A 57,671-nucleotide genomic window follows, 5' to 3' on the forward strand; every position below is an offset into this window, starting at 1 on the left:
GGCGACATTCGCGGATTGGCCGAAGTCCGTTCGAAGACCGCTGTACCGATCATGGCAGACGAAAGCCTTCAGTCAATGGAAGACCTCTTGGAAATCATCCGCTTGCAGGCGGCAGACGTCGTCAATATCAAGCTGATGAAATGTGCGGGCATTTTCCATGCGGCCCAAATGGCGAAAACCGCTGAAGCAGCGGGCATGAAGTGCCAAATCGGCTCCATGGTGGAATCATCTATTGGATCGGCTGCAGGCTATCATGTAGCCATGGCACGCATCAATATTGAAAGCACAGAACTGACGGGACCGCTGCTGTTCAGCGAGGAAATCGGTGATTTGACTTATAAGCATCCGTACGTTTTATTGTCCGGCAAGCCGGGATTGGGTGTAGAAGTGGATCCGGCACAATTGGAAAAACTGACGGTCAAGAAATGGACTGTAGAAAAATAAACATAAAAAACTCGCGGGCCCATTGGGTCCGCGAGTTTTTAGATGACATCCGTTTTCTGGATCAAACTTAAGAAACGTTTTGTCCGTTCTTCTGTCGGATGATTGAAAATGTCTTCGGGTTTGCCGCGTTCGATGATGCGGCCTTCGTCCATGAACAGCACTTCGTCCGCGACGCCCTTGGCAAAGCGCATTTCATGTGTCACTACAACCATCGTCATGCCTTCAGCGGCCAAGTCTTTCATGACCTGCAGTACTTCGCCGACCAGTTCGGGGTCGAGCGCGGAAGTCGGTTCATCAAAGAGCATCACTTTGGGTTCAAGTGCCAACGCACGGGCGATGCCGACACGTTGTTGTTGCCCCCCGCTTAGCTGGAATGGGTAGTCGTTGATCTTTTCGCCGAGGCCGACTTTCGTCAGCAGCTGCTCGGCTTTTTTTCGGGCCAGCTTTTTATCCTGCTTCTGGACAGTAATGGGTCCTTCCATGACATTTTCAAGAGCGGTCATGTGAGGGAATAGGTTGTAGTGCTGGAAGACCATGGCCGACTGCTTGCGAAAAGCCATAATCTGCTTTTTCGACAAAGGTTTGGAGAAGTCGGCGGTCTGTTCGTCGATCGTTACAGAACCGGAAGTGGGTGTTTCTAATGTATTGAGGCAACGGAGAAATGTCGTTTTACCTGAACCGGATGGGCCGATAACTACAATTGCCTGGCCTTTTTGGACATCTGCATCAATGCCTTTCAATACTTCGAGGTCACCGAACTTTTTATGCAAATTTTTGATTGAAATCATATCGGACTCCTTACTGCAATCAGTGAACTGCTTGTATTATCGGGAAACGTAGCGGTCAAAGCGATGTTCAAGCCGTCCTTGGACCAGCGACAAGGCAAAGCAGATGACCCAGTAAAGCAATGCCGCCTGCCCGTACAGCAGCAGGAACTCGTAGTTGGTTGCGGCGATTTGCTGGGCGACCCTGAACATCTCGGTAACCAAAATCAGCGATGCCAGTGACGTATCTTTGATCAAGCTGATAAACGTATTGGACAAGGGCGGCAATGAAACACGTGACGCCTGAGGCAAAATAACGCGGCGCAATGATTGTGTATAGGACATGCCGATCGTGTCGGCTGCCTCCCATTGGCCTTTTGGAATCGACAGGATCGCTGCCCGGATCACTTCGGAAGCATAAGCTCCGACGTTCAGGGAGAAGCCGATCACTGCCGCAGGAAACGGATCGATGGTGATGCCGAGTGTGGGCAATCCGTAAAACAGGATGAATAATTGAACCAATAAAGGCGTACCGCGTATGATCGATACGTAAACACGGGCAATGATCTGGAAAATTTTAACCGTCGAAATCCGCGCCAAAGCAGTCAAGATCGCCAAAATCAATCCAAAAATGAAGGAGATGATCGACAAAGGCAACGTGAATTGCAGCGTGGCTTCGATTAATGGAAGAAATGAGGATTGCGCAATATCCACAAGCCGTTCCATTCTGACCGGATCTGAGAAAATACTATTCAAGTACATTTTCACCAAACCATTTTTCGGAAATTTCATCGTACGTGCCGTCTTCGATCATATCAGCCAACGCTTTATTCGCTTCATCCACAATTGCGCCACTGTCTTTTCTGAACAATAATGCACTTTGTGCAGCATCTCCGGATTCATCGACAACTTTCACTTTTGCATCCGGGCGCTGTTTCAGGAAATCCAAAACGGTCAAGTTATCATTGACGGTCGCATCAACGCGGCCGGAATTCAGTAATTCAATCGCTTGGTTAAACCCTTCGACGCCTTCAAGTTCCGCGCCGTAAGAAGTGGCTGTTTCAGCATAGTTGCTTGTCAATGACTGTGCAGACAGTTTGCCTTCCAAGTCTTCAAAACTTTGAATCTCTGTGTTGTCTTCAGCAACTACCAAAACTGCAGTAGAAGTGATGTACGGATCTGAAAACTCATAGCTTTCCTGGCGTTCGGGATTGATCCCGACCTGGTTGGCGACCATATCAAAACGGCCCGCATCCAATCCTGCAAACATGGCATCCCATTGGGTTTCAAGGAATTCAGCTTCCACACCCAGGCGCTCAGCGATTTCGCGTGCAATCTCAACATCAAAACCAGTCAATTCTCCGGAAGCGTCATGGAAAGTGAACGGAGGGTAAGTTCCTTCCGTACCAATGACCAATGTTCCTTCTTCCTTGACCTTAGCCAGGACATCTTCTCCGGATCCGCCGTTGTCCGCCGCATCATCCGTCGTCGGGTCTTCTTCAGGGGATCCACCGCCACAGGCAGCTAAAACCAACATTGCTAGAACTAATAAAAACGCCAAACTGAATTTCTTCATGTAAATCTCCTCGTTTCGTTTGTATTTTTTTCCGAAATTCCTTGTTGGCTTTCATTCCCTTTGATTTTAATCCAAATAAATAAAAGTTCAATAAAGCCATTATAACCAACTGGATTAGTTGGTTTAAGGATTAAAAAAAGGAAAATCCGTTATGAAATCCAACAGAAATCCTAGAGCTGATTTATTATAGCATGCCTTCGCAACAGTCTCAAATGAAGTGAACAGCAGAAGATAGCAGTTTTTCAGCTTTTCTTTTAAATAAAGAAAAGACATTTTCACCAAAGCTTTCCGATAAAGTATTTGTGTTTTTAAAGAGAACAACTTATAATAGCTAGATAATAAAGGTTTAATTAGCAAGGTTTATAAGATAATTTTTGTTTTTTTACACAGGACAAATGTTTTTCGGAAAAGGAGTGTTGAAAATGGAACGAATTATGATTACAGGTGCTTTAGGACAGATAGGGTCGGAGCTTGTCGGGAAAATGCGCAGCATCTACGGCAATGACAATGTACTGGCGACGGATATCCGACAATCATCCGACCAGTCAGGACCTTTTGAAATCTTGGATGTAACCGATGCACAGAGAATGCACGATTTGGCAAAAGACTTTGGAGCGGATACAATGGTCCACATGGCGGCTTTGCTGTCAGCGACTGCTGAGGAAAAACCTCTTCTTGCCTGGAACTTGAATATGGGCGGACTTGTCAATGCGCTTGAAGCTTCTCGTGAACTCGGCATGCAATTTTTCACACCCAGTTCCATTGGCGCTTTCGGTCCGTCAACGCCTAAGAAAAACACACCGCAAGACACGTTGCAGCGTCCGACAACTATGTACGGCGTTAACAAGGTGGCTGGTGAATTGCTTTGTGACTATTACTATACAAAATTCGGAGTGGACACGCGCGGCGTCCGTTTCCCAGGGCTGATTTCCAACGTAGCTCAGCCGGGCGGCGGAACGACCGATTACGCAGTCGATATCTATTACAAAGCGATCGAACAAGGCAGCTATACGTCTTACATTGCAGAAGGCACCTACATGGATATGATGTATATGCCGGATGCGCTGCAGGCCATTGTTGATTTGATGGAAGCAGACCCAGCCAAATTAATCCACCGAAATGCATTCAATGTAACAGCGATGAGTTTTGAGCCGGAACAAATTGCCGCTTCCATCCGCAAGCACATTCCTGATTTCAAGATGTCTTATGCGGTCGATCCGATCAGACAGGAAATTGCAGACAGCTGGCCGGATAACATCGATGCTTCTGCTGCCCAGACCGAATGGGGCTTTAAAGCTTCCTACGATTTGGATGCTATGACATATGATATGCTGGAAAAATTAAAAAAAAAGCTCCAGCCCGCTTGAGTGAATTTCATTAAATGAACAATAAGAAACGCCATCCGCAGTCTAATCTGCGGATGGCGTTTCTTTTCGTTTTTTTATTTGATTAGAATAGCAGATGTGCGACGCCCACAACGATCGGCAATGCGATGATTGTGCGAAGCAGGAAGATGATGATCAGGTCCAGGATATTTACAGGAATCTTGGAGCCTAACAGCAAGCCGCCGACTTCAGACATGTAGATCAATTGTGTAACGGACATGGTGGCGACAACAAAGCGCGTCATTTCAGATTCGATGCCTGCACCTAAAATAGCCGGCAGGAACATATCAGCAAAACCGACAACCATCAATTGCGCAGCTTCAGCCGCTTCTGGTACGCCCAGCAAACGCAAATACGGTTCGAACGGTGTACCCAGAATCGTGAACACCGAAGTGTATTCAGCCAGGATCAATGCGACAGTACCGAATGCCATAACAACCGGTGCAACACCAATCCACATATCCAATACGTTTTTAAAGCCATCTTTGAAGAATTTGCTGACTGAGCGGTTATCTTCCGCCTTCGTCAAAGCACTTTCGATGCCGTGCGAAGTGACACTATAACCAGCCGGCACGTCTTCTGACTGAGATTCCTGTGGTGAACCGTCCATGAAAGTGGTCGGCTTGTTCGTTAATGGGTAAATCCGCGGCATAATAAGTGCAAGAATGACGCCTGCTAAAATGACCGTTGCGTAATAAGGGAGGAAGTAGGTACCAAGACCAATTTCCTGAATGACGACAATCGCAAACGTGATGGAAACGACGGAGAATGTTGTTCCGATAATCGCGGCTTCACGCTGCGTGTATTTATTCGCTTCGTATTGCTTGCTTGTCAGTAGGACCCCAATGGTGCCATCTCCAACCCACGATGCCAAAGCATCAATGGATGAACGGCCAGGCAGGCGGAACAGCGGGCGCATGATTTTCACCATCATCGTGCCGAAAAATTCCAATAAGCCAAAGTTCATCAATAGAGGGAGAAGCAGGCCAGCAAAAAGGAAAATGGTGAAAAGGAAAGACAGTAAACCGTCGCCGGCAAGAAGGAGCCCTCCTGTATTTTCATTCCAAATAGGTTCTGGCCCAACTTGGAACAACACCATGACTGCAAATACTGCTCCAAGAATCCGGACAATGGTCCAAAAAAGATTGACGTTAAAAAGCTTGTCCATAAACGGAACATAATCTGTTTCGTTGACTTTTTTGGTGATGAAAACCAATGAACCTAAGGCCGCTACAATTAAAATGCCCATCATGATCCACGGTACGATGGATTCGATGGATCCCGCCATAAGGTTGGCGAGGACTGCTATGGTGACCATCCAGCCTTCGTCTGTTGGAATTGGTACCAAAAACAGTATGATTCCGAGTAGAGAAGGAATCAAAAACAGCAGCCAGGTTGAGATAGAAAACTTTTTCACAAATAAATCCCCTTTTCTGAGTGTATGAATACACATAATTATAACTGATTATACAACGTTTTTCCCCTATGAAAGCGCTCCACAACCAATGTTTATATTATCTGAAAACATCCATAAAAAATACCCCCTCAATAAAGAAAATATTGAGGGGGTAATATTTAGAAGGATTCTTCAAAATCCTCATGCCAGCGATAATTATAAAAGCGTTCTTTCGTCAACCAGTTTTCGGTCTCTGTATCGCCTTGCTGCAGCTTGTGCTCCATCTCGGCAAGCATCCAAGCAGTTTGCGAGATGTGCGCTTTCATGGAATTCATTTTCTGCTCACGAACATCCTGAATATCGTAAACGACATCCGGTTGGCCAAGCATCTCCAGTGTATTGTTCGCAAAAGCGACACAATGCAAGGTCGGGCGGTCCTTCATTCGGCGGACTGCACGGACAACCGCGCGGGCAGTTGCTTCATGATCTGGGTGGACAGCATAGTCCGGATAGAAGGTGATGATCTTCGACGGGTTCAATTCTTCGATCAGCTCTGCCATTAGGCCAACCATCTTCTCGTCGTCTTCAAATTCGATGGTTTTGTCGCGCAATCCCATCATCCGAAGGTCAGTCAATCCCATCGCCTCTGCAGAAGCTAGAAGTTCCTGCTTGCGGATGACCGGCAATGATTCTCTTGTAGCAAATGGCGGGTTGCCGAGGTTGCGGCCCATTTCGCCGAGTGTCAGACACGCATATGTAACGGGTGTGCCTTGGTTGATATGTGTGGTGATCGTTCCGGAAACACCGAACGCTTCATCGTCCGGGTGAGGGAAGACGACCAGCACATGGCGTTCTTGTGGAATTGTCATGGTAAGTTCCTCCCTTAATAACTGAACGGTGTTTCGCTGATCTCCAGCGCCACCGCCAATTTCCCAGTGCCGTCATGCCCTGCAAGCAAAAGGCGGCCCTGTTCATCCAATTCGTAATGTGTTATGCCTTGTGCATAGACCCAGCCATGCGGCAGCTTCAGTCCCACGCGGTGCGGGCTGTCGCCGACCACTTTTCCAAGCTCGTAATTGATGACCACGTTGCGGATGAACGCGCCGGCATTGAAAAAGCCTTCGTTGAAATGCGTCGCATAAGAGCCGTTTGTCGTTTCCAAATGAAGGTAGACATCTTTGCCTGCAAATGCGTCCAGCTGTACTTGCAATTTTTTTACTTCGACTAGTTCCATGATGTTCCTCCTAAAGAATCGGTATTCTTTCAGTATAGGGAAATATGCGGGATATTGCGATTAGGATGCTTTGGCAGATGAAACTCTATTGCCCCGTTTGCTTTCTGTTTTTGAGAAAGATGAACAACATGACAAGAGCCAAACCGATATAGAGAGTGGAAGAACTGATGATCAGTTGCTGTGTAACGGTTACATCAACAAAATGCATGGCGAAATCGGGACCAACTAAAAGAATGGGGATGATGATAGTGAACCAGGATTTACTCCATAAAGCGCCTGCAATAAAAGTAGCGATTCCTGCAGCTGCGATGACCCACATGATTTCGCGCGAAGGAATATAAATATACAGCGGATCTAAAATGAAAGTATCTAAAAACAACACGGCTAAAAAAGAAATGCTTATGACAAATTGAACCGTCATAAGAATCACCATTGTTTTTTTAGTAGACCATGTGCTGATGCTCATTTTTCGCATGAAGTTAATATAAGAAACGACGCCGAACAGAGTGATTACTGGATAAGCGATGATCGACAATAAAGAAAAACTCAAATCTCCGCGTATAGCTGAACCGGTGATGAAATAAGCTGCCAGTAAGAGAATCAGCATCGGCAATACTTTTAAGATGCCAAAAACATCAAACTTCATTTCGCTGCTGAGGTTTTTCAAATATGTTTCAGGAGAACCGCCGGTGACACTATCCACCGTTTTCCCGCGGCTTTCTGCATCTTCCAGGTGATCTCTTAATTCTTGCGAGATTTCATGGATCTCTTTTTCATTTTTCCCGGATGTCATCAAGTACATTTTTAAGTTTGCGATGAACTCTTCGCTTTCTTTTGACAGCATCATTCTATTTCCTCCTCTACGAGTCGATTGACTGAATGGGACAGTTCATTCCAGCGCAGCTTAAACTCTTCGTATTCTTTTTGTCCTAAAGCGGTGAGTGTATAATATTTTCGTTTTGGCCCACTCGGAGATGCTTTCAGGACGGATTGGACAAACCCTTCTTTTTGCATGCGCATCAGTACAGGGTAGATACTGCCTTCGCTGATCATCTGAAATCCATACGACTCCAGCTTCTCAATCATTTCATAACCATACGTTTCGCCTTTTTCAATGATGCCGAGAAGGCAACCTTCGAGTATACCTTTAAGCATCTGGCTTGAAGACATTGCGTCATCTCCTTTGATCAATAGCTTGCTGGGTAAGATACATCAGCTATGTTGCAATACAATATAGCATTCAGTTAGGTGGTGTGTCAACTAGGTTGTTTAACAAGTTAGCTGGAATGAAAAATGTACGGTATGAATGCCGAACGGGAAGAAGAGAGGAGGCCAGTGGCAAAATCAATAAAAAAAGGCTGTCCACAGAAAGTCATTTTCATGACTTTTCGGGACAGCTAAATGGGGTGTATTCTACAATTCAGTTACTTCAACTTTAGGCTTTGTAAACTTCGAGGCGGCGCCGTGCATAACCGGTCCGACGTATTCGTTCAGCTTCCAGCCGTGTTGGATGGCTGTAGCAACAAAGATTTTACCATTCAAGACCGCATCTTTAACCGATTGGCCGTTAGCTAAGTTAGCTGTGATTGCTGCTGCGAATGTGCAGCCGGCGCCGTGGTTATAAGATGTATCCGTTTTTTCAGAAGTCAGCAAATAATGTTTTTGGCCATCGAACAGCAAATCCGCTGCTTTGTCATGCTTGAGTTGTTTGCCGCCTTTGATGACAACAAATTCAGCGCCGTGGGCATGGATTTTTTCAGCTGCCGCTTGCATGTCTTCTACTGTCTGCAACGTGCCTTTGCCTGATAATTGCCCCGCTTCCACCAAGTTTGGTGTAACGACTTTCGCGTTTGGCAATAAATACTTGATCATGGCGTCTACATTTTCAGGGAACAAAACTTCGTCTTCCCCTTTGCAGGCCATAACTGGATCAATGACGACATCTTTGATGCCGGAATCAGCAATTGCCTTGCCCGCCATTTCGATAATATCAACAGTCGGCAACATGCCGGTTTTTAATGCATCAACGCCGGTAGAAAAGGCGGTTTTCAACTGGGCGTCCACAGTATCCAATGCAATAGGGTGAATGCCGTGGCTCCAGCCATTTTCAGGATCCATGGTTACGATGACAGTCAATGCATTCATGCCGTACGTTCCATGTTCCTGGAAAGTCTTAAGGTCTGCTTGTATGCCTGCTCCGCCGGAAGTATCTGATCCGGCGATAGTTAGTGTTTTTTTGAGTGTCATGCGTAAATCTCCTTTAAGTGGATTATGTCTTTGCTCTCATTTTAACAAAAATTCATACATTTACAACGGATTGCGCTTATTCGGCACGAGCAGGAGAATTGCCGTAGCGACACAGATAAGCAGGAATACAGTGGTGAAAATTCCCATTAAGACAAAGCCGCTTTTGAAAAGACCAATGGTAATGAGTAATGTTAGAATGGAAACAGCTACGATAATAAGTCCAAGGCAGCCTAATCCGGCGCGTTTCGCGCCTTCTGGAGCAGTTGTTCCCTTGGTTTTTGAAACACTGGTGATTTTTTCGCGCCAATCGGCCATGCTGATCGCTCCTTTAGATAATCGTAACATGAAGATAGAGTGAATAGAATACAAGAAAGTAGGGGTTATGTTGGCGAAAGATCCAAAATTGACGGAAATCGAACGTTTATTGGAAGAAGTGAAAGGGCAAGGAGAAACAAAAGAGTCCGGCTTCTGGAAAACAACCAAATTGATGATGAGTGTCTGGCGGAACTCTTTTCTTGTATTGATTGCCATTTTATTGCTGTTGTTGGTGGCTTTGCCGCTGGGTACGTTTTGGATGATCAAAGGCAGTACTGCAACTGAGAGCAAAGGTGCGTTTTTGGAACAGATCCAGGAATTGAATGAACTCTCGACTGCCGAAGCTTTTTCGAAAGTCATTATTGAGCGCCAGGACAATGCGGTATTCGGCCAGGAAATCGGTCTGGACCTGCCCGGTACGAAACGCCAATTGCTGGTGGTCATTCCGGGATCGGTTCGTGCCGGCATTGATTTTTCAAAAGTATCAGAGGGCGATATTGTACTTGACGAAGAAGCGAAAACAGCGACATTGACGTTGCCGCCGGCCGAATTTTTAGGAGGACCGGAATTGTTCATGGATCAGGTGGAGGTTTATTCATATGAAGGGCTATTCCGCAGCGGTGCTGATATTTCCGAGGCCTATGAGCTGGCCGAAGAAGCTAAAAAGCTGATGTTGGCAGAAACGGAAGGACAGGGCGTGCTGCAGACGGCAGAAGACAATGCAGCGCGTTCGGTCCAGGAAATGTTCGGCCTGGTGGACTATGACGTTACAGTAGAATTCGAGGAGTGATGGATATGGGCAAACAAATTTTTCAAAACGACTGGCAAGAGGTCGTGGGTCAGGAATTCGACAAACCGTATTATTTGGAGCTGCGCGAGTTTTTAAAAGAAGAATACGCCAATCAAACCGTCTACCCGGCCAAGGAAAACATTTGGTCGGCTTTTAAACATACAGCTTATGGAGATGTCAAAGTCGTCATCTTGGGACAGGATCCCTATCATGGACCCAACCAGGCGCATGGGTTGAGTTTCTCGGTCCAGCCGGGAGTGCCTCATCCGCCAAGTCTGCGCAATATGCTGAAAGAGCTGAAGGAAGACATCGGCTGCGACAAACCGAAAGACGGCACTTTGACGAAATGGGCCGACCAAGGCGTGCTGATGATGAACACGGTGTTGACAGTGAGGGGCGGAGAAGCGAATTCCCATCGCAATAAAGGATGGGAAACATTTACGGACGAAGTAATCCGCAAATTATCTGAACGTGAAGAACCGGTCATTTTCGTCTTATGGGGCAAGCCTGCCCAAACGAAGAAACGGCTCATCGACCTGGACAAGCATGATGTACTCGAAGCGCCGCACCCGAGTCCGCTCAGTGCCAGCCGCGGATTTTTCGGCAGCCGTCCTTATTCAAAAGTGAACAGTCTGTTACAAAGCCGCGGGCAGGCGCCCATCGATTTCTGTTTGGACTGACCTGCGGCAGAATTGCATGGTAAACTGGAATTAATCTAAATCGGAGAGGGGGCTGGAACATGGCCATCGACAACATGCGTATTTTAAATGAAATCGACAGGCACACGACGCGAGCGCGAAACGGCGATCCGGCGAAGGTGCGTGACTCAGTTGCAGCAATCCGGGCTTTATGCGATTTGCTGCTGGAGGACGATCAACCGATGATCAATCATCAAACACCGCGTGCCGTGCCGCTCGATTCCCCTCAGCCGCAGACGGTATCTGCCGTCAACAAGCTGAAAGAAGAAGACGCGAACGGCGATTCGCTGTTTGAATTTTAAATGGAAAGAGGAAGTTACTTATGAAGTTTTTCTTGATTGCCGGAGCGGTTAACGCTCTTCTGTCTGTAGCATTTGGTGCGTTCGGTGCACATTTGCTGGAAGGGCGCGTTGCGGACAAGTATTTGGATACATGGCAAACGGCCGTGCAGTATCAGATGTTCCATGCAGTCGGGTTGATGGTCATCGCCATCTTGATGAGCTCATCTCTGCTTGGGCCGCTTAGTTCATTGAACTGGGCAGGTTATTTGATGCTTGCTGGAATCGTCATTTTTTCAGGGAGCTTATATGTCCTGAGTTTAACAGGCATCAGCATTCTCGGTGCCATCACGCCAATCGGCGGCGTTGCATTTATCGCCGCTTGGGTGATGATCATCGTTGCCGCAGTGAAAGCATTGTAATGATAGAAGGAGGGCCATCCGTTTTACGCGGATGGCCCTCTTTTATGGATGCGGAAAGTAAATAGGACGATATGGAAAGTAATTCCTCTGATTTGGAAAGTATTCATGCCGAAATAGAAAGTATTTTACTTGAAACGGAAAGTATATCCATTTAACTGGGAAAACGGCGTGTGAAACCGTTGCTTATTCCATGGCGTGGTGCGGTCGCAGCCGTTTGAGGTGCGGAAATGGGTCGGCGAGGTGCGGTTACACCCGTTTGAGGTGCGGAAATCACTCCTCGAGGTGCGGTCCCATACAAATCAAACAAAAAAAGCCGCCCAAAGAGGCGGCTTTCAGTATATATTGATTAAACTTCCAGAAACTTAACGGTTCTTTCGGCATCTAGTCTTGTACCGACATAGAATGAACCGAATTCTGCGTAACGCGCGCTGACTTCGTCAAAACGCATTTCGTAGATCAATTTCTTGAATTGAAGAACGTCGTCTGCGAACAAAGTAACGCCCCATTCGTAGTCGTCAAAACCGACAGATCCAGAAATGATCTGTTTTACTTTGCCGGCATAGCTGCGGCCGATTTTGCCGTGTGACAGCATCAATTCTTTGCGGGTATCCATCGGAAGCATGTACCAGTTATCGTCGCCGTCGCGGCGTTTGTCCATCGGGTAAAAGCAGATGTACTGTGAACGCTGAAGTTCAGGGTACAAACGCGCGCGGACATGCGGGTTCTGGTATGGATCTTCGTCTGATTTGCCAGCCAGATAGTTGGAAAGCTCAACGACAGAAACGTAAGAGTACGTAGGAACCGTGTAGGCAATCAACGTCAGCTTGTTGTATTCTGTTTCAAGTTCATTCAATTCGTCCATTGTTTCACGCAGCATCATCAGCATCAAGTCAGCTTTTTGGCCAACAATTGAATACAACGCATGTGCGCCGGTTTTATTTTCATCGGCTTGGTTGATTTTGTCCATAAATGCCTGGAATTCATCGATCGCGAATTGGCGTTCTTCTTCCGTCAGCATTTTCCACGTTACCCAGTCCATCGAACGGAAATCGTGCAGGACGTACCAGCCGTCTAATGTAATCGCTGCTTCATTCATTAATCAAACACTCCTTTAATGTAAATCTCTCACCATTCAGTCTATCACAACACCTCATCAACTTCCTGCAAAACTACCGGCTGTCACCAATTTGACATGACGCGCACGGGTTTTCAGCGAGTCTGTAAAAGGGTAAACTGAAGTCAAGGAATTGCAGAAAGAGGAGAAGCAGCATGCCGTTATTTTTTGAAGAAACATCCTGGCGTTTTTGGGACCAGTCCTTGAGCGCCAAAAACCGCTCAGCGCTGGAATCATTTGCAGCAGACGACACACTTTGTGAATTGGTGGGGAGCGGAAAAAGTGAACAGGCCGTCCGCACATGGGTGCATGATGACACAGTGGTGTTGGGCATCCAGGACCACCGCCTGCCCCATATCGAGGAAGGCATGGAGGTCTTGAAAGCGCACGGTTTTACGCCGATTGTACGCAACTCGGGTGGACTGGCGGTGGTATTGGACGCCGGTGTCCTGAATATTTCGCTGGTGCTGTCGGAAAAGGACAACGCGATCGACATTCCGGCAGGGTATGAACTGATGCTTGAGCTGGTGAAGGAATTATTTCCGGAAGCTGACATCGAAGCCTATGAAATTGTCGGCTCGTATTGCCCGGGCTCTTATGACCTCAGCATTGGCGGCCGGAAATTCGCCGGCATCTCGCAGCGCCGGATCCGCCGCGGTATCGCAGTGCAGGTTTATCTATGCATTGAAGGGAGCGGTTCGGAACGTGCAGAAGTTATCCGCGAATTTTACGAAGCGGGACTTCAAGGCGAAGAGACAAAATTCACCTACCCGGAAATAAAACCTGAAACGATGGCGTCGCTCAGCGAGCTGCTTGGCAGACCCATCACCGTCCAGGAAGTGGTGCTCGACCTTCACGCTTTGATGGGCGCACCGGCACCTATGCCGCTGCAGCCGGATGAGACGGAAGTGTACGGATTTTATTTGGAACGGGTGGTTGAACGCAACCGCAAAATGCTGGAACGTCCTCTTGAATAGAGAAGAGGCGCTGGTGTAGAATAGCTGTTACATGAAAAAAACGGAGGTGCGCAAGTGAGCTACGCAACGCAAAAATTAGCTGAGGAAAAAGTCTTTAAAGATCCGGTCCACCGATATGTCCACGTGCGCGACCAAGTGATTTGGGATCTGATCAATTCGCGTGAAGTTCAGCGTTTGCGCAGAATCAAGCAATTGGGCACCTCGTACTTAGTATTCCACGGCGCAGAACACAGCCGTTTCAACCACTCACTGGGCGTATACGAAATCGTCCGGCGGATTTCGGATGATATTTTTCATGGACGCCCGGAATGGGACGAAAGCGAACGCCTGGTGGTTTTGTGCGCAGCACTTCTTCATGATCTGGGCCACGGGCCGTTCTCTCACTCATTCGAAAAGGTTTTTGCGCTTGACCATGAAGCCTTTACACGAAAAATTCTGCTTGGAGACACGGAAGTCAATGAAATCCTGTCCAAGGTATCCACCGGTTTTCCGGAAAAAGTGGCTGAAGTGATTGCCAAAACCTATTCGAATAAACAAGTGGTGTCGTTGATTTCCAGCCAAATTGACGCGGACCGCATGGATTACCTTCAGCGCGATGCGTATTATACAGGGGTTTCCTATGGCCATTTCGATATGGAGCGGATTCTTCGTGTCATGCGCCCGCTCGATGACCAGGTTGTCATCAAGTCGAGCGGCATGCATGCGGTTGAGGATTACATCATGAGCCGCTACCAGATGTATTGGCAAGTGTATTTCCATCCAGTTGCCCGCAGTGCAGAAGTGATTTTGCGGAAGATACTTCAGCGGGCCAAGGAATTGCATGGTCTCGGCTATAAATTCGCACAGCCGCCGACCCATTTCCTGTCGTTTTTCGACCGCAGCTTTACGCTGAAAGAGTATTTGGCTTTGGACGAAGGCGTCTTGATGACTTATTTCCAATTGTGGATGACGGAGCGCGACCCGATCTTAGCGGATCTGTGCGACCGTTTCGTCAACCGCCGCCTGTTCCAGTACGTGGATTTTGATCCGGGCAAAGATTACAAAAAGCTTGGCGAACTTGCTCAGCTGTTTCATTCTGCAGGCATCGACCCGGAATATTATTTGATCGACGATTCGACATCCGATTTGCCTTACGATTTTTATCGTCCGGGAGAGGAAGAAGAGCGCCTGCCGATCCATTTGCTAATGCCGAACGGCGACATCAAGGAATTATCGCGTTTGTCCCAAATTGTAGACGCCATTTCCGGCAAACGCAGAACCGATTATAAATTGTATTTTCCAGCTGAGCTATTGATCGATGGCAAGAAAAAAGCCATCAAGCAGCAGATTTTGGAGATGCTTCGAGAAGGAGGGGTATAGTTGCTCCAGGAACACGCAAAAATCGTGGACTTTATTGCCACCGCGGAAGGTGTAACCGGCCGCAAGAAATTGCAGAAAATGATTTACATAATGAAAAAGATGGACATTCCGTTCCAGGAAAAATACGAGTTCCATATTTATGGGCCGTATTCTGAAGAATTGACTGCCCGTGTACATGAATTATGCGACATGGGTTTCTTGTCCGAGGCCTTGGAGGACAAAGGCTCTTACGTTCAATATAAATATAGCGTCACAGAAGAAGGCCAGGAGTTCCGCAAAGTATTGGGGAAATCCGTTTTGGATAACCCGTTGACGGCAGAGAAGCTGAATGCCAAAAGCGGTCGCTTCCTGGAATTGACCGCGACGCTCCTGTATTTTGATAATTTAAACCGCGGGGAACAAATCGATAAATTGCATGTCGTCAAAGGAAAGCTGAACTTTACGGCTGAGGAGATCGATGAGGCATTTGCATTTATAGAGGAACTGCGTTCGTAAGCGGTGGGAATGAAAAAAACTCCCATTACGGGAGTTTTGAACGGCCATTTTCACTTTTCATGGGATCCAGTTGCAGTGCCTAGCTCTTCAGGTCATAAGTCAACCCGGTGTCCAGTTACAGTGCCTAGCTCTTCGGGTCATAAGTCAACCTGGCTGTGTGGCAAAAAGCGCCACTTCGCCGGTCTGCCTTATGCCTGTCAGAGCTGAACAGGCACTTCCACTTTTTTCATTGATCTGAAAAAAGTTTGCCTTTTGTGCCGTAATCGGTTTTTTTCATGTCTTCGATAAAAACGGTGACGTTTTCAATCGGTGCCCCTGTTGTTTCAGAAACGGCTTCAGATACCTTTTCGACAAGTGCGCGTTTTTGATCTTCTGTGCGCCCTTCGAGCATTTTGACAGTTACGTATGGCATAATGGATACAGCTCCTTTTCTTGAGAATACTATCATCATAGCAGAACGGAGGATTCAGACAATGGCGAACGAAGAAAAACCAAAACAAAAAGTAGGCTTTACCATCATAAAAAACGATCCGACAGACGGCCATAAAGGCTACGGCATCGGTTCCTTGTCTCTGGAGAACGTTTCTCCGCTGTTCATCGACGTGGAAGAGCAGGAAGCTTTCATCGATATCGGCGCCATGCATGCCCGCAGTGAAGTGGAGCGCGGCATCAAATTCACCACTAACCCGGAAGACTCTGCCGGAGGCAAAGATTATTGGCTGGTATGGATCACCATCGACTTCAATCCGGAAGGTCCCTATTACGCAGGAGTCGCAGCATGTGAAATGGTGGTTAACCGTGAGAAACGCAGAGGCTATAAAATTTTGGCCGACCACGTCAACCGGATGGATAAATCGATGAAACGCAAAATTCTCGTCGATCAAATGGATGAACCATCGAAAAAAGTGCTGGCCAACTACCTGGAAACCCATAACCCGGAAATGTGGCAGCGCAGCTCGGAACAGCTTCATCATGATCTTGGCCGGAAGTAAGGAAATCCGCTTGGCCAATAAATAAAGGTTTTGTCAAAGTGAGATTTACAGAGAACAACCAGCTTTTTGAACAGAATGTGACATTTCAATTTGCTTCCAACGGATGGTTGAAGTTGTCTATAAAAGGCAGTACACTAGAACTACAGCTTTTCAATAGAAAGCTAGGACACCTGATAGCGAGCAAGTGCCGTGAGCCATTGCGAACAAACCCAAGCCAATGCCTCATGTCTCTTTCTTCGCACCATCAGGCTTTTAAAAAGGTTTTCTGTGAAGGGAAAAATTCCCTGTGCAGAAAACCTTTTTATTTTATGTGTAACGAAGTTTAGCCCGGGTAAAGAGGAATAGGAAAAAAATATTGCACTTTTACCGAAAACACTTATACTTTTTTAGGTGGATTTTATTTAGATTGAAAAGGAGTTTGATTATAGATGGCAGGATTTTGGTATACAGAAAAACAGACAGAGAATTTCGGGATCACAATGAAAATCAACAAGACGCTTCATACGGAGCAAACGGAATTCCAATACCTTGAAATGGCGGAAACCGCGGAATGGGGCAATATGCTGTTTTTGGACGGCATGGTCATGACTTCTGAAAAAGACGAATTCGTCTATCACGAAATGGTTGCACATGTTCCATTGTTCACGCATCCGAATCCGGAAAACGTGCTGGTTGTCGGTGGCGGCGATGGCGGCGTCATCCGTGAAATCCTGAAACACCCGTCTGTCAAAAAAGCGACGCTTGTCGACATTGACGGCAAAGTGATCGAGTACTCGAAAAAATTCCTGCCAAGCATTGCTTCTGGCCTGGAAGATTCACGCGTGGAAGTGATCGTCGGCGACGGCTTCATGCACATCGCAGAATCGGAAAACGAATTTGATGTCATCATGGTGGATTCAACTGAACCGGTCGGACCGGCAGTCAACTTGTTCTCAAAAGGCTTCTACGCAGGTATTTCAAAAGCGTTGAAAGAAGACGGTATTTTTGTGGCTCAATCTGATAACCCATGGTTCAAAGCAGATTTGATCAAGCAGGTACAGAGCGATGTTAAAGAAATCTTCCCAATCACCAACTTGTACTTGGCGAATATCCCGACTTACCCAAGCGGTCTGTGGGCATTCACCATCGGTTCGAAGAAATACAACCCATTGGAAGTTCCGGCTGAACGTTTCCATGAAATCGACACGAAATACTATACGCCTGAGCTGCACAACGCCGCTTTCGTGTTGCCGAAATTCGTGAAAGATTTGACAGGAGAGTAAATGATGAGATTTGACGAGACTTATTCAGGAAAAGTATTCATCAAAAGCCATCCGAATTACGAAGAATCAAAAGCCGTACTCTACGGCATGCCGATGGACTGGACAGTCAGCTACCGTCCGGGATCCCGTTTTGGCCCGAATAAAATCCGTGAAGTGTCCATTGGTTTGGAAGAATACAGCCCATACCTTGACCGCGAGCTCGGGGACGTGAAATTTTTTGATGCAGGTGACATTCCTTTGCCGTTCGGCAATCCGGAAAAAAGCTTGATCGAAATCGAGACTTACGTCCACACCCTGTTGGCTGATCATAAAATCCCAATGGGCATGGGTGGCGAGCATTTGGTGTCATTGCCGGTTATGAAAGCAGTCGCTAGTAAATATGACGACTTGGCGATCATCCATTTTGATGCGCACACCGATCTTCGAGAAAACTACGAAGGCGAAGAATATTCCCATTCAACGCCGATCCGTAAAATTGCGGACCATATCGGACCGAAGAATGTCTATTCATTCGGCATCCGTTCCGGCATGAAAGAAGAATTCGAGTGGGCCAAAGAACAAGGCATGCACATCTCGAAATTTGAAGTGCTTGAGCCGTTGAAAGAAGTATTGCCGACTCTTGAAGGACGCAATGTCTACGTGACGATCGATATGGACGTCTTGGATCCTGCACATGCACCGGGTACCGGTACAGTTGACGCAGGCGGGATCACATCACGTGAACTGCTGGCTTCAATCCATGCAATCGCAGCATCAGGCGTCAACGTCGTTGGTTTTGATCTTGTGGAGCTTGCTCCTGTCTACGACCATTCCGACCAAACCGCAAACACAGCCAGCAAGCTGATGCGTGAAATGATTTTGGGTTGGGTTAAGTAGAGAAAAGCGGAGGCAGCCGTCTAGCCGCGACAAGCGCTGGAAGCCTTACCGGTAATGGCGTTCTGTGCCGTTACTGGAAAGGCCGAAGCGACTCGAGGGGCTGGCTGTTGGAGCTAAACAATAAGAAAAGCAAAGGCACAAATTTATATCAATCAATATAATTGCAGCAAGAGCCAGCTTGGAATTTTCCAAGTCGGCTTTTTCTATTGTATTTTACGTATCGATTCACAAACCATTTGGGATCTTCAAAGCAACATAAGCTCTCCAAAATAGAATCTTTAATTTAAAACCGGTAAGATAGATGGAGACTACTTATCTGGAAGAGGTGCTGACAATGGAATTGTATAAATGGACAGGCCATCGCGATCAGGCGGTGATGCTGATGGCAAATTTGGCAAATGCGCGGCTGATTTATCTGGTCAATGACGACGAAGCGGTATTGCTCTATGAAGCAGAAGGCGGTCCTGGTTTGCAGGGCGCGGAAGCTTACCAGGTACTGAATGCTGTGGGAGACATCAATGATGGCTATTACGCCGTATTCAATAACGTTCCGGTGTCGGAGGAAGGCCGTGAGCTGTTCGAGTCGCGCTTCCAGAACCGGGCAGGGATGGTAGAGAAAGAACCAGGATTCGCGGCAATTCGCGTACTGCGGCCGGTGAATTCCGATACGTACGCCATTCTGACCTTGTGGAAAGACGAACAATCGTTTAAAAACTGGCAGGAATCGCAGGCATATGGCCATGCCCATGCCAAGCGCGGCACAGCGGAAGGCATCGACAAACGCCCGAATATTTTCCCGCGCCCTTCTTTTGTCACAACCTATACAAGATGAGCAACGACACATTAAAATGAACAATTGATGAAAGACCACGTGCATTCAGCTGAGGCTGAAACATGTGGTCTTTTGCTTAATCTGCAGTTACCGCCAATCCTTCATTGAAAAAGACAGTCGAGTCAAGCTATAATATAAAGGTTATCAAAGGACGGGGAGGCGGAGAGCCATGCAAAAGACAGTGACGATCAAACTGACGACGACGATCCGTCAGCCGGATATGGAAGAGCAAGTGATGGTATTGGAATCTCATGGAACCTTGACGGAGAAAAACGAGCTGCGTTACCTGCAATATGCCGAACAGCAGGACGAACTCGAAATCCGGACAACGGTCAAACTTCAAAAAGACGAAGCGGTGATTATGAGAAGCGGCGGCCTGCAGATGCGGCTCCCGTTTTTATTACATAAAGAACAGACGGGAAATCTGACGAATGAACAGGGGTCATTTATGCTGACGACAAAGGCGCATGAATTGTCGGTCAGCGATACGCGGTTTAAAGTCCGATACGACCTTGCACTGGGCTCGGATCCTGTCGGTGAATACGAAATGGAAATACAGTTTATGGAGGCTAAATGATGAACGCAGTAGAAAAAGTCCAACAGGCAATTAAAACGGCATTTACGGAAGCAATTGAAAAAGCGGAATTGACAGCCGAACCGGTTGAAGTTCGTTTAGAATCACCAAAAGACAAAGCGAACGGCGATTACGCCACAAATATTGCGATGCAATTGACGCGTTTGGCGAAAAAGCCGCCCCGCGCGATTGCAGAAGCGATTGTAGCAAACCTCGATAAAGACACAGCGAACATCCAGACAGTGGAAATCGCCGGTCCCGGATTTATCAACATCACCATCAAAAAGGATTACTTACAGGACGTCGTCAAAACCGTGCTCGACCAGAAAGCGGATTACGGCCGTTCAACTGCAGGTGCAGGCGAACGCATCCAAGTGGAATTTGTATCAGCCAACCCGACAGGCGACCTGCATTTGGGCCATGCCCGCGGATCTTCAGTCGGCGACTCGCTGTGCAATGTATTGGACCTTGCAGGATATGACGTATCACGCGAATACTACATCAACGATGCCGGCAATCAAATCAATAATTTGGCATTGTCGATAGAAGCCCGTTATTTTGAAGCACTTGGCCAAGGCGACAGCATGCCGGAAGATGGCTACCGCGGACAGGATATTAAAGATATTGCGGACGCGTTGGTACAGGAACATGGCGACAAATTTGTCAGCATGACTCATGAAGAGCGTTTTGAAGAATTCCGCCAGCACGGATTGAAAGTGGAATTGGCGAAATTGCAGCAGGATCTGGCGGATTTCCGTGTGAAATTCGATGTATGGTATTCTGAATCGTCTCTTTACAAAAACGGCAAGATTGATGAAGCTTTAGCTAAATTGCGTGCCAATGGCCATGTTTTTGAAGAAGACGGAGCAACGTGGTTCCGTTCGACAACGTTCGGTGACGACAAGGACCGTGTTTTGATTAAAAATGACGGTACATATACGTATTTGATGCCCGATATCGCTTACCATGAAGATAAATTGCAGCGTGGCTTCGAAAAGCTCATCAATGTTTGGGGAGCTGATCACCACGGCTATATCCCGCGCATGAAAGCGGCGATTGAAGCACTTGGCTATGACCGCGACACGCTTGAAGTCAGCATCATCCAAATGGTGCAATTGTACAAAGACGGCGAAAAAATGAAGATGAGCAAACGTACGGGTAAAGCAGTAACAATGCGCGAGCTTGTCGAATTGGTCGGCTTGGATGCTGTGCGTTATTTCTTCGCCATGCGTTCCGGCGATACGCATATGGATTTCGATCTGGATTTGGCTGTGTCACAATCCAATGAAAACCCGGTCTTTTATTCGCAATATGCGCATGCCCGCATCTCTTCGATTTTGCGTCAGGCAGAAGAACAGGGATTGACGGTTTCAGAAGACCAGTTGAACTTATTGACTTCTGAAAAAGAAATCGATGTTCTGAAGAAAATCGGTGATTTCCCGCAAGTCATTGCGGATGCAGCCAAGCAGCGTGCACCTCACCGAATCACGACATACATTCATGAATTGGCATCTAATTTCCACAGTTTCTACAATGCCAACAAAGTCTTGGATGCCTCTAACCCGGAATTGACCGGTGCCCGTCTGGCATTGATCATGGCTGTGAAAACAACCTTGGCCAACGCGTTGAAGACAGTCGGCGTCGCAGCTCCGGAAAAAATGTAAGAGACAGACAAACGTTTACGTGTATAATAAAGAGAAACTTCAATCAATGAATCTATCGCTTTTAGAAGCGGGATGAAATGAAGAAACAGAATATGAGAACCATTCATAAAGGTGCTTATGTCTAAGAACATGAGTTAAAAGGGAAGCCGGTTTAATTCCGGCGCGGTCCCGCCACTGTATGTGAGAGGAATCTGCAAAATGCCACTGAAGCAATGCTTTGGGAAGGTGCAGAAACCGAAGACCACAAGCCAGGAGACCTGCCTTTATGACGACACACCCAAACGCCTGCGAGGAAAGGCTGGATGCGCATGCTTTTTTATGGCGTCCTTTCCATCCCCCGCAGTTTGCTGCGGGGGATTTTGTGTTCTCTGGGAAATTTTCTCCAGACAACTTTAAATTATTCTAGAAGTTAATTCTTTCATTAATGAAAATGCCATTCCAACCAAATAGCATATCTGATTGCCGCATAAACAGTGAAAACAACAAGGGGGATTTATTCATGAAGAAGATTTGGAAGTTTGGTGCAACCGCAGGATTGGCCGCGGTATTGATGGCGGGTTGCGGAGATACGGCGACGCCCGTAGAAGAACAGGATACTGAAACACCGGCGGAACCGCCGACGGAAGTTGCGGATGTAGAATTTCCAGTGACGTTGACGGATGCAGTAGGCGAAGAAGTGGTGATCGAGGAAGAACCGGGAGCCATTGTTTCGATGGTGCCATCAAATACAGAAATCGCTTATGAACTTGGCGTTGGTGACAAATTAGTCGGCGTTTCGGATTTTGATAATTATCCGGAAGAAGCGATGCAAGTCGAAAAGATCGGCGGCCAGGAATTCAATGTGGAAAAAATCATTGGCCTGCAACCGGATTTGGTGCTTGCGCATGAATCGGGATTGGGTGTTGGCGACGCTGGGCTTCAGCAGTTGCGTGACGCTGGACTCGAGGTCTTTGTAGTCAACAATGCCGTCAGCTTTGATGAAGTCTACGATTCCATTACAGTGATCGCACAAGCGACAGGCACCATGGAAGAGGCGGAAAGCATCGTTTCTGAAATGGAAGTCCAAGTGGCGGAAATCGAAGAATTGGCAAGCACAATCGAAGAGCCGAAGACTGTCTTTCTGGAAGTCGGAAGTGAACCCGACATCTACACGACCGGAAAAGGCACGTTCATGGATGAAATGTTGACGCTCATCAACGCTGAAAATATAGCGGGCGATTTGGTAGGCTGGGCAAAAATGGACGCAGAAGCAGTCGTTGCAGCTGATCCAGACGTCATCATCACAACAGAAGGCGGCTATATCGAAGATGCAGTCGACCAAATCAAATCGCGCAATGGATTTGCGGAAGTGACAGCTGTCAAAGAAGATGCTGTCTATAACCTGGATTCGGACATGCTCACCCGTTCAGGCCCACGTTTATCAGAAGGGCTGATGGAAATGGCGAAAGCTGTTTATCCTGAAGTGTTCAATGAGTAAGAATGTACTGGCATACAGCGTCTCGCTGCTGATTTTAGCAGGCGCCATTTTGCTGGGGGTGACGGTCGGAACGGTTTCCATTTCGCCCGTCGTGTTATGGAATCCGTCTTCGGATGAGGCAGCAGCCAATATTTTATGGAATATCCGCATGCCCCGTGTTATTTTAGCCGGGCTTGTCGGAGCGGCACTGGCGATTGCCGGGGCTGCGTTCCAAGGGCTTCTGAAGAACCCATTGGCCGATCCTTACACCCTGGGAGTGTCTTCCGGTGCCTCAGTCGGCGCTGTGATGACGCTCTTTTTTGGCATATCCATCCCATTTTTAGGACCATTCACTTTGCCGGTCATGAGCATGATCGGGGCGTTGCTCACAATGCTCGCCGTGATGAGTTTCGCAAAATTGGTGGATCGCTCCATGAAAATGGAAACCGTCATTTTAACAGGCATCATCTTCAGTTCTTTTCTGGGCTCAATCATCTCCCTGATGATTGCATTGACCGGAGAAGAGCTGCGCCAAATCATCGGCTGGCTGCTGGGCAGTGTGTCGATGCGCGGATGGCCATATGTACGGATGGCGCTGCCGTTTGTTTTGATCGGTTCATTCGTCTTGTGGCTGAAACGCAGAGAATTGAACGCCATGCTGTTTGGTGAAGAACGCGCACAACATTTGGGCGTCGATGTCAGAAAGAGCAAAATGATCATCTTAATCGGCGGTTCGGTACTGACAGGAGCAGCCGTTTCAGTTTCCGGAACCATCGGATTTGTCGGTCTGGTGGTGCCGCATATGACCCGCTTATTATGGGGATCGGATCATCGCCACGTCCTGCCATTATCGTTCATCAATGGAGCCGCGTTATTGATCATTTGTGACTTGGTGTCGAGAACAATCATCTCACCGACGGAATTGCCGATCGGTGTCATTACCGCATTTATCGGAGCACCGGTATTTGCATTCATCTTTTTCCGGCAACGCAAAGGAGGGGTATGACCATGCTTGAAATAAAAGGAATAACAGGCGGCTATGGCGAGAAGAATATCGTCAACGACGTATCTTTTACTGTCAATAAAGGCTCGATCCTCGGGATTTTGGGACCCAATGGAAGCGGCAAATCTACCTTGATGAAATTGATCAGTGGAGTGCTTCCCGCTGCAGGTGGAGAAGTCCGGATTGACGGCAAACCCATGGCTGATTTTACGGCGAAAGAACTGGCCAGGAAAATGGCGGTCTTGCCTCAATTGCATGCACACGCTTTTGCCCATACGGTTCGTGAAACGGTTTCACTTGGCAGGTATCCGCATCAAAGCGGCTGGTTTTCTTCCTGGTCGGATGAAGACGAAGAAGCTGTTGTGGAAGCGATGGGGTTGATGGACATCAGCCAATATGAACAGACACAAATCGATCGGATGTCGGGCGGCGAACAACAGCGCGTCTTCGTGGCACAGGCTCTGGCACAAGATGCAGGGATCCTGCTTTTGGATGAGCCGACCAACCATCTGGATATCAATCACCAGAAGGAATTGCTCGATACCATCAAAAAGCAGGCCATTGAAAAAGACTTGACGATTGTCTCTATTTTTCATGATATCAACCTGGCTTCCATGTATTGCGATCAATTGCTGCTGATGGATGGAGGAGGGGTCGTCCGGATCGGCGAACCGCATGAAGTGGTTCGGGAACAAGATATTGAAACCGTCTATCATACACGCGTCAGCAACCACCCGCATCCGGAACTGCCTAAACCGCAGATCACTTTATTGCCGGGCGTCGAGCGCGAATCCAGTGAGGCAAGCATACGGGCAAAGGACTTCCGGATTTCCAAAGACATGGTGCTCTACCAGAGTCCGATTCCGTTAAAGACGGTATCATCCGCAGTCGTCAATGCAGGCTCCGGTTGGTTCCGCAATTTCATGAACCGCCATGTGGATGCATTTTACAACATCAACAACAGTGTCCAGGAAATGTCCGAGTATATCGAAGAAAGCGGACTGAAAACGACGGACACTGTAGGGATGATGACAGCTGTCCAAACGGAAGATGCCATCATTAAAGAGTATGAGGGCCCATTCGGCTCAGTGGTGATTGCTGTCACTGCTGGTGTTGGAAACGGCGTTGACGTCTCAAAAGCGGTAGAGCGCACCTTGCGTGTCGGGACCATCAATACCTGGATCCTGGTCAATGGCATCTTATCCGATGAAGCGTTTATCCAGGCAATGATCACTGCAACAGAAGCGAAGACCAAAGCCCTTCAGCAGGAGCAAGTCAAAGATCCACTGACCGGCACGATCGCGACCGGCACGTCCACTGACAGCTGCCTGGTAGCAGCCACGCAGCAAGGCGAGGAGTTGCCTTATGCCGGCCCCATCACCGAACTTGGAAAATTGATCGGCGTCGGTGTTTTCGAATGCACTATTGAAGCGCTCAAATTGTATCAGTTGGCGAAAGCGAAAAGCCTATGATTTCGCATCTGATTGCTATTGCGCTGGGCCTGGCCATCGACCGTATGATTGGTGATCCGCCCAATTGGCCACATCCTGTCCGCTGGATCGGGACTGCGATCCGCAAGTTGACCAAACGCTGGAATCACGGACCGAACGCTTTCCGGAACGGTTTTTGGCTGCTGGGAACGATTGCTGTGACCGTTTTTCTGCTCGTTTACGCGGTTGTTTTTTGGGCTTATTCTTTAAATGCGTTTTTGGGAATTGCTGTAGAAGCCGTATTGATCGCTTCCGGGCTTGCACAGAAGAGCCTGAAAGACGCAGCGATGGAGGTCTACGATCCATTGACGAATAAAAACTTTGTCCTGGCACGTGAAAAGTTGTCCTGGATTGTCGGCAGGGATACAGAAGGTTTAAATGAAAGTGAAATTACAAGAGGCGTCGTGGAGACGGTGTCGGAGAATACCAGCGATGGTGTCACTGCACCGCTGTTCTGGGCATTTCTGCTCGGCGCTCCGGGCTTGTGGCTGTATAAATCCGTCAATACACTTGATTCGATGGTCGGCTACCGAAATGAAGAGTTTGAGCAGTTCGGTTTTGCCTCTGCAAAAGCGGATGATGTACTAAACTTCATTCCGAGCCGCCTGACCGGATTTTTGATTTTAATCCTCACATCTAACAAACGATCACTGACCATGCGTCAGCGTTTGGCGGAATGGCTGCGGGATGCACCAAAGCATCCGAGCCCGAACAGCGGCTGGCTGGAGGCGGCGACAGCCGTGCAATTAGGTGTAGAACTGGGCGGATTGAACCGCTACCGTGGAATCGAGTCGGAGCGTGCACGTATGGGTATGCCGGTTTATCCACTGGAAGCAAGCCACATTAAAGAAGCTGTCAGCCAGATGCAAACGGCCACCACTGGTTTTTTCATCATATTTGCTTTAGGAGGAATTTTGTTTGGAATTGCCTAATCATGGAGCCAATCCACTTCGTTTATACAAAAAGGCAGGCATCAGCCCGCCGCCACAGATTTTAGATTTCAGCGAAAATGTCCATCCTTTTGGCCCACCGGCTTTTTTGGAAGAGATTTGGCCCGATATGCTGGGTTTGACCGGTTCTTATCCAGATCCCGATGGAGAACCGTTCCGTACGGCAGCTGCCAAATTCCATGATGTGGCGGCCGGTGAAGTCGCTGCAGGCAACGGGGCAGCTGAAATTTTCACTTGGCTGGCCAGAAGATATCGGAGCCGGCAGGTTGTCTTGATCGAACCGGCATTTTCCGAATACCGCCAAACGCTGGAAGCGGAAAATGTCCAGATCAAAGCGCTGCAATTGGTGCCGGAAAACGGCTGGCAATTGACCGTTCAAGATGTCCGGAACATAATCCCGGGATGCGCAGCGCTGTACATCTGCAATCCGCATAATCCGACAGGTACGTTACTGGACACCGACACCCTTCAGGAAATTGCGCAGATTTGCCTGGAACACCACTGTGAACTTGTGATTGATGAAGCTTTTATTGATTTTATTGGAGAAGAGGCTTCCTTTATGCCGTTCTTGCCGGCTTTTCCGAATGTTTTCATTGTCCGTTCGATGACCAAAATGTACGCCATTCCGGGGTTGCGCCTCGGCTATGTGGTCAGTGCGGCAGAAAAGATCGGCCAATTGAAGCAAGGGGCAGCGCATTGGAACGTCAATGCCTTATCGGCTGTTATCGGAGCCAAGTGTTTAGGAGAAGCAGATTACCGCCGCAACGTCATCCAAGCCGCTTCCGGGGAACGCCGAAAAATGCAGCAGTTTTTAGCAGCAAACAATTGCCGGAGCACTGATTCCGAAGTTAATTTCCTGTCATTCCAATTGCCGGATTCAAATTGTTCTGCAGCATTTTTTACAGATTTCTTAAAAGCTGGAATCGTCCTTCGCCATACCGAATCATTTCAAGGAATGGACGGCAACTGGTTTCGAATCGGCATGAAATCAACGGAAAACATGACGAAATTGCGGGAGGCGATTAAGGAATGGCTCAAGGCCAATTGATATTTATCAGCGGCGGAGTCCGAAGCGGCAAAAGTGCCTATGCGGAATCTGTCGTCCGCGCTGCGGGAAGCGCGCGGAAAGTATACATAGCCAGCGGGCAAGCTTATGATGAAGAAATGAAGAAACGCATTGAACGCCACCGTCTAGATCGTTTTCAAGACGGTTGGCATACCATTGAGCAAGCTTACCGCATGGAGAGTGTTTTAGAAAAACTGCAGCCGGAAGACCTGGTGTTATGGGATTGTGTGACGACGTGGCTGGCTAATGAGCTTTACGAGGGTTGGGAAACGGGCAATGTGTGCGCCGATCAACCGGGGTGCATGGAAGAGAAATGGAATCGCCTGCAGCAGACGATTCTTGCTTTGCTGGATACCGTTAATTTGCTGACAGTCGTCTCGAACGAAGTGCTGGACGATTTCGTGCGCGACGAACTTTACCAAAGCTGGCTCGGGCGCATCCACATCTGGCTCGTGCAGCAAGCCGATCAGGCCATTGAAATGGAAAACGGCCTTGCATTCAGAAGGAAGTGACAAGATGCGCGGAATTATGATTCAAGGAACCGCTTCAGATGTCGGGAAAAGCATGATCTGTACAGCTTTTTGCCGGATTTTTTCCGATCAGGGAATGAAAGTGGCTCCCTTCAAATCACAGAACATGTCGAATAATTCCTATGTGACAGTAAAAGGAGAAGAAATCGGCCGTGCCCAGGGTGTCCAAGCCGAAGCGGCACGGACACTGGCGACAGTGGACATGAATCCGATTCTGCTGAAGCCGGAAAGCGGCATGAAATCTCAGGTCGTGCTGTTCGGCAAAAAACTGGTGACGATGGATGGCATGGATTACCGGACCCGGTTTTATGAAAAAGGGCTGGAGGTCATCGATCAGGCACTTGCCAACCTTGCCAAAGACTTTTCCCATGTGGTCATCGAAGGAGCCGGAAGCCCGGCTGAAGTCAATTTGAACGACCGGGAGCTGGTCAACATGGCGGTGGCAAAACGGGCGGATGTGCCGGTGATTTTGGTCGCCGACATCGAACGCGGCGGTGTGTTTGCCTCGATTGTCGGAACGCTCGCTTTGATGCCTGAACCGGAACGGGTCAAAGGCTTGATCATCAATAAATTCCATGGCGATGCGCAGCTCTTTAAAGACGGCGTCCAGTTTCTGGAATCGTATACAGGCATTCCGGTGCTCGGGGTCATCCCGTACATGGCCAGCCATGAAATCGAACAGGAAGATTCACTTGGTGTGCAGGCCGTACAGCGGATAGCCAGAGTGGAAAATCCTATTGAACTGGTCATCTGCAGGCATCCTTACATCTCGAATTTCACAGATGTAGAACCGTTTCTGAATGAACCGGATGTGACCATCCGCTGGGCGGAAACGGTCGAAGACATTGGACAGCCGGATATCTTGTTGCTGCCAGGCACAAAAAGCACGATTGCAGATTTGCGCTATTGGAGAAAGCAGGGGCTTGGCATAAAACTCCAGGAATTGAAGGGGAATACATGGATTGTCGGCTTATGCGGCGGATTTCAGATGTTGGCTGAAACCCTGGCGGATCCCGAAGGCCATGATGGCATCGCAATAGAAAGAGAACGGGGATTTGGCTTGGTGCCGAATATGCATGTCCAGTTCGAAAAACAGAAAGTGGTCCAACGAAAGAACGGCCTCGCTGCATTTTCAGATGCGAAAGTTTCTGTCACCGGCTATGAAATCCACCACGGCAACGTGAAGCAAACAGACTATCCGCTCATAAGCAGTGGAAGTTCTGCAGAAGGCTATTTCCATGAACAGGTGCTGGGCACGCATCTGCATGGATTTTTCCGGAATCGCGAGTGCCGGACTGCCTTCTTGGCACCTATCCGCAAGCGGAAAAATTTGCCAGTGCCATTACCCGAAGCTGTGGCAGACCCATTTGACCGCTGGGCACAACATGTCAAGAGCCACTTGGACTGGCAGAAAGTCGAAGAAATCATGGAGGCGAGTTTATGAGCCGGCAGTTAGGGACAGGATTACTATTGGCGCTTCAATTTTTCTCGGTGATTCCGGTAAAGAAACAGCTGCCGATGGAAAAAGCCCATATCACTGCGATGTATGCGATGTTGCCTGTACTGGGTGTGCTTTTTGGCAGTGCCTTGGCCGGAGCAGTATGGCTTTTGAGAGAAACAACGGATGTCAGTTCGCTGTTGATCGGATTTACCGTCGTAGTCATTGGCATGGTACTGACCGGGGGACTCCATATGGACGGCCTGGCGGATACCGGGGATGCTTATTTTTCCTATCAGGACCGGGATAAACGGCTAGACATCATGGGAGATCCGCGGATTGGCGCTTTTGGCACCATGATTTTGCTGTTGGCGATTGTCGGGAAAATCATTGTGGTGGCGGAATCGGTACAGGCCGTTTCGCTGGTGCTGATTTTATTCATCCCGGTGTTAGCCAGAATCGGCTTGCTGGCATTGTTCAGCACGACCTGTTCAGCAAAACCAAAAGGGCTGGCAGCATTTTTCCAACAACGGGCAGACCACAGAAAGCTGTTCATAGCTGCGCTGATTTTTATTGCCATCGGTTTCGTGTTATTGGTTTGGAGCACAACTAGTTGGATTGCACTGACGCTGCTGGTGCTAGTGGCCGGATCGCTTTGGCTGTTCCGCGCCTGGTGCCTTCGGAATTTCGGCGGCGTGACGGGTGATTTGTTCGGTGCGTATGTGGAAGGAGTGGAGATTTTATTATGGATCAGCCTTTTATTCTTCGTTTAATTCGCCATGCCCCTACAAAAGGCAATCAACAAAAGTGTTATATCGGTTGGACCGATGAAGCGATCCTTCCGTTTCAGACACAACCTGACCTGAAACTTCAAACCGTTATGGGCAGTGACCTGAAGCGGTGCCGCCAGACGGCAGCGATACTGTTTCCGAATGCAGTCTACAGAGCAAACCGGGATTTACGGGAATGCCATTTTGGCCAATGGGAAATGAAAACCTATGAAGAGCTGAAAGACATTGAACTGTACCGCAACTGGATAGATAATCCTTGGAACAGCAAGCCTCCTGGCGGTGAAAGCCTTACGGACATGGCTCAGCGGATTGAACAAGGCATCCGAAAACTGCCGGAAGGCAATACAGTTACATTGGTTCTCCACGGCGGTCCGATTCGTTACCTAATGGCTCAGGCATTGAATGAAAAATTTCAAGATCAAATTGCGCTGCACGGGGGCTGCCACATTTTAACGTGGCCAAACCGCCAAGCGTTCGAGGAGCGGGCATTATGCACATCGTTTTCGGTGGAGCCTTTAACGGCAAGCGGCAATATGTGAAAGACCGGCTGGAAGGCCAGGCAGCTCAATGGAATGAAAGGCGGTTGCCAGAACCTTCAGCTACAGAAATAAATATAGTCATTGCCGGTTTAGAGCTGTGGGTCAAACAGCAGCTGGAACAAGGTTTTTCAGAAGAGTATTTAATGGAGCAAGTAAAAAAAACGATCGGTTGGGAACAAACGCAGCAAACCTGGATTTTAACAGATCTCAATCGCGGCATTGTGCCGACTGAGCGGATTGAACGGGAAATGCGCGACGTTCTGGGCAGGATCTATCAGTTCTTATTTGCTGAAGCAGACAGCATTACACGCATTTGGTACGGGATTCCAGAAAAACTGAAGTAAAAATTCATTCCGTGAAAGCGGAAAAAGGGGCAGACGAACATGAAAATTTACACAAAAACCGGAGACAAAGGGCAAACCAGTTTAATCGGAGCACGCACAGACAAAGATGCACCACGCGTTGAGGCTTACGGCACCATTGATGAAGTGAATTCATTTATCGGCAAAGCGATGACCGAATTGGCACCTGACTTATACGCCGACTTGTTGGCGGACTTGGAAGCCATCCAAAACGAATTGTTCGATTGCGGCGGCGACTTGGCCGATGTACGTAAAGAACCCAATTACAAAATGACGGAAGAACCGGTGGAAGTTTTAGAAAAACGCATCGATGAATTGATGGAAGAGCCGCCATTACTGGAACGATTTATCCTGCCCGGAGGTTCGCCGGCAGCGGCAACTATGCATATTGCCCGCACGATTACACGCCGTGCTGAGCGCCAGACAGTAACATTGATGAGAGCAGGAGAAGATTTCCCGCCTGTAGTCCAGCGCTATTTGAACCGCTTATCCGATTACCTGTTCGCTGCAGCCCGTGTCGTCAATTCACGTGCCGGCGTTCCGGATAATGAATACGTACGCAGCGCCAAAGTTTTCAAGAACGGCGGGCGCAGCAAAAAGTCGGTGGAATAGGATGACGACTCAGAAACTGGCGCTTGCGGCTTTATTCATCAGCTTGTCCGCAATCGGCGGCATGATCAAAATTCCGCTCGGCATTGCATCCATTGCACTTGATTCAATGCCAGCTCTTGTAGCCGTGCTGTTTTTTTCAGCGCCGCTTGCAGGGACCATCGCGGCATTCGGCCATTTGATTTCGGCTTTGTTTGGCGGCATGCCGCTCGGACCGTTTCATCTGATCATTGCGTTTGAAATGTGGGCAGTCGTCTGGCTGTTCGCGATATTGCATCGGGCAGGAAAACGGTGGTTGAAATGGCCAGCATTCATCGTTGGCAACGGTATGGTCGCAGCCGTTCCGTTCTACTTTCTTTTGTCGCCGGCATTTTTCTATGCTTCGGTACCGGGTCTGGTAATTGCCGCTTCCATTAATGCCGGAGTGGCTGCTTTGCTGATGCCTTACGTGCTGAGAGTACGTGGAGGTTCACTGCATGCGTCATGAAATTTCAATAGACGGCTTTGTCATCACTTCAGATAATTCTGCGGCCATCGGTGAAAAACAGCAGGATGTGGTCCAGGCTCCGGATTCCGTCACGGCTAAATTTGCCGCACGGGTCGCGTTGCTTGAACAATGGGCATCCGGCAGCGAACCGCAGGCCGTGTTGCTTCACAATTTTAGTGGTGCTGCTCATTGGGATGCCTATAGGGCGGGCCTCGCTGACCTTTTTGCTGAAGCCGAAACCCGGCTGCCGCCGATTTCGGGCAGCACGGAAACCAATATGGCCACTTTACAATCCGGCATCGCCGTGACGATGATCGGAAAACAGTCTCGCAAACAAGAAGCGGCTGAATCTTTGAACTGGTTTGTCTACGGAATTCCAATGGTCGGAGAAGACGTCCTCACGAAGGCCGATCAAATCGCTGATCTTGCCGTCATTAAGAAAGCTTTGGAATCGGAGCTGATCGAACGTGTTTGGCCAGTCGGATCGAAAGGCATTGCGCATGAAGCAGAATTGCTGATGGGCAAGTCCGTGGAATTTTCTGCGGATCTTAACGTCGGCAGCTCCGCCGGACCGGCAACTTGCGTTCTGGTGGGTGTCCTGCCGGCAAAGAGAGAACATCTTAAGGACTATTTTGGAGAACATCTTTTTTCGATTGAATTTCAATGAGGCAAAACCATTATCCGTAATTGGATGATGGTTCTTTGTCGTCCGGCAATTATTCTCCATACAAAAGAACTGTAGATTTTAAAATCGTTAACTGGTATCTTATGTGTAGCAAACATTCAATGCTTGATATTTGAAAACTCTTTTAAATTTAGGTTGACTGAATGCTCATTCATATTTTAAACTAGAACATAGTATCGACAATCTATTAGTGTTCACGTAAACTTTGGGTAGGGAATTTTTAGAATATACACACAAGGGGGATATCACGATGGAGCCATTGCTCATTGCAAACTGGGTTTTATTCATAGCTGTAACCGCTTACGCCATCTATCTCTTCATTTATTTATTGAAGTCGAGATATGATTTCATCAAGCTTGGCCAAAAGGTCGAGTTTGAGGAAAACTTCAACGAGCGCTTACGGAAAGTTATGGTCAATGTTTTTGGACAAAAGAAATTAATGAAAGATAAGAAGAGCGGAACGATTCACGTGATGTTCTTCTATGGCTTCCTGTTGGTTCAGGCAAGTGCCATTGATTTCATCATCAAAGGCTTGTCACCGGATTCACATTTGCCGTTAGGGCCGCTTTACCCGGCTTTCACTTTCTTCCAGGAAATCGTCACGTTGACGATTCTGGTAGCGGTGGTCTGGGCGTTTTACAGACGTTACATTGAAAAGCTTGTCCGTTTGAAGCGCGGATGGAAATCAGGGCTGGTGCTTATTTTCATCGGTGGATTGATGGTAACTGTATTAATCGGCAACGGAATGGCCATGCTTTGGCACGGACACGAAGGTGCTTGGACTGAACCAGTCGCTTCACTTGTCGCTGCTGCATTCTCTTGGTTGCCTGAAGCTGCAACTGTAACGATTTTCTATGTTATGTGGTGGGCACACTTATTGTTCCTGCTGACATTCCTGGTTTATGTTCCACAATCGAAACACGCTCATTTGATCTTCGGACCGGTCAACACATGGTTCCACCGAGTGGACCATGTCGGCCGTTTGAAGCCGATCAACTTTGAAGAGATGGAAGATGAAGAAGATCCGGATGCTGTGCCTTCGTTCGGTGTCGGAAAAATCACCGACTTTACACAAGGGCAGATGATCGATTTCTACGCCTGCGTAGAATGTGGACGCTGTACAAATATGTGTCCGGCAACCGGAACAGGGAAAATGCTGTCTCCGATGGATCTTATTACAAAACTTCGTGACAACCTGACGAATACAGGTGCCGTCATGACACAGAAAAAACCATGGGTGCCGGCAATGGCATTCAACAATACGCAAGGAAACCAATTGGCGATGGCTGCAGGCGCTGAAGGAATCAGCATCGACGAGTTATACAGCCCGAGCTTAATCGGAGACGTCATCACAGAAGAAGAAATCTGGGCATGTACAACTTGCCGTAACTGTGAAGACCAATGTCCGGTTATGAACGAGCACGTCGACAAAATCATCGACCTTCGCCGTTACCTGGTAATGACGGAAGGGAAAATGGACAAAGATGCTCAGCGTGCGATGACAAACATCGAAAAGCAGGGGAATCCTTGGGGACTTAACCGTAAAGAAAAAGAAAACTGGAGAGATGCACGTCCAGATATTTCAATTCCAACTGTTAAAGAAATGAACAAAGCCGGCGAAGAATTCGAATTCCTGTTCTGGGTTGGATCAATGGGTTCATTCGACAGCCGTTCACAAAAAATCGCCTTGTCATTTGCCCGTTTGATGAACGAAGCAGGAGTGAAATTCGCGATTCTGGGCAACAAAGAAAAGAACTCGGGTGATACGCCACGCCGTCTCGGAAATGAATTCCTGTTCCAGGAACTGGCGACAGGCAACATCAAAGAATTCGAAAAAGCGGAAATCAAGAAAATCGTCACGATTGACCCGCATGCTTATAACATCTTTAAAAACGAATACCCGGATTTCGGCTTTAAAGCAGAAGTCTACCACCATACCGAAATGCTGTTCGAACTGGTCCAAGATGGCCGTTTGAAACCGCAATTCCCGGTAAACGAACGAATCACGTTCCACGATTCCTGTTACCTCGGCCGCTACAACGATGTCTACGACGCACCGCGCGAGATATTGAAAGCGATCGAAGGCGTGGAATTGGTCGAAATGGTCCGCAACCGCCAAGACGGCATGTGCTGTGGAGCTGGCGGGGGAATGATGTGGATGGAAGAAGATGCAGGCCACCGCGTCAACGTTGCCCGTACGGAACAAGCACTTGAAGTCAATCCGACCATGATTTCTTCAGGCTGTCCATACTGCCTGACAATGCTGTCAGATGGTACGAAAGCGAAAGAAGTCGAAGATGAAGTTGGAACATACGATGTAGCTGAGCTATTGGAAATGGCCGTTCTTGGCAATGAAACACCAATGCCTGAGCCTGAATCAGTGGTCCAATAAGCTGAAGCTCCACTAAGAAACACCAATGAGTAAATAATAATTGCCTAATGACAGAAAATTAAGTAGAATAACAGCATAAGCAAGAAAAAAGAAAGGGAGTGAAGTACTCCCTTTTCTTTTGCACTCATACCGAGCGAGCGTTCAGTCAACTTTATGGGCTGAATAAAATTCAGCTTGTGGAACTTGCGACTAAGCTAGCGCGGCGATGCAGGAACAATGTTTTTAACCGCTGCTGATTCAAAAGTAATTAAATGATGGATAAAAGAAAAAGCAGAAAACGTTGCCTGGAGCGACTTCTTAAACCCTGCTCTACTTTCATCATTTATATTTTTCACTATACTTGAAACCGTTTACAAGCAAACGCAAAGGGGAGGAAATCATCATGGCAAAAACAGTTATTATCGATGGGGCACGCACAGCATTCGGGAAATTTGGAGGAAACTTGAGCACGTTATCGGCAAGTGAATTAGGGGCAGAAGCGATCAAAGCGGCAATGAGCCGGGCGGATATCCAGCCGGAAGATGTCCAGGAAGTCATCATGGGCAACGTATTGCAGGCAGGGCAAGGGCAGATTCCTTCACGCCAAGCCGCGAAAAAAGCCGGCATTCCTTACAGCGTCAAATCTGAAACAATCAACAAAGTCTGCGCATCCGGCATGCGCAGCGTCACGTTGGCAGACCAGATCATTCGCTTGGGCGATGAGGAAGTAATTGTTGCAGGCGGCATGGAATCCATGTCCAACGCACCTTATTATCTTCCGAAAGCACGTTGGGGACTTCGCATGGGAGATGCCCAAGTAATTGACGGCATGGTCCATGACGGATTGTCGTGTTCGTTCCACCCGGACAAAGTCCACATGGGGACTTACGGAAACTCAACCGCTGAAGATTTCAATCTGACGCGTGAAGCTCAGGATGAGTGGTCGGCACGTTCGCATGAACGTGCCATCAAAGCGAAAGGTCTGTTCTCTGAAGAAATCGTCGCGATCGACATTCCACAACGCAAAGGGGATCCGATTACAGTTGACGTGGACGAAGCGCCACGCGCCAATTCCACTATTGAAGCATTGGCGAAACTGAAACCGGCATTCGGCAAAGACGGAACAATTACTGCTGGAAACGCACCTGGCATCAATGACGGTGCAGTTGCACTTGTATTGATGAGCGAAGAACGCGCACAGAACGAAGGGAAAAACGTATTGGCGCACATATTGTCCCATACGGAAGTGGCGATCGAGCCGCATCGATTCCCGGAAACTCCGGGCATCGTCATCAACGAGTTATTGAAGAAAACCGGCAAATCACTGGATGACATCGATTTGTTTGAAATCAACGAAGCGTTTGCAGCAGTGGCGCTGGCAAGTTCGAAAATCGCTGATTTGGATGCTGAAAAAGTGAACGTCAACGGCGGATCAGTAGCGCTTGGACACCCGATTGGTGCAAGCGGCGCACGCATTATCCTGACATTGGCTTATGAATTAAAACGCCGCGGAGGCGGCATCGGCATCGCAGCCATCTGTTCAGGCGGCGGACAAGGCGACGCAATCATGATTGAAGTTCCTAAGGAGGCAAAATAAGCATGTCGATTCAAAACGTAATGGTCATTGGCGCCGGACAAATGGGTTCCGGCATCGCGCAGGTTTGCGCACAGGCAGGATTGAACGTGAAACTGAATGATATGAAGCAGGAAGCATACGATCGCGGAATCGGGACCATCACCAAGAACCTGTCCCGCAATGTTGAAAAAGGCCGCATGACGGAAGAAGAAAAGAATGAGGTCCTTGGACGCATTACACCGTCGCTTGATCTTAAGGATGCTCATGATGTGGATATCGTCATCGAAGCAGCTGTTGAAAACATGGCCATCAAACACAGCATCTTTAAAACGCTGGATGAAGTGGCGCCACAGCATGCTATTTTGGCAACAAACACGTCATCTCTTCCAATTACAGAGATTGCGGCAGTCACCAACCGCCCGGAGCAAGTAATCGGCATGCATTTCATGAATCCGGTACCGGTGATGAAACTTGTGGAAATTATCCGCGGCTTGGCAACTTCTGATGAGGTTTATAAAAAAGTGGAAGAAATGACGGTTCAGCTGTCAAAAACACCAGTGGAAGTGAATGATTTCCCAGGATTCGTTGCGAACCGCATCTTGATGCCGATGATCAACGAAGCGATTTTCACACTTCAAGAAGGGGTCGCCACCAAAGAAGCAATCGACGACATCATGAAACTCGGCATGAACCATCCGATGGGACCGTTGCAATTGGCTGATTTTATTGGCTTGGATACTTGCCTGTACATTATGGAAGTGCTGCATGAAGGGTTCGGCGACAGCAAGTACCGCCCAAGCCCGTTATTGCGCCAATACGTCAAAGCAGGATGGCTAGGCAAGAAAACCGGACGCGGTTTCTATGACTACACTTAATATTAGGGGGAAAACCGCAATGGATTTGCACTTTACAGATGAACAGCTTATGATGCGCAACATGGTGCGAGATTTCGCGAAAGAAGAGATTACACCGTTTATCGAAAACATGGAAAACGATGAATTTCCAACGGCGATTTTAAAGAAAATGGGCGAGCTCGGATTGATGGGAATCACAGCTCCTGAAAAATACGGCGGTGCGGAAATGGACTTCACTTCCTATATCACGGCTATCCACGAATTATCGAAAGCGAGCGGCGTGGTAGGAGTTATCCTGTCAGTCCATACGTCGGTCGGCACCAACCCGATCCTCAATTTCGGATCACAGCAGCAAATCGAGAAATACGTACCAAAACTGGCGAGCGGCGAATACCTTGGCGCTTTCTGTCTGACAGAACCGGCGGCAGGTTCGGATGCAGGAAGCCTGAAGACAAAAGCGGTCCTAGACGGAGACCATTACGTTTTGAATGGCTCGAAAGTCTTTATTACCAATGGCGGCGCAGCGGATACGTATATCGTCTTCGCTTCGACAAAGCCTTCTGCAGGCTCCCGTGGAATTTCGGCTTTCATTGTTGAAAAGGATACACCGGGCTTGGTCATCGGCAAAAACGAAAAGAAAATGGGTCTCCATGGTTCGAAAACGGTCCAATTGACCTTTGAAAATATGCGGGTACCGGCTGGAAACTTGCTGGGCGAAGAAAATAAAGGATTCAGCATCGCCATGGCGAATTTGAACGTCGGACGCATCGGCATCGCGGCACAAGCGCTCGGCATTGCTGAAGCGGCCTATGAATATGCTGTGGCTTACGCCAAAGAACGCGAACAGTTCGGCAAACCAATTGCCCAGCAGCAAGGCATCGGCTTTAAGCTGGCGGATATGGCGACACAGGTGGAAGCCGCGAAACTGCTGGTCTACAACGCGGCGGACTTGTATTCACAAGGCAAGGATTGCAATAAAGAAGCTTCCATGGCTAAACTTTTCGCTTCGAAAGCGGCGATGGATGTCACGATTGAAGCCATTCAAGTGTTCGGCGGCTATGGTTATACAAAAGATTATCCGGTCGAGCGCCTGTTCCGCGACGCTAAAGTAACGGAAATTTATGAAGGCACCAGCGAAATTCAACGCATCGTCATCAGCAAACAACTACTTAAATAATTTATTGGAGGAATGGAAAATGAATTTTCAACTGTCTGAAGAACACGAAATGATCCGCAAAATGGTAAGAGATTTCGCTAATAAAGAAGTGGCGCCAACAGCGGAAGAGCGTGACGAAGAAGAACGCTTTGACCGTGAGATTTTCGATAAAATGGCTGAACTTGGCCTTACGGGTATTCCATGGCCGGAAGAATACGGCGGAATCGGCTCGGATTATTTGGCGTACTGCATCGCAGTTGAAGAATTATCACGTGTCTGCGCATCGACAGGCGTTACATTATCTGCCCACACGTCTCTGGCAGGATGGCCGGTTTATACATTCGGAACGGAAGAACAAAAACAAAAATACCTTCGCCCAATGGCGGAAGGCACGAAAATCGGCGCTTACGGCTTAACGGAACCCGCTTCAGGATCGGATGCAGGCGCTATGCGCACTTCAGCGAAAGAAGACGGCGACCATTATGTATTGAACGGTTCGAAAATCTTCATCACCAACGGCGGAATTGCGGACATCTACATCGTATTTGCGGTAACAGATCCTGAATCGAAGCATAAAGGCACAACAGCATTCATCGTTGAAAAAGACTTTGAAGGTTTCTCGGTCGGCAAAAAAGAGCGCAAGCTGGGCATTCGCTCAAGCCCGACAACTGAAATCATCTTCGACAACTGCCGTGTACCGAAAGAAAACGTTTTGGGCGAACTTGGCCAAGGCTTCAAAATCGCTATGCAGACGCTTGACGGTGGACGCAACGGCATCGCGGCACAGGCTGTCGGAATCGCACAAGGAGCACTTGATGCATCAATCGACTACGCGAAAGAACGCGAGCAATTCGGCAAGCCGATTGTTGCCAACCAAGGCGTTTCATTCAAACTGGCGGATATGGCGACTTCAATCGAAGCTTCCCGTCTATTGACTTACCAGGCAGCTTGGTTGGAATCGAATAAATTATCTTACAGCAAAGAGTCGGCGATGGCGAAATTGATGGCCGGCGATACAGCGATGAAAGTAACGGTTGAAGCGGTTCAAGTCTTCGGGGGCTACGGCTATACGAAAGATTATCCGGTTGAACGCTTTATGCGCGACGCGAAAATCACTCAAATTTACGAAGGCACACAGGAAGTTCAGCGTCTGGTTATTTCCCGGATGGTTACGAAATAAGCGGAGGGTTGCCTTATGAACAAAAAGCGTGAAATAGCGTCCTCCGTGAAAGACGAAAGCTTGATTGAAAAGCGCCGCGAACAGATGATTCGCGGTGCTGTCACGCTTTTTAAAGAAAAAGGCTTTCACCGGACGACGACACGGGAAATCGCCAAAGCCGCGGGTTTCAGTATCGGTACGTTGTATGAATACATCCGGACCAAGGAAGATGTGCTGTACCTCGTCTGTGACTCCATTTATGACGAAGTGAACACACGTCTGGACCGGCTTGATATCGAACAGGGTTCCATTAATGTCCTTGTGACGGCGATCGAGCATTACTACACCTTGATCGATGATATGCAGGATGAATTCGTGGTCATGTACCAGGAATCCAAATCGTTGCCGAAGGACGCATTAAGTTATGTACTGAATAAAGAAATTGAAATGGTGGCGCTTTTTGAACGTTTGCTGACGCAATGCGTCGACAACGGGGAAATCAAAATGACGCCGAAAGAAGTGGTCATGGCTTCCCATCATTTATTCGTACAAGGCCAAATGTGGGCTTTCAGACGCTGGGCGTTGCGCGACTTCACCATTCAGGAATTTATCGACATGCAAACCAAATTTCTTTTGCAGGGGATGGCAGGAGAAAACATTTCAATACAGGGGGCTTGATCATAATGGCTACAATCGAAGAAACGAAAACCTATCAGCCGAAAAACCATATTCGCTTTGTCACGGCTTCCAGTCTTTTTGACGGCCATGACGCGTCCATCAACATCATGCGCCGGATTCTGCAATCAAGCGGTGCCGAAGTGATTCACTTGGGCCATAACCGCTCGGTTGAAGAAGTGGTCAATGCGGCTATCCAAGAAGATGTTCAGGGGATCTGCATTTCGTCTTACCAAGGCGGCCATATGGAATACTTCAAGTATATGTATGATTTGCTGCAGGAAAAAGGCGCATCGCATATCCGGATTTATGGCGGAGGCGGAGGCGTTATTTTGCCGCGTGAAATCAAAGAACTTGAAGAATACGGCATTGCCGGCATTTTCTCACCGGAAGATGGCCGCAAAAAAGGCCTGCAGGGCATGATTACGGAAATCGTTGAGGAATGTGATTTCTCGACGGTGAAACCGGATCAGAAAATCGAAAACCTTTCTGCCGACGAACCGGTAGTACTGGCAAACCTGATTACGGCTGCGGAAGAAGCGCATACGCGCGACACCGATACTGACGAATTGTTGAGAGCGGTACGGGAACAGACGAAAAACACGCCGGTCCTCGGCATCACCGGAACAGGCGGAGCTGGGAAAAGCTCGCTGACCGATGAATTGATTCGCCGATTCCTGTCTGAACTTCCGGACAAGAAAATCGCAATTCTGTCGATCGACCCGACCAAACAGAAAACAGGCGGCGCGCTTTTGGGTGACCGCATCCGCATGAACGCCATCTTCAATAAACGTGTCTTTATGAGAAGCCTGGCAACACGCGGTTCACGCTCAGAGCTGTCCGGTGCAATCGGAGATGTTTTGGACGTCGTGAAAGCGGCGGATTTCGATTTGATTGTTGTGGAAACAAGTGGGATCGGCCAGGGAGATGCGGAAATCGCCAACTTCTCGGACATTTCCATGTACGTCATGACCAGTGAATTCGGTGCACCGTCACAGCTTGAAAAAATCGATATGATCGATTACGCGGATTTGATTGTCATCAATAAATTCGAACGCAGCGGTTCGCAGGATGCGCTTCGCCAAGTGCAGAAGCAGTATCAGCGCAGCCATCTGCTATGGGATAAAGACCTGGATGAAATGCCGGTCTACGGCACAATCGCCAGCCAGTTCAACGATAAAGGGACCAACTCCCTGTTCGCGGCATTGGTAGCGACAGTCAATGAAAAAATGGGCACTGACTGGGAAACGGATTACGATAAATTCGTCAAAACCCAGAAAGAGAACCTCATCATTCCGAACGATCGCCGCTATTACTTGCGTGAGCTGACCGATACGGTCCGTGGCTACCACGCAAAATCCAAAGAACAAGCCGCCTTTGCGCGCCGTCTGTTCCAATTGGAAGGCGCCATCGAAGCGGTAAAAGAAAAAGCACCGGATGATGCATTGGTCGCTTCACTCGAGTCGCTGGCTGACGGCGTCCGTGAGGAATTGACTGCTGAATCCAAACGCATTCTCGCTAATTGGGTTGCGTTGAAAGAAATGTATGCCGGAGACGAATTCGTCACATCAGTACGAGACAAGGAAATCCGCACGATCCTGCGTACGGAAAGCCTATCCGGCATCAAAGTGCCGCGTGTGGTATTGCCGAAATTTGTTGATTACGGCGAGATCCTGTCTTGGGTTTACGCAGAGAACGTACCGGGTTCATTCCCGTATACGGCAGGGGTTTTCCCGTTCAAACGCGAAGGGGAAGATCCGAAGCGCCAATTTGCGGGAGAAGGAACGCCTGAACGCACGAACCGCCGTTTCCATTATCTATCGAAAGATGACGATGCGAAACGCTTGTCTACAGCTTTTGACTCGGTGACACTTTACGGCGAAGACCCGGATCACCGTCCAGACATTTACGGGAAAGTCGGCGAATCAGGTGTATCAATCTGTACGCTTGATGATATGAAGAAACTTTACGCAGGATTTGATCTGTGTGCGCCGTCGACTTCAGTTTCCATGACCATCAACGGACCGGCACCGATCATTTTGGCGATGTTCATGAACACGGCAATTGATCAGCAGGTCAAGTTGAATGAAGAAAAACTAGGCCGCACGTTGACTGTCGAAGAATTTACAGAAGTCCGTGAAAGCACGCTGCAAGTCGTTCGTGGCACCGTACAAGCCGATATTTTGAAAGAAGACCAAGGGCAGAACACCTGCATCTTCTCGACTGAATTCGCGTTGCGCATGATGGGCGATATCCAGCAATACTTCATCGATCACAAAGTGCGCAATTACTACTCTGTATCGATTTCGGGCTACCATATCGCCGAAGCGGGAGCGAATCCGATTTCCCAATTGGCCTTCACACTGTCCAACGGCTTCACGTATGTGGAATATTACTTGAGCCGCGGCATGAACATCGATGACTTTGCGCCGAACCTGTCGTTCTTCTTCTCGAACGGGCTGGATCCGGAATATACCGTCATCGGCCGTGTGGCACGCCGCATCTGGGCAGTTGTCATGCGCGATAAATACGGCGCCAACGAACGCAGCCAGAAACTGAAATACCATGTACAGACATCCGGGCGCAGTCTGCATGCACAGGAAATTGATTTCAACGACATCCGCACAACGTTACAGGCATTGATGGCGCTGCAGGATAACTGCAACTCGCTTCATACCAATGCTTACGATGAAGCGATCACGACGCCGACCGAAGAATCGGTTCGCCGCGCGATGGCGATCCAGATGATCATCACCAAAGAGCATGGATTGTCGAAAAACGAGAATCCGCTGCAAGGCGCGTTCATCATCGAAGAAATGACGCAATTGGTGGAAGAAGCGGTATTGACCGAGTTTGACCGCATCAACGACCGCGGAGGCGTTCTGGGCGCAATGGAAACACAGTACCAGCGCGGCAAAATCCAGGAAGAATCCATGCATTACGAAATGAAGAAACACACAGGCGAATTGCCGATCATCGGAGTCAATACCTACTTGAACCCGAATCCGCAATCAGACGACGACATCAACGCGATGGAAATCGCCCGCGCCACAACCGAAGAAAAGGAAACACAAATCAACAACTTGCGCGCCTTCCAGGAGCGCAACGATTCGACCGAAGCATTGGAGCGCCTGAAGCAAGTTGCGAAGACGGGCGGCAACATCTTCGAAGAATTGATGGACACCGTAAAAGTCGCAAGCTTAGGCCAAATCACTACAGCTTTATATGAAGTCGGCGGGCAGTATCGACGGAATATGTAGGTAGAAAAGCGGAAGCAGCCGTTTTGCTCCGACAGGCGTAAGAGGGTTTGGCGAAGGGGCGTGTTTCCAGTCGCACAGCCAAAGCAGCTTACGACCCGAGGGGCAGGCTGCTGGAGCTGGACAAAGAGGGAAGCCGAATGAAATACAATAAAGTAAGCGGAATCCGATTTCAAGTGGATTTTGCTTACTTTTTTTGTGGGGATGCGAGCTGGATCAGATTTGCAGGCGTTCTGCCGAGTTAAGGCCTAAAAGCTGAATGGATCAAAACACGAAAAAAGACGAAAACCCGCCAAAGCCGGGATTTTCGCTTTTTTGAGAAGAACTAAAGAGCGGATTTTGAAATCGACGAAGGTTTTTATTAATTTAAAAAGCGATACGCACGCTTGGAGAAAAAATATGCACGCTTATAAGAAAATACGCACGTTCAGCAGATAAAACGCTAATTTATTTAAATTACATCCAATAATATATTTTATTAAGAAAAAATTTCCAACCGGATGCAATAACAATCTTCATAAAGCCCATTCCACACGCTTATCCAGTCGATATCTCCACCCTTTTTCTGTATAATGAATGAAAACACATCCCAGAAAACAAGAAGGATGATCCTATGCGTAAAGCTGTGCACTACATAATTATCCTAATCTGTGTCATACTGATTTTCTTCCTGTACAATAAAGCTTTGGGATCCATTCCTTTTATGATCTTGGCGCTCTATTTGTTTTACTTCGGGTGGATGCAATTAGATCCGAGAAAAAAGAAAACACGGTAGCGGAGACTAGGTTGTTTGTATATAATGGATTAAGTTAAGAAAGAAGAAGGGACGTGCACGGAATGAAAATTCGTGAATTATCTAAAGAAGAACTAATAGAAGAGTCATTTGTTGACTTGACATATGCAATGCTTGAAGAAACACATGAAACGAAAACGTATGCAGAATTGGTTGAAGAAATCGAGAAATTGCTCAACTTATCAAAAGAGGAAATGAAAGATCGTCTGGTTCAATTCTACACAGATTTGAATATCGACGGCCGCTTTTTGATTTTGGGCGAAAACCGTTGGGGCCTTCGCGAATGGTACCCGGTAGAGCAGATCGAAGAAGAATCCGCTCCGACTGTTAAAGCACGTAAGAAGAAAGCGAAAGTCGCTGACGATGAAGGCTTTGACGATTTGGATGAATTGGCATTGGAAGACGAGTTGGAATTCGAAGACTTCGGTGAAGACGACGATGACGACGAGGATGATGATGACGAAGTGATCAAATCACCTGTCGAAGTGGAAGTCCTGGATTTCGACGCAGACGATGACGACGAAGAAGACGTCGATGTTTTGGTAGAAGATCTGGATGGCAACATCATCGACGACGAAGATGAAGACGATGAAGATGAAGAAGACGATTTGAAGTAATTTGAACATTTTATTACCTTGACTTATTAGGCTAGACTGGATAAGATTTTACTGGGCTCCTTAAAATAGGAGAGATGATTCGTACAGTTTACGCGCTCCCCCTGCATATGCAGCAGGTGGAGCGCTTTTTATTTTTACCATTCGAGGAGGAAACAGGCATGACGAAGTATATATTTGTGACGGGTGGGGTTGTATCATCACTCGGTAAAGGGATTGTAGCAGCGTCTTTAGGGCGTTTATTGAAAAACAGAGGGTTGAATGTAACGATTCAAAAGTTTGATCCGTACATCAACATTGACCCAGGAACAATGAGCCCATACCAGCACGGAGAAGTTTTTGTGACGGATGACGGCGCGGAAACGGATTTGGACCTTGGTCATTACGAGCGTTTCATCGACATCAACTTGAACAAATACTCTAACGTAACAACAGGGAAAGTTTACTCGACTGTTATCCAAAAAGAACGCCGCGGCGATTATTTGGGTGGAACAGTTCAAGTAATTCCGCATATCACCAATGAAATCAAAGACCGTCTATTGCGTGCTGCGAAAACAGCCAACGCGGATGTCGTCATCACGGAAATCGGCGGAACCGTCGGAGATATCGAATCATTGCCATTCCTCGAAGCAATCCGCCAGATGCGTTCAGATCTTGGGCGCGACGAAGTCATGTACGTACACTGTACATTGATTCCGTATCTTGGAGCAGCAAAAGAAATGAAAACCAAACCTACGCAGCATAGCGTAAAAGAACTTCGCAGCCTGGGCATTCAGCCAAACCTGATCGTCGTTCGCACAGAACACCCAGTGCCACAGGACATGAAAGATAAGATTGCCTTGTTCTGTGACATCAAGCCGGAAGAAGTAATCGAATCACGCGATGTTGACGTGATCTATGAAATGCCGCTTCGCCTTCAGGAACAGCATATGGACCAAATCGTCCTTGATCACTTCGGAATTGAAGCGCCAGAGGCCGATATGACGGATTGGGGCACGCTTGTTGATAAAGTGAAATCACTTAAAAACACTGTGCGCATCGGTCTTGTCGGAAAATATGTGGAACTGCAGGATGCTTATATTTCTGTAGTAGAAGCTTTGAAACATGCCGGTTTCGCATTCGATTCTGAAATCGAAGTCGAATGGATCAACGCCGAACACATCAATGCTGACAATGTGGCAGAAACATTGACAAATTGCGACGGCATTCTCGTTCCGGGTGGCTTTGGCGACCGCGGAGTTGAAGGGAAAATCATTGCTACTCAATTTGCACGCGAAAACAAAGTGCCATTCTTCGGTATTTGCCTGGGCATGCAATTGGCTTCTGTTGAGTTTGCACGCAGCATCATGAATCTTGAAGGCGCACATTCTTCTGAATTGAACGCTAAAACGGCTTACCCGGTCATCGATCTATTGCCCGAGCAAAAAGACATCGAAGATTTAGGCGGCACGCTTCGCCTTGGCTTGTATCCTGCGAAACTTGAAAAAGGATCGAGAGCCCATGAAGCATACGGCGAAGAGTTGGTTTACGAAAGACATCGCCACCGTTACGAGTTCAACAACGAATACCGTGAAGCTTTTGAAAAAGCCGGATTCAAATTTACAGGCACAAGCCCGGATGGCCGCCTAGTGGAAATCGTTGAAGTGGCTGACCACCCATGGTTCTTGGCTTGCCAATTCCACCCGGAGTTCATTTCACGTCCGAACCGTCCGCAGCCATTGTTCCGTGAATTTGTAAAAGCGTCTATTGCCAATAAATAAACGGAAAAGCCTTCCCACATAAAAAAGGGGAAGGCTTTTATACATGGAAAATTTAATCGGCCAGCAGTTGGTCGATGCTTGATTTGACAGCGTGGTAGACATAGAGTGCAGCCATGGCATGTGGAACTATCATGGACAGAGCATCGTCCTGTAACCGTGCGCCTTTCTGCTTGTCCAATGGAAGAAAGGCGTCGGCTAACTCGCTGTTGCCGGAATCCGGTGCCATAAAAGCGAACGGAATGCCCGCATCCGAAAGCCGTCCAGCAAGTTCATCGCCTTCTTTATCCGCTGCCAGTATCCAAACGCGGTCACTGCTGGTGACAATGCTTGCAGGCGACCATTCGGCCGCAGAAGCCAACGGATCTTTGCTATGAAAGGCAACGGAGTCGACGGCTTTCATTTCACCGAACGCCGCGATGAAAATAGTGCCGCCTGCAACAGCAGCTTGTGCCAAAACACCAGCTACAGAGTCAATGGCTTCCTGCTGTTTTGCCAGGTGCTCAAACAGCGGAGTTAATTGTGCAGTTAACAGTTCCATAAAACTCACCTCGTAAAAAAGTATAGCAGACAAAGGAGTGGTTCTTCTTGAAAACCATTTTAATTGTAGATGACCAACCGGGAATCCGGCTGTTGTTAAAAGAAGTGTTCAGCAAAGAAGGATACCAGACGTCCACTGCCGGAAGCGGCAAAGAAGCACTCGAATTGGTGCAGGAAGTTTGCCCGGACCTGGTGTTGTTGGATATGAAGATTCCAGGTATGGACGGCATTGAAATATTGAAGCGATTGAAGAAGAACAAGCCCTCAGTCCACGTCATCATGATGACCGCATACGGCGAATTGGATTTAATTAAGGAATCGATGAACTGGGGAGCTGAGCGCTATTTTACCAAGCCTTTCGACGTCTTTGAGGTGCGCGATGCCGTGAATGGTCTATTGCAGCAGTAAACAGCGAAGAAGTAGCGTAAGTACAGGGTTTTTGATATAGTATAAAGGATATTTGCTTTAAACATTGCTGAGGAGGAATTCTAAATGCCATTGGTTTCAATGAAAGAAATGATGATAAAAGGAAAACAAGAAGGATATGCAATCGGTCAATTCAATTTAAACAACCTGGAGTTCACACAAGCCATTCTTCAAGCTGCACAGGAAGAGAATTCTCCGGTAATCTGCGGAGTTTCAGAAGGAGCAGCACGTTACATGGGTGGATTCACGACAGTTGTTAATATTGTCAAAGGATTGATGCATGATTACAAAATCACCGTTCCCGTGGCAATCCACTTGGATCACGGTTCGAGCTTTGAAAAATGTAAGGAAGCGATTGATGCAGGATTCACTTCCGTAATGATTGATGCGTCTCATCACCCGTTTGAAGAAAACATTGAAATCACTAAACAAGTTGTAGAATATGCGCGACAACATAATGTATCCGTGGAAGCGGAATTGGGAACTGTCGGCGGACAGGAAGACGACATTATTGCTGATGGCGTTATTTATGCCGATCCAAAAGAATGCAAGCAGCTGGTTGAACAGACTGGAATTGATTGCTTGGCGCCGGCTCTTGGTTCAGTCCATGGCCCTTATAAAGGCGAACCGAATCTTGGGTTTACTGAAATGGAAGAAATTTCACAGCAATGCGACGTTCCGCTTGTATTGCACGGTGGTACAGGAATTCCAACTAAAGATATTCAACGTGCCGTTTCTCTTGGTACATCGAAAATCAACGTCAACACAGAAAGCCAGATCACTTCAGCACAAGCCGTACGCGAGGTTTTGAACAACGACGCGGATGTCTATGATCCCCGCAAATACATGGGACCAGCCCGCGAAGCAATCAAAAAGACTGTAATCGGCAAAATGCGTGAGTTTGGAAGTTCAGGAAAAGCATAATAACGACACAAAAAAAGATGGGAGAGAAGCGTCCGAAAGGCGCCTTCTCTTTTTCCCGTCATACTGGAGGAGAAAAATAATGAAATTTTTCATCGATACAGCAAACTTTGACGAAATTAAAGAAGCACACGCCTGGGGAATCCTTTCCGGCGTTACAACAAACCCATCTTTGGTAGCAAAAGAGAAAAACGTTTCATTCCATGACCGCCTGAAAGAAATTGCGGCGCTTGTTGATGGTTCAATCAGCGGAGAAGTGATTGCCCTTGATGCAGAAGGCATGATCAAAGAAGGCCGTGAATTGGCTGATCTTGCGCCGAACATCACAGTGAAATTGCCAATGACACCAGACGGATTGAAAGCTTGTTCAGTACTTGCTTCAGAAGGCAAAAAAGTTAACGTTACATTGATTTTCAGTGCAAACCAGGCATTGCTTGCAGCGCGTGCCGGAGCGGCATACGTTTCGCCATTCCTTGGACGCCTGGACGACATCGGACATAACGGCATGGACTTGATTTCAACAATTGCTGAAATCTTTGCTATCCATGATATTTCTTCAGAGATCATTGCTGCTTCAATCCGCCATCCACAGCACGTAACGGAAGCTGCATTGAATGGTGCACATATCGCTACGATGCCGATTAAAGTAATGCACCAAATGTTCAAGCACCCGTTGACAGATCAAGGAATCGATGCATTTTTGGCTGACTGGGAAAAACGTTCAGTAGAAGACGGTGTAAAATAAGAACATCAAGAGATTTCCCGCTTTTAGGGCGGGAAATTGACTTGCCTTTAATGGCAGGAAAAACCCAAGTTGTGATCGGCAGCCGACTGGCATGCTGAAGCAATGGAACTTTTGCGGCCAACTATACTGCCGGGAAAAGTGGATAAAGAGAAAATTCAATCAAAAGGGGCTTGCCCCGTTGATTGTTAGTTGATCCAATCGGACTTTTACGGTCAGTGGATCTTCCGCTTGGATAAGCGGAAATCGTACTGCCCGTTAAAGCGGGATAAAGGAGAAAATTTATGGATGTATATAAAGTAAGGGGCGGTAAGCGCCTTTCCGGAACAATCAAAGTCAACGGTGCTAAAAATAGTGCGGTGGCATTGATTCCTGCATCGATTTTGGCGAATTCGCCAGTAACGATCGAAGGATTACCGGGTATTTCCGACGCATGGACACTGAAAAGTATTCTGGAAGAAATCGGCGGGGAAGTAACATTTGAAGACGGAACAATGAGCATCGATCCGACGAAAATGATTGATATGCCTTTGCCGAACGGCAATGTGAAAAAACTGCGTGCTTCCTATTATATGATGGGCGCGATGTTGGGCCGTTTCAAACATGCAGCAATTGGCCTTCCGGGCGGTTGTTTCTTAGGGCCTCGCCCAATCGATCAGCACATCAAAGGTTTTGAAGCATTAGGTGCGAAAGTCACGAATGAACACGGCGCCATCTACTTGCGTGCCGATGAGCTTCGTGGAGCCAAGATTTATTTGGATGTCGTCAGTGTTGGTGCAACAATCAACATCATGTTGGCAGCTGTTATGGCGAAAGGCCAAACAACGATTGAAAATGCGGCAAAAGAGCCGGAAATCATTGATGTAGCGACGTTATTGACCAATATGGGCGCGAAAATCAAAGGAGCCGGAACAAATGTCATCCGTATTGACGGCGTGGAAGAATTGCATGGCACCAACCATACAATCATCCCTGACCGCATTGAAGCCGGAACATTCATGATTATGGCTGCGGCTGCAGGAGATGGGGTAACCATCGACAACGTAATTCCTTTCCATATGGAAGCTTTGACTGCCAAATTACGCGAAATGGGTGTAGATGTGCAGGAAGGCGAAGAATCGATCTATATTCCAAAATCCAACAACTTGACGGCCATCGACGTAAAAACATTGGTGTACCCTGGATTCCCGACAGATCTTCAGCAGCCGTTTTCTGTGCTGATGACTCAGGCTCAAGGAGCTTCAATGATTACCGATACCATCTATTCCGCACGTTTCAAGCATATTGATGAACTTCGCCGCATGAATGCAAGCGGCCGTGTGGAAGGAAGAGCGGCGATCGTTACAGGGCCGACTCCTTTGACTGCGGCAACCGTTGTAGCTTCTGACTTGCGTGCAGGCGCCGCATTGGTCATTGCCGGATTACTGGCGGAAGGCGAAACAGAAATCCGTGAAATCTACCACATCGAACGCGGCTACGCGTCCATCATTGAAAAACTGCAGGGCCTTGGTGCAGATATCCGGAGAGAGACGATTGACCCGGTGGCAAGCATGAAGTCCGACCTTAGCCAGGATGCAAATTAACGGTCTTTTAGCATAAAAATATATGCTACAATATTGAAGGCATAGTTAAAGCTGAACGGGAGGAACTGATAGTATGGAACGAAGTCTTTCGATGGAATTAGTGCGTATCACTGAAGCGGCAGCAATTGCTTCTTCAAAATGGATGGGCCGCGGCATGAAGAACGAAGCGGATGATGCAGCCACCACTGCAATGAGAGTCGTATTTGATACTATTCCGATGCGCGGCGTCGTTGTCATCGGTGAAGGCGAGATGGACGAAGCGCCCATGCTTTATATCGGTGAAGAATTAGGGACAGGCAATGGTCCGGAAGTGGACGTTGCAGTGGATCCTTTAGAAGGAACAAATATCGTAGCAGCCGGCGGTTGGAATGCATTAGCGGTTCTGGCCATAGCTGATCGCGGCAACCTTCTCAACGCACCGGATATGTACATGGACAAAATTGCGGTTGGGCCTGAATCTGTAGGCAAAATTGACATTAACGCACCAGTCATCGATAATCTTCGTGCAGTGGCGAAAGCCAAAAACAAAGACATCGAAGAAGTGGTTGCCACCATTATGGACCGTCCGCGCCATAAAGACATCATTGATCAAATCCGAGCAGCTGGAGCACGCATTAAACTGATCGGTGACGGCGATGTAGCCGGCGCGATCAATACAGCGTTCGACCAGACAGGCGTTGATATTCTATTCGGAATTGGAGGAGCACCTGAAGGCGTTATCGCTGCAGTCGGCTTAAAATGCCTGGGTGGCGAAATCCAAGGGAAGCTTGTTCCGCAAAACGAAGAAGAAGCACAGCGCTGCATCGATATGGGTATTGACGTCAGCAAAGTCCTGATGATGGATGACCTTGTTAAAGGCGATGATGCCATCTTTGCAGCAACAGGCGTAACAGACGGGGAACTTTTAAAAGGAGTTCAGCTGAAAGGCGGTTTCGCAGAAAGCCATACATTGGTGATGCGCGCGAAATCCGGAACGATCCGCTTTATCGAAGGGCGTCACAGCCTTCAGAAAAAACCAAATCTCGTAATGAACGATTAACGATCCTACTTCATAAAATGAGTCCGGCAAATTGCCGGACTTCTTCTTTAAGATCTTCTCAATCATTCACTACCGATCCTCAAACCCTATAAGTTGAATCAATTGTTTAATCAAGGGAAATTAACAAGATGATATGGCGTGAACCGGCTCAGGTTTACCCCTTATTTTATTTCTTATGAAGAGTGCAGCCAATACAACGATGAAAGGCCATAATTGGTTTTAGAAGAAGCTCTGCCTTACGTGAGTTCTTCTGGTCGATGGAAAAAGTCTCATCCATTCATTCAACTTATCTACAAAAAAATAATACGAATAAGAGTGGTGTCCGATACATGGCAACGATAACAATCTCCGCATTGGAGAATATGACATTAAAAGAACTATATAATTTAGCAAAAGAATATAAATTGACCAATTACAGCAAGCTGACAAAAAAAGAACTGATTTTTGCGATTTTGAAGACACGCGCGGAACAGGAAGGCTTCTTCTTTATGGAAGGTGTTTTGGAAATTATCCAATCAGAGGGCTTTGGCTTCCTGCGCCCGATCAACTATTCACCAAGTTCACAGGACATCTACATCTCGGCATCTCAAATCCGCCGTTTCGATTTGCGGAATGGGGACAAAGTTTCCGGGAAAGTGCGTCCTCCAAAGGAAAACGAACGTTATTTCGGTTTGCTTCAAGTCGAAGCCGTTAATGGCGAAGATCCGGAAGTAGCCAAAGAACGTGTGCATTTCCCTGGGTTGACGCCACTTTATCCAGATCGCCATATCCGTCTAGAAACGACACCGGCTCATTTGTCTACACGCATCATGGATTTGGTTGCGCCAGTCGGTTTTGGTCAGCGCGGATTGATCGTAGCACCGCCAAAAGCCGGGAAAACCATGCTTCTAAAAGAAATTGCGAACTCCATTACAACCAATCATCCCGAAGCTGAATTGATTGTCCTGCTGATTGACGAGCGTCCGGAAGAAGTAACGGATATCGAACGTTCCGTAAATGCGGATGTTGTCTCTTCGACATTTGATGAAGTGCCTGAAAATCATGTGAAAGTCGCAGAGCTTGTCCTTGAACGGGCGATGCGCCTTGTTGAGCACAAACGTGATGTTGTCATTTTGATGGATTCCATCACGCGCCTTGCCCGAGCATATAATTTGGTGATTCCGCCAAGCGGGCGTACACTATCAGGAGGAATAGACCCAGCAGCTTTCCACCGTCCAAAACGCTTTTTCGGTGCCGCCCGAAATATCGAAGAAGGCGGCAGTTTGACGATTTTAGCGACCGCTTTAGTGGAAACCGGGTCACGAATGGATGAAGTCATTTACGAGGAATTTAAAGGGACCGGCAACATGGAATTGCATCTTGACCGATCTTTGGCTGAACGCCGCATTTTCCCTGCACTTGATATACGCCGTTCCGGAACGCGTAAGGAAGAGTTGCTGATCGAGCCGAAACAGCTTGAAAAGCTTTGGTCCATCCGAAAAACTTTCTCGGATTCTCATGATTTCGGTGAACGTTTCCTGAAGAAGCTGGGCCAAACAGATACAAATGAAGAATTCTTCGAGCAATTGGCTACGGAAATGAAGACCCACCGAAGCAACAAGAAGATGATTTAAATGCTTGCAAACGACACAAGAATTTGATATGATTATGAGAGTGAATCAAACCAAAGCTATTGCATATACGGTCTAAAGAACCGTGTAAGGCAATAGTAAAAATAGATTAAACTCTGTTCCAGATGGTTCAGGGCGAGAGGAGAAAACAAAATGAAATCAGGTATTCATCCAGATTACAAACAAGCTACAGTAACTTGCTCATGTGGGAACTCTTTCACAACTGGTTCTGTAAAAGAAAACATCAGCGTTGAGCTTTGCTCTGAATGTCATCCATTCTACACTGGACGTCAGAAATTCGCTTCAGCAGATGGCCGCGTAGACCGTTTCAACAAAAAATACGGCCTTAAAGAAGAAATCAACGAGTAATATTGGAAGAGCATGGACAGGAAGCAGAAATTCCGCAACGAATTTTTGTCCTCCTGTTTACCGCTTTCCTGCATCAATTAAAAATATACCTGCCTAGCGCGAAAACGCCTGGCGGGTATTTTTTTTTCGTTTATTCCTGCTTTTTCAGCAAGTGGATGCCTTATCCACCTTAGATAAAGGAGAAGCTGCCTGATTATGGCTTTCTCCATATTAGAAAAAAACACCTTACATATTCCAAAAAACAGCAAGATGCTGAATGATTTTTGGTATGATTAAACTAACAACAAAGTGTCCGAAAGGGGTCTCACCTATGTACGTCATGAAACAAACAGGATGGGTCGAATTAATCTGTGGCAGCATGTTTTCCGGAAAATCCGAAGAACTGATCCGCCGAGTGCGCCGTTCGCAATTCGCCAAACAAAAAATTATCGTTTTTAAACCAAAAATCGACGACCGTTACAGCAAAGAAGCGGTTGTTTCCCATAATGGAGCAACAGTAATCGCTCTGCCGATCTCCCGCTCAACTGATATGTGGGATCACATTACAGATGAATTTGACGTCATTGCCATCGATGAAGCCCAATTTTTTGATGAAGACATCATCGAAAACATCCAAAAGCTTGCTGATCATGGTTTCCGTGTAATTGTTGCCGGACTGGATCAGGATTTCAGAGGACGTCCATTCGGCCCCATGCCAGCTTTGCTCGCCATTGCCGAACAAGTGACGAAACTTCAAGCTGTCTGTACCGTTTGCGGTTCTCCGGCGAGCCGGACGCAGCGCCTGATCGACGGCAAGCCAGCTGGGTCAGATGATCCGACAATTCTGGTCGGTGCATCTGAGGCCTACGAACCACGCTGCCGCCATCATCACGAAGTGCCTGCGGGTGTTACTGTTAAGTGAATAGTTAAGTTGGAATACAGATATTCCACAAACCAGCTACGCTATCCTGTGGAGTCTCCGCTGGGTTGCTCCATAGCTGAAATATACGGATGAGAAAGTATAGCTGCTTATTAAAATCTTTAACCAATCAAGCGAACAGCCATGATGAAGGTTTCAATCCAACACAAAAACGACACAAAATTAGAACTCGAGGTGACACCTATGTTTGATCGATTACAATCAGTAGAAGATAGATATGACCGTTTGAACGAATTGCTGAGCGATCCCGATATCGTCAGCGATACCAATAAACTGCGTGAGTATTCCAAGGAACAATCGGATCTGCAGGAAACGGTTGAAGCCTATCGTGAATACAAAGATCTGACAACTCAATTGGCTGAAGCAAAAGCCATGTTCGACGATAAGATGGACGCCGACATGCGCGAAATGGTCAAGGAAGAAGTCAGCGAATTGGAAGAACAGATTTCAGTGATTGAAGAGCGCCTTCATAAGTTGTTGATTCCGAAAGATCCCAATGATGATAAAAACGTTATTATGGAAATCCGTGGAGCAGCTGGCGGAGATGAAGCCGCGTTATTTGCAGGTGACCTTTACCGCATGTACACCCGTTTTGCCGAAACGAACGGCTGGAAAGTCCAAGTGCTGGATTCGAACCCGACCGGACTTGGCGGATTCAAGGAAATCGTCTTTATGATTACAGGGAAAGGCGCTTATTCGAAATTGAAATATGAAAACGGAGCACACCGTGTACAACGGGTGCCGGAAACAGAATCGGGCGGGCGGATCCACACCTCGACCGCAACGGTGGCTTGTTTGCCGGAAGTTGAAGAAGTGGAAATCGATATCCATGAGAATGATATCCGGACTGACACATATGCATCTTCAGGCGCCGGCGGACAATCGGTTAACACCACGATGTCAGCTGTCCGTTTGACGCACATTCCGACCAACACTGTGGTTACCTGCCAGGATGAAAAATCACAGATCAAAAACAAAGCCAGTGCCATGAAAGTATTGCGTGCACGCGTTTATGAAAAATTCCAGCAGGAAGCACAGGCTGAATATGACGCAGTCCGTAAATCTGCGGTTGGAACGGGCGACCGTTCTGAACGAATCCGGACATACAACTTCCCTCAAAACCGTGTCACCGATCACCGCATCGGATTGACGATCCAGAAGCTGGATCAGATTTTGCAAGGGAAAATGGATGAAATCATAGAGGCGTTGATTGTGGAAGAACAGTCAGCCCGCATGGAAAGCCTGAACAATGACCAAGCTTAAGTATGTTTATGAGGCCCTGAAGAGGGCTTCTTCTTTTTTACTGGAGAACGGCCGTGAAGAAGGAGCTGCACGCATCCTTCTTCAGCATGAACTGGGCCTTTCGTATTCGGGCTTGATCGCTGCCATGCGCGATGAAATCAGTGAAGCTCAATTTAACCGGTTCTGGGCAAATGTGGAGCAGCATGCCAAAGGGGTTCCAGTGCAGCATTTGACGGGCAGTGAAGAATTTTATGGCAGAAACTTCCTGGTAAATCCGGATGTCTTGATTCCAAGGCCTGAAACAGAAGAACTAATAGAAGAAACGCTGCAGCTGATTGAACGCCATCTTTTCAAGGAAGAATTGGCGATCGCTGATATTGGTACAGGAAGCGGCATTATCGCCATCACGATGAAATGTGAGTTGCCAAATGCGCAGGTAACCGCCACCGATATTTCGCAGCCTGCACTGGAGACGGCAGCATTAAATGCCGAACGCCTTCATGCGGAAATCGATTTCCGGTTGGGTGATTTGACGGAACCGATCAAAGACCAGAAATGGGATGTCGTCTTATCGAATCCGCCTTATATCGGACATGAAGAAGCGCCGAGTTTGTCCGACAGTGTCCGCTATTTTGAGCCCCATAATGCTTTGTTCGCCGATCAGGAGGGCTTGGCTTTGTATGAAAAAATGGCTGAACAGTTTCCGAAGTTGATCAATAAACCAGGTATCATTGGATTCGAAATAGGTTATCAACAGGGGCCGGCGGTCGAAAAAATGCTAAAAAGCGCTTTTCCGGACGCAGTGGTCTATATTAAAGAAGATATCAACAAAAAGGATCGCATGGTTTTTGCGATTATCGAGTAAGTTATGCACAATTTGCGCACAACTAATAGGGAGTTATCCACTTTGTGTGGATAGGACGGTAAAAACCCTTAAAAATAGGAGTTGTTCTTGTGGAGACGGAAAT

Annotated in this window: 61 protein-coding genes and 1 riboswitch (2 of these 62 cut by a window edge); of the genes, 48 read left to right on the forward strand and 13 right to left on the reverse strand. The window is 47.7% G+C overall.

The genetic code is table 11. The features are described 5' to 3' along the window. Positions 1-444: the end of a mandelate racemase/muconate lactonizing enzyme family protein gene (locus H9630_RS00255; protein ID WP_191713495.1), read on the forward strand. It extends 672 nt beyond the left edge of the window; only the last 444 of its 1,116 coding nucleotides appear in the window; the start codon falls outside the window, past its left edge; the stop codon is at positions 442-444. A 38-nt stretch (positions 445-482) separates the two neighbouring features. Here H9630_RS00255 and H9630_RS00260 read toward each other — a convergent pair whose 3' ends face one another. The 3 genes from H9630_RS00260 to H9630_RS00270 are packed head-to-tail and all read right to left on the reverse strand — an operon-like array spanning position 483 to position 2,784. Continuing rightward, complete coding sequence (locus H9630_RS00260) at positions 483-1,232, reverse strand: amino acid ABC transporter ATP-binding protein (protein WP_191713496.1); 750 nt, start codon at positions 1,230-1,232, stop codon at positions 483-485. A 36-nt stretch (positions 1,233-1,268) separates the two neighbouring features. Further along, complete coding sequence (locus H9630_RS00265; protein WP_191714458.1) at positions 1,269-1,970, reverse strand: amino acid ABC transporter permease; 702 nt, start codon at positions 1,968-1,970, stop codon at positions 1,269-1,271. Continuing rightward, positions 1,957-2,784, reverse strand: a complete 828-nt coding sequence (locus tag H9630_RS00270) for an amino acid ABC transporter substrate-binding protein (RefSeq protein ID WP_191713497.1) — start codon at positions 2,782-2,784, stop codon at positions 1,957-1,959. Before H9630_RS00270 ends, H9630_RS00265 begins: the two co-directional genes overlap by 14 nt. A 422-nt stretch (positions 2,785-3,206) precedes the next feature. On the opposite strand from H9630_RS00270, the gene H9630_RS00275 reads away from it, so the two are divergent. Beyond that, positions 3,207-4,151 (forward strand): L-threonine 3-dehydrogenase, encoded by a 945-nt coding sequence (locus H9630_RS00275; protein ID WP_191713498.1) that lies wholly within the window; start codon positions 3,207-3,209, stop codon positions 4,149-4,151. A gap of 82 nt (positions 4,152-4,233) precedes the next feature. On the opposite strand, the gene H9630_RS00280 is transcribed toward H9630_RS00275, so the two are convergent. The 7 genes from H9630_RS00280 to H9630_RS00310 all read right to left on the reverse strand — a co-directional run bounded on the left by H9630_RS00280 (position 4,234) and on the right by H9630_RS00310 (position 9,361). Then, on the reverse strand, positions 4,234-5,586 hold the full coding sequence (locus H9630_RS00280; protein ID WP_191713499.1) for a YjiH family protein: 1,353 nt from the start codon (positions 5,584-5,586) through the stop codon (positions 4,234-4,236). Between the two features lie 158 nt (positions 5,587-5,744). Continuing rightward, positions 5,745-6,434, reverse strand: coding sequence for a bacillithiol biosynthesis deacetylase BshB2 (bshB2, locus tag H9630_RS00285; protein WP_191713500.1), 690 nt, complete (start codon positions 6,432-6,434; stop codon positions 5,745-5,747). A 14-nt stretch (positions 6,435-6,448) separates the two neighbouring features. Beyond that, on the reverse strand, positions 6,449-6,799 hold the full coding sequence (locus tag H9630_RS00290) for a YojF family protein (protein ID WP_191713501.1): 351 nt from the start codon (positions 6,797-6,799) through the stop codon (positions 6,449-6,451). Between the two features lie 85 nt (positions 6,800-6,884). Beyond that, on the reverse strand, positions 6,885-7,646 hold the full coding sequence (locus H9630_RS00295; protein WP_191713502.1) for an HAAS domain-containing protein: 762 nt from the start codon (positions 7,644-7,646) through the stop codon (positions 6,885-6,887). Next, positions 7,643-7,969: a PadR family transcriptional regulator gene (locus H9630_RS00300; RefSeq protein WP_191713503.1), complete on the reverse strand. Its 327-nt coding sequence runs from the start codon at positions 7,967-7,969 to the stop codon at positions 7,643-7,645. The genes H9630_RS00295 and H9630_RS00300 overlap by 4 nt, the downstream gene beginning before the upstream one ends. A 243-nt stretch (positions 7,970-8,212) precedes the next feature. Beyond that, positions 8,213-9,046 (reverse strand): bifunctional hydroxymethylpyrimidine kinase/phosphomethylpyrimidine kinase, encoded by an 834-nt coding sequence (gene thiD, locus H9630_RS00305; RefSeq protein WP_191713504.1) that lies wholly within the window; start codon positions 9,044-9,046, stop codon positions 8,213-8,215. A 60-nt stretch (positions 9,047-9,106) separates the two neighbouring features. Then, positions 9,107-9,361: a hypothetical protein gene (locus tag H9630_RS00310; RefSeq protein ID WP_191713505.1), complete on the reverse strand. Its 255-nt coding sequence runs from the start codon at positions 9,359-9,361 to the stop codon at positions 9,107-9,109. 70 nt (positions 9,362-9,431) lie between these two features. On the opposite strand from H9630_RS00310, the gene H9630_RS00315 reads away from it, so the two are divergent. From H9630_RS00315 to H9630_RS00330, 4 genes are read left to right on the forward strand one after another with little or no spacing between them, the layout of a single operon-like run. Further along, positions 9,432-10,151: a DUF4230 domain-containing protein gene (locus H9630_RS00315; RefSeq protein WP_191714459.1), complete on the forward strand. Its 720-nt coding sequence runs from the start codon at positions 9,432-9,434 to the stop codon at positions 10,149-10,151. 5 nt (positions 10,152-10,156) lie between these two features. Further along, positions 10,157-10,831 (forward strand): uracil-DNA glycosylase, encoded by a 675-nt coding sequence (locus H9630_RS00320; RefSeq protein ID WP_191713506.1) that lies wholly within the window; start codon positions 10,157-10,159, stop codon positions 10,829-10,831. Positions 10,832-10,890: 59 nt separating this feature from the next. Continuing rightward, the gene (locus tag H9630_RS00325; RefSeq protein ID WP_191713507.1) at positions 10,891-11,151 is read left to right on the forward strand and encodes a YwdI family protein; all 261 of its coding nucleotides are present in this window, start codon (positions 10,891-10,893) and stop codon (positions 11,149-11,151) included. A 20-nt stretch (positions 11,152-11,171) separates the two neighbouring features. Further along, positions 11,172-11,549: a DUF423 domain-containing protein gene (locus tag H9630_RS00330; protein WP_191713508.1), complete on the forward strand. Its 378-nt coding sequence runs from the start codon at positions 11,172-11,174 to the stop codon at positions 11,547-11,549. Between the two features lie 346 nt (positions 11,550-11,895). Here H9630_RS00330 and hemQ read toward each other — a convergent pair whose 3' ends face one another. Further along, entirely contained in the window at positions 11,896-12,645 is a 750-nt protein-coding gene (gene hemQ, locus H9630_RS00335; RefSeq protein WP_191713509.1) for a hydrogen peroxide-dependent heme synthase, read from the reverse strand. Positions 12,646-12,818: 173 nt separating this feature from the next. Between hemQ and H9630_RS00340 the strand changes: the two genes are divergently transcribed. The 3 genes from H9630_RS00340 to H9630_RS00350 are packed head-to-tail and all read left to right on the forward strand — an operon-like array spanning position 12,819 to position 15,494. After that, complete coding sequence (locus tag H9630_RS00340) at positions 12,819-13,640, forward strand: lipoate--protein ligase family protein (RefSeq protein WP_191713510.1); 822 nt, start codon at positions 12,819-12,821, stop codon at positions 13,638-13,640. Positions 13,641-13,694: 54 nt separating this feature from the next. Further along, the gene (locus H9630_RS00345) at positions 13,695-14,999 is read left to right on the forward strand and encodes an HD domain-containing protein (RefSeq protein ID WP_191713511.1); all 1,305 of its coding nucleotides are present in this window, start codon (positions 13,695-13,697) and stop codon (positions 14,997-14,999) included. Then, entirely contained in the window at positions 15,000-15,494 is a 495-nt protein-coding gene (locus tag H9630_RS00350; protein ID WP_191713512.1) for a YwgA family protein, read from the forward strand. A 226-nt stretch (positions 15,495-15,720) separates the two neighbouring features. Here H9630_RS00350 and H9630_RS00355 read toward each other — a convergent pair whose 3' ends face one another. After that, a complete protein-coding gene (locus tag H9630_RS00355; protein WP_038704761.1) occupies positions 15,721-15,906 on the reverse strand; it encodes a 2-hydroxymuconate tautomerase in 186 nt (61 codons plus the stop codon). A 61-nt stretch (positions 15,907-15,967) separates the two neighbouring features. On the opposite strand from H9630_RS00355, the gene H9630_RS00360 reads away from it, so the two are divergent. From H9630_RS00360 to H9630_RS00495, 28 genes are all read left to right on the forward strand, one after another. Next, a complete protein-coding gene (locus H9630_RS00360) occupies positions 15,968-16,486 on the forward strand; it encodes a YwhD family protein (RefSeq protein WP_191713513.1) in 519 nt (172 codons plus the stop codon). Positions 16,487-16,914: 428 nt separating this feature from the next. Next, positions 16,915-17,748, forward strand: coding sequence for a spermidine synthase (gene speE / locus H9630_RS00365; protein ID WP_191713514.1), 834 nt, complete (start codon positions 16,915-16,917; stop codon positions 17,746-17,748). A 3-nt stretch (positions 17,749-17,751) separates the two neighbouring features. Continuing rightward, complete coding sequence (gene speB, locus H9630_RS00370; RefSeq protein WP_191713515.1) at positions 17,752-18,624, forward strand: agmatinase; 873 nt, start codon at positions 17,752-17,754, stop codon at positions 18,622-18,624. 334 nt (positions 18,625-18,958) lie between these two features. Further along, positions 18,959-19,456, forward strand: coding sequence for an antibiotic biosynthesis monooxygenase family protein (locus tag H9630_RS00375; RefSeq protein WP_191713516.1), 498 nt, complete (start codon positions 18,959-18,961; stop codon positions 19,454-19,456). A 169-nt stretch (positions 19,457-19,625) separates the two neighbouring features. Next, a complete protein-coding gene (locus H9630_RS00380) occupies positions 19,626-20,033 on the forward strand; it encodes a DUF1934 domain-containing protein (protein ID WP_191713517.1) in 408 nt (135 codons plus the stop codon). Beyond that, positions 20,033-21,694: an arginine--tRNA ligase gene (gene argS, locus H9630_RS00385; protein WP_191714460.1), complete on the forward strand. Its 1,662-nt coding sequence runs from the start codon at positions 20,033-20,035 to the stop codon at positions 21,692-21,694. The genes H9630_RS00380 and argS overlap by 1 nt, the downstream gene beginning before the upstream one ends. 92 nt (positions 21,695-21,786) lie before the next feature. Then, a riboswitch (cobalamin riboswitch) is annotated at positions 21,787-21,973 on the forward strand. A 220-nt stretch (positions 21,974-22,193) separates the two neighbouring features. Continuing rightward, on the forward strand, positions 22,194-23,171 hold the full coding sequence (locus tag H9630_RS00390) for an ABC transporter substrate-binding protein (RefSeq protein ID WP_191713518.1): 978 nt from the start codon (positions 22,194-22,196) through the stop codon (positions 23,169-23,171). Further along, positions 23,164-24,156, forward strand: a complete 993-nt coding sequence (locus H9630_RS00395) for a FecCD family ABC transporter permease (protein ID WP_191713519.1) — start codon at positions 23,164-23,166, stop codon at positions 24,154-24,156. The genes H9630_RS00390 and H9630_RS00395 overlap by 8 nt, the downstream gene beginning before the upstream one ends. 2 nt (positions 24,157-24,158) lie before the next feature. Beyond that, complete coding sequence (locus H9630_RS00400) at positions 24,159-25,625, forward strand: adenosylcobinamide amidohydrolase (protein WP_191713520.1); 1,467 nt, start codon at positions 24,159-24,161, stop codon at positions 25,623-25,625. Beyond that, entirely contained in the window at positions 25,622-26,575 is a 954-nt protein-coding gene (gene cbiB, locus H9630_RS00405; RefSeq protein ID WP_191713521.1) for an adenosylcobinamide-phosphate synthase CbiB, read from the forward strand. Before H9630_RS00400 ends, cbiB begins: the two co-directional genes overlap by 4 nt. Beyond that, positions 26,562-27,641 (forward strand): pyridoxal phosphate-dependent aminotransferase, encoded by a 1,080-nt coding sequence (locus tag H9630_RS00410; RefSeq protein ID WP_191713522.1) that lies wholly within the window; start codon positions 26,562-26,564, stop codon positions 27,639-27,641. Before cbiB ends, H9630_RS00410 begins: the two co-directional genes overlap by 14 nt. After that, on the forward strand, positions 27,623-28,171 hold the full coding sequence (locus H9630_RS00415) for a bifunctional adenosylcobinamide kinase/adenosylcobinamide-phosphate guanylyltransferase (RefSeq protein ID WP_191713523.1): 549 nt from the start codon (positions 27,623-27,625) through the stop codon (positions 28,169-28,171). The genes H9630_RS00410 and H9630_RS00415 overlap by 19 nt, the downstream gene beginning before the upstream one ends. Positions 28,172-28,175: 4 nt before the next feature. Further along, positions 28,176-29,633, forward strand: a complete 1,458-nt coding sequence (locus tag H9630_RS00420; protein WP_191713524.1) for a cobyric acid synthase — start codon at positions 28,176-28,178, stop codon at positions 29,631-29,633. Continuing rightward, the gene (gene cobS / locus H9630_RS00425) at positions 29,630-30,400 is read left to right on the forward strand and encodes an adenosylcobinamide-GDP ribazoletransferase (protein WP_191713525.1); all 771 of its coding nucleotides are present in this window, start codon (positions 29,630-29,632) and stop codon (positions 30,398-30,400) included. The genes H9630_RS00420 and cobS overlap by 4 nt, the downstream gene beginning before the upstream one ends. After that, positions 30,373-30,957, forward strand: a complete 585-nt coding sequence (locus H9630_RS00430; RefSeq protein WP_191713526.1) for a histidine phosphatase family protein — start codon at positions 30,373-30,375, stop codon at positions 30,955-30,957. The genes cobS and H9630_RS00430 overlap by 28 nt, the downstream gene beginning before the upstream one ends. Beyond that, a complete protein-coding gene (locus H9630_RS00435) occupies positions 30,909-31,301 on the forward strand; it encodes a bifunctional adenosylcobinamide kinase/adenosylcobinamide-phosphate guanylyltransferase (RefSeq protein ID WP_225218302.1) in 393 nt (130 codons plus the stop codon). Before H9630_RS00430 ends, H9630_RS00435 begins: the two co-directional genes overlap by 49 nt. A 39-nt stretch (positions 31,302-31,340) precedes the next feature. Further along, a complete protein-coding gene (locus H9630_RS00440; RefSeq protein ID WP_191713527.1) occupies positions 31,341-31,931 on the forward strand; it encodes a cob(I)yrinic acid a,c-diamide adenosyltransferase in 591 nt (196 codons plus the stop codon). Position 31,932: 1 nt separating this feature from the next. After that, positions 31,933-32,415, forward strand: coding sequence for an ECF transporter S component (locus H9630_RS00445; protein WP_191713528.1), 483 nt, complete (start codon positions 31,933-31,935; stop codon positions 32,413-32,415). Next, positions 32,405-33,082, forward strand: coding sequence for an alpha-ribazole-5-phosphate synthase (locus H9630_RS00450; protein WP_191713529.1), 678 nt, complete (start codon positions 32,405-32,407; stop codon positions 33,080-33,082). The genes H9630_RS00445 and H9630_RS00450 overlap by 11 nt, the downstream gene beginning before the upstream one ends. A 268-nt stretch (positions 33,083-33,350) precedes the next feature. Then, on the forward strand, positions 33,351-35,492 hold the full coding sequence (locus H9630_RS00455; protein WP_191713530.1) for a (Fe-S)-binding protein: 2,142 nt from the start codon (positions 33,351-33,353) through the stop codon (positions 35,490-35,492). Between the two features lie 382 nt (positions 35,493-35,874). Then, on the forward strand, positions 35,875-37,068 hold the full coding sequence (locus H9630_RS00460) for an acetyl-CoA C-acetyltransferase (protein WP_191713531.1): 1,194 nt from the start codon (positions 35,875-35,877) through the stop codon (positions 37,066-37,068). Positions 37,069-37,070: 2 nt separating this feature from the next. Then, positions 37,071-37,922 (forward strand): 3-hydroxybutyryl-CoA dehydrogenase, encoded by an 852-nt coding sequence (locus H9630_RS00465; RefSeq protein WP_191713532.1) that lies wholly within the window; start codon positions 37,071-37,073, stop codon positions 37,920-37,922. 19 nt (positions 37,923-37,941) lie between these two features. Next, complete coding sequence (locus H9630_RS00470) at positions 37,942-39,078, forward strand: acyl-CoA dehydrogenase (protein WP_191713533.1); 1,137 nt, start codon at positions 37,942-37,944, stop codon at positions 39,076-39,078. A 19-nt stretch (positions 39,079-39,097) separates the two neighbouring features. Continuing rightward, complete coding sequence (locus H9630_RS00475) at positions 39,098-40,237, forward strand: acyl-CoA dehydrogenase (RefSeq protein ID WP_191713534.1); 1,140 nt, start codon at positions 39,098-39,100, stop codon at positions 40,235-40,237. Positions 40,238-40,252: 15 nt separating this feature from the next. Further along, on the forward strand, positions 40,253-40,894 hold the full coding sequence (locus H9630_RS00480; protein WP_191713535.1) for a TetR/AcrR family transcriptional regulator: 642 nt from the start codon (positions 40,253-40,255) through the stop codon (positions 40,892-40,894). Positions 40,895-40,899: 5 nt separating this feature from the next. Beyond that, entirely contained in the window at positions 40,900-44,151 is a 3,252-nt protein-coding gene (gene icmF, locus H9630_RS00485) for a fused isobutyryl-CoA mutase/GTPase IcmF (protein WP_191713536.1), read from the forward strand. 834 nt (positions 44,152-44,985) lie between these two features. Beyond that, positions 44,986-45,558, forward strand: coding sequence for a DNA-directed RNA polymerase subunit delta (gene rpoE / locus H9630_RS00490; protein WP_191713537.1), 573 nt, complete (start codon positions 44,986-44,988; stop codon positions 45,556-45,558). 158 nt (positions 45,559-45,716) lie between these two features. Beyond that, on the forward strand, positions 45,717-47,315 hold the full coding sequence (locus H9630_RS00495) for a CTP synthase (RefSeq protein WP_191713538.1): 1,599 nt from the start codon (positions 45,717-45,719) through the stop codon (positions 47,313-47,315). A gap of 52 nt (positions 47,316-47,367) precedes the next feature. Here the strand turns inward: H9630_RS00495 and H9630_RS00500 are convergent, their stop codons facing one another. Beyond that, entirely contained in the window at positions 47,368-47,853 is a 486-nt protein-coding gene (locus H9630_RS00500) for a DUF2529 family protein (RefSeq protein ID WP_191713539.1), read from the reverse strand. A gap of 47 nt (positions 47,854-47,900) precedes the next feature. Between H9630_RS00500 and H9630_RS00505 the strand changes: the two genes are divergently transcribed. The 11 genes from H9630_RS00505 to H9630_RS00555 form a co-directional block, all read left to right on the forward strand. Further along, entirely contained in the window at positions 47,901-48,260 is a 360-nt protein-coding gene (locus tag H9630_RS00505) for a response regulator (RefSeq protein ID WP_191713540.1), read from the forward strand. Between the two features lie 84 nt (positions 48,261-48,344). Further along, positions 48,345-49,202, forward strand: coding sequence for a class II fructose-bisphosphate aldolase (locus H9630_RS00510; protein WP_191713541.1), 858 nt, complete (start codon positions 48,345-48,347; stop codon positions 49,200-49,202). Positions 49,203-49,281: 79 nt separating this feature from the next. Further along, positions 49,282-49,944 (forward strand): fructose-6-phosphate aldolase, encoded by a 663-nt coding sequence (gene fsa, locus H9630_RS00515; RefSeq protein ID WP_191713542.1) that lies wholly within the window; start codon positions 49,282-49,284, stop codon positions 49,942-49,944. A gap of 281 nt (positions 49,945-50,225) precedes the next feature. Then, positions 50,226-51,524, forward strand: coding sequence for a UDP-N-acetylglucosamine 1-carboxyvinyltransferase (locus tag H9630_RS00520; RefSeq protein WP_191713543.1), 1,299 nt, complete (start codon positions 50,226-50,228; stop codon positions 51,522-51,524). Between the two features lie 73 nt (positions 51,525-51,597). Further along, positions 51,598-52,563: a class II fructose-bisphosphatase gene (gene glpX / locus H9630_RS00525; RefSeq protein WP_191713544.1), complete on the forward strand. Its 966-nt coding sequence runs from the start codon at positions 51,598-51,600 to the stop codon at positions 52,561-52,563. A 329-nt stretch (positions 52,564-52,892) separates the two neighbouring features. Next, positions 52,893-54,176: a transcription termination factor Rho gene (gene rho, locus H9630_RS00530; RefSeq protein WP_191713545.1), complete on the forward strand. Its 1,284-nt coding sequence runs from the start codon at positions 52,893-52,895 to the stop codon at positions 54,174-54,176. Positions 54,177-54,326: 150 nt separating this feature from the next. Then, positions 54,327-54,542, forward strand: coding sequence for a 50S ribosomal protein L31 (gene rpmE / locus H9630_RS00535; RefSeq protein ID WP_191713546.1), 216 nt, complete (start codon positions 54,327-54,329; stop codon positions 54,540-54,542). Between the two features lie 310 nt (positions 54,543-54,852). After that, on the forward strand, positions 54,853-55,443 hold the full coding sequence (locus H9630_RS00540; protein ID WP_191713547.1) for a thymidine kinase: 591 nt from the start codon (positions 54,853-54,855) through the stop codon (positions 55,441-55,443). 201 nt (positions 55,444-55,644) lie between these two features. Continuing rightward, positions 55,645-56,724 carry a peptide chain release factor 1 gene (gene prfA, locus H9630_RS00545; RefSeq protein WP_191713548.1) on the forward strand — a complete coding sequence of 360 codons (1,080 nt, stop codon included), beginning with the start codon at positions 55,645-55,647 and terminating at the stop codon, positions 56,722-56,724. Next, entirely contained in the window at positions 56,711-57,568 is an 858-nt protein-coding gene (gene prmC, locus H9630_RS00550) for a peptide chain release factor N(5)-glutamine methyltransferase (protein ID WP_191713549.1), read from the forward strand. Before prfA ends, prmC begins: the two co-directional genes overlap by 14 nt. A gap of 89 nt (positions 57,569-57,657) precedes the next feature. Continuing rightward, positions 57,658-57,671 carry the 5' portion of an L-threonylcarbamoyladenylate synthase gene (locus tag H9630_RS00555; protein WP_191713550.1) on the forward strand. Its footprint extends 979 nt past the window's final position, so 14 of the gene's 993 nt are visible here — the first part of the coding sequence; the start codon lies at positions 57,658-57,660; its stop codon lies beyond the right edge, outside the window.

It is taken from the genome of Planococcus wigleyi, assembly GCF_014836985.1.
Lineage (GTDB): Bacteria > Bacillota > Bacilli > Bacillales_A > Planococcaceae > Planococcus > Planococcus notacanthi.

Bases quoted from the DNA above. Each gene is read 5' to 3' on its own strand.
- H9630_RS00270 (WP_191713497.1), bottom strand. From the start codon at position 2,784: ATGAAGAAATTCAGTTTGGCGTTTTTATTAGTTCTAGCAATGTTGGTT.
- H9630_RS00325 (WP_191713507.1), top strand. From the start codon at position 10,891: ATGGCCATCGACAACATGCGTATTTTAAATGAAATCGACAGGCACACG.
- H9630_RS00310 (WP_191713505.1), bottom strand. From the start codon at position 9,361: ATGGCCGATTGGCGCGAAAAAATCACCAGTGTTTCAAAAACCAAGGGA.
- H9630_RS00540 (WP_191713547.1), top strand. From the start codon at position 54,853: ATGTACGTCATGAAACAAACAGGATGGGTCGAATTAATCTGTGGCAGC.
- H9630_RS00445 (WP_191713528.1), top strand. From the start codon at position 31,933: ATGACGACTCAGAAACTGGCGCTTGCGGCTTTATTCATCAGCTTGTCC.
- H9630_RS00480 (WP_191713535.1), top strand. From the start codon at position 40,253: ATGAACAAAAAGCGTGAAATAGCGTCCTCCGTGAAAGACGAAAGCTTG.
- H9630_RS00395 (WP_191713519.1), top strand. From the start codon at position 23,164: ATGAGTAAGAATGTACTGGCATACAGCGTCTCGCTGCTGATTTTAGCA.
- H9630_RS00520 (WP_191713543.1), top strand. From the start codon at position 50,226: ATGGATGTATATAAAGTAAGGGGCGGTAAGCGCCTTTCCGGAACAATC.
- H9630_RS00435 (WP_225218302.1), top strand. From the start codon at position 30,909: ATGCACATCGTTTTCGGTGGAGCCTTTAACGGCAAGCGGCAATATGTG.
- speB (WP_191713515.1), top strand. From the start codon at position 17,752: ATGAGATTTGACGAGACTTATTCAGGAAAAGTATTCATCAAAAGCCAT.
- cbiB (WP_191713521.1), top strand. From the start codon at position 25,622: ATGATTTCGCATCTGATTGCTATTGCGCTGGGCCTGGCCATCGACCGT.
- H9630_RS00430 (WP_191713526.1), top strand. From the start codon at position 30,373: ATGGATCAGCCTTTTATTCTTCGTTTAATTCGCCATGCCCCTACAAAA.
- H9630_RS00400 (WP_191713520.1), top strand. From the start codon at position 24,159: ATGCTTGAAATAAAAGGAATAACAGGCGGCTATGGCGAGAAGAATATC.
- H9630_RS00390 (WP_191713518.1), top strand. From the start codon at position 22,194: ATGAAGAAGATTTGGAAGTTTGGTGCAACCGCAGGATTGGCCGCGGTA.
- H9630_RS00450 (WP_191713529.1), top strand. From the start codon at position 32,405: ATGCGTCATGAAATTTCAATAGACGGCTTTGTCATCACTTCAGATAAT.
- H9630_RS00380 (WP_191713517.1), top strand. From the start codon at position 19,626: ATGCAAAAGACAGTGACGATCAAACTGACGACGACGATCCGTCAGCCG.
- argS (WP_191714460.1), top strand. From the start codon at position 20,033: ATGAACGCAGTAGAAAAAGTCCAACAGGCAATTAAAACGGCATTTACG.
- H9630_RS00265 (WP_191714458.1), bottom strand. From the start codon at position 1,970: ATGTACTTGAATAGTATTTTCTCAGATCCGGTCAGAATGGAACGGCTT.
- H9630_RS00440 (WP_191713527.1), top strand. From the start codon at position 31,341: ATGAAAATTTACACAAAAACCGGAGACAAAGGGCAAACCAGTTTAATC.
- rpmE (WP_191713546.1), top strand. From the start codon at position 54,327: ATGAAATCAGGTATTCATCCAGATTACAAACAAGCTACAGTAACTTGC.
- H9630_RS00275 (WP_191713498.1), top strand. From the start codon at position 3,207: ATGGAACGAATTATGATTACAGGTGCTTTAGGACAGATAGGGTCGGAG.
- H9630_RS00320 (WP_191713506.1), top strand. From the start codon at position 10,157: ATGGGCAAACAAATTTTTCAAAACGACTGGCAAGAGGTCGTGGGTCAG.
- rpoE (WP_191713537.1), top strand. From the start codon at position 44,986: ATGAAAATTCGTGAATTATCTAAAGAAGAACTAATAGAAGAGTCATTT.
- H9630_RS00415 (WP_191713523.1), top strand. From the start codon at position 27,623: ATGGCTCAAGGCCAATTGATATTTATCAGCGGCGGAGTCCGAAGCGGC.
- prmC (WP_191713549.1), top strand. From the start codon at position 56,711: ATGACCAAGCTTAAGTATGTTTATGAGGCCCTGAAGAGGGCTTCTTCT.
- H9630_RS00500 (WP_191713539.1), bottom strand. From the start codon at position 47,853: ATGGAACTGTTAACTGCACAATTAACTCCGCTGTTTGAGCACCTGGCA.
- H9630_RS00495 (WP_191713538.1), top strand. From the start codon at position 45,717: ATGACGAAGTATATATTTGTGACGGGTGGGGTTGTATCATCACTCGGT.
- glpX (WP_191713544.1), top strand. From the start codon at position 51,598: ATGGAACGAAGTCTTTCGATGGAATTAGTGCGTATCACTGAAGCGGCA.
- H9630_RS00300 (WP_191713503.1), bottom strand. From the start codon at position 7,969: ATGTCTTCAAGCCAGATGCTTAAAGGTATACTCGAAGGTTGCCTTCTC.
- H9630_RS00420 (WP_191713524.1), top strand. From the start codon at position 28,176: ATGCGCGGAATTATGATTCAAGGAACCGCTTCAGATGTCGGGAAAAGC.
- H9630_RS00355 (WP_038704761.1), bottom strand. From the start codon at position 15,906: ATGCCATACGTAACTGTCAAAATGCTCGAAGGGCGCACAGAAGATCAA.
- H9630_RS00295 (WP_191713502.1), bottom strand. From the start codon at position 7,646: ATGATGCTGTCAAAAGAAAGCGAAGAGTTCATCGCAAACTTAAAAATG.
- H9630_RS00455 (WP_191713530.1), top strand. From the start codon at position 33,351: ATGGAGCCATTGCTCATTGCAAACTGGGTTTTATTCATAGCTGTAACC.
- hemQ (WP_191713509.1), bottom strand. From the start codon at position 12,645: ATGAATGAAGCAGCGATTACATTAGACGGCTGGTACGTCCTGCACGAT.
- prfA (WP_191713548.1), top strand. From the start codon at position 55,645: ATGTTTGATCGATTACAATCAGTAGAAGATAGATATGACCGTTTGAAC.
- H9630_RS00340 (WP_191713510.1), top strand. From the start codon at position 12,819: ATGCCGTTATTTTTTGAAGAAACATCCTGGCGTTTTTGGGACCAGTCC.
- cobS (WP_191713525.1), top strand. From the start codon at position 29,630: ATGAGCCGGCAGTTAGGGACAGGATTACTATTGGCGCTTCAATTTTTC.
- H9630_RS00360 (WP_191713513.1), top strand. From the start codon at position 15,968: ATGGCGAACGAAGAAAAACCAAAACAAAAAGTAGGCTTTACCATCATA.
- bshB2 (WP_191713500.1), bottom strand. From the start codon at position 6,434: ATGACAATTCCACAAGAACGCCATGTGCTGGTCGTCTTCCCTCACCCG.
- thiD (WP_191713504.1), bottom strand. From the start codon at position 9,046: ATGACACTCAAAAAAACACTAACTATCGCCGGATCAGATACTTCCGGC.
- H9630_RS00465 (WP_191713532.1), top strand. From the start codon at position 37,071: ATGTCGATTCAAAACGTAATGGTCATTGGCGCCGGACAAATGGGTTCC.
- H9630_RS00470 (WP_191713533.1), top strand. From the start codon at position 37,942: ATGGATTTGCACTTTACAGATGAACAGCTTATGATGCGCAACATGGTG.
- H9630_RS00330 (WP_191713508.1), top strand. From the start codon at position 11,172: ATGAAGTTTTTCTTGATTGCCGGAGCGGTTAACGCTCTTCTGTCTGTA.
- H9630_RS00460 (WP_191713531.1), top strand. From the start codon at position 35,875: ATGGCAAAAACAGTTATTATCGATGGGGCACGCACAGCATTCGGGAAA.
- icmF (WP_191713536.1), top strand. From the start codon at position 40,900: ATGGCTACAATCGAAGAAACGAAAACCTATCAGCCGAAAAACCATATT.
- H9630_RS00510 (WP_191713541.1), top strand. From the start codon at position 48,345: ATGCCATTGGTTTCAATGAAAGAAATGATGATAAAAGGAAAACAAGAA.
- H9630_RS00260 (WP_191713496.1), bottom strand. From the start codon at position 1,232: ATGATTTCAATCAAAAATTTGCATAAAAAGTTCGGTGACCTCGAAGTA.
- speE (WP_191713514.1), top strand. From the start codon at position 16,915: ATGGCAGGATTTTGGTATACAGAAAAACAGACAGAGAATTTCGGGATC.
- H9630_RS00290 (WP_191713501.1), bottom strand. From the start codon at position 6,799: ATGGAACTAGTCGAAGTAAAAAAATTGCAAGTACAGCTGGACGCATTT.
- rho (WP_191713545.1), top strand. From the start codon at position 52,893: ATGGCAACGATAACAATCTCCGCATTGGAGAATATGACATTAAAAGAA.
- fsa (WP_191713542.1), top strand. From the start codon at position 49,282: ATGAAATTTTTCATCGATACAGCAAACTTTGACGAAATTAAAGAAGCA.
- H9630_RS00375 (WP_191713516.1), top strand. From the start codon at position 18,959: ATGGAATTGTATAAATGGACAGGCCATCGCGATCAGGCGGTGATGCTG.
- H9630_RS00475 (WP_191713534.1), top strand. From the start codon at position 39,098: ATGAATTTTCAACTGTCTGAAGAACACGAAATGATCCGCAAAATGGTA.